The sequence below is a fragment of the Niallia sp. Sow4_A1 genome (assembly GCF_052116745.1).
GTDB lineage: Bacteria > Bacillota > Bacilli > Bacillales > Cytobacillaceae > Niallia > Niallia hominis.
In genome coordinates, this window is the sequence record NZ_JBQKKM010000003.1 from 115343 (window position 1) to 173013 (window position 57671).

At 33.9% G+C, this 57671-nt stretch carries 73 protein-coding genes (2 of these 73 running past the window's edge); 12 read left to right on the forward strand and 61 right to left on the reverse strand.

The features are described 5' to 3' along the window. The 28 genes from ACTQ5K_RS02735 to ACTQ5K_RS02870 all read right to left on the reverse strand — a co-directional run. Positions 1-203, reverse strand: the 5' portion of a protein-coding gene (locus ACTQ5K_RS02735) for a phenylalanine racemase (protein ID WP_441993577.1). Its footprint begins 172 nt before the window's first position; only the first 203 of its 375 coding nucleotides appear in the window; its start codon is at positions 201-203; the stop codon falls past the left edge of the window. Positions 204-262: 59 nt separating this feature from the next. Beyond that, positions 263-565, reverse strand: coding sequence for a segregation and condensation protein B (locus ACTQ5K_RS02740; RefSeq protein ID WP_144546188.1), 303 nt, complete (start codon positions 563-565; stop codon positions 263-265). A gap of 18 nt (positions 566-583) precedes the next feature. Beyond that, positions 584-1057: a phage major tail protein, TP901-1 family gene (locus ACTQ5K_RS02745; RefSeq protein WP_101731243.1), complete on the reverse strand. Its 474-nt coding sequence runs from the start codon at positions 1055-1057 to the stop codon at positions 584-586. Positions 1058-1069: 12 nt separating this feature from the next. Beyond that, entirely contained in the window at positions 1070-1477 is a 408-nt protein-coding gene (locus ACTQ5K_RS02750; protein WP_441993579.1) for a DUF5072 family protein, read from the reverse strand. A gap of 4 nt (positions 1478-1481) precedes the next feature. Next, on the reverse strand, positions 1482-1817 hold the full coding sequence (locus ACTQ5K_RS02755; RefSeq protein ID WP_441993581.1) for a hypothetical protein: 336 nt from the start codon (positions 1815-1817) through the stop codon (positions 1482-1484). Further along, entirely contained in the window at positions 1814-2134 is a 321-nt protein-coding gene (locus ACTQ5K_RS02760; protein ID WP_441993583.1) for a hypothetical protein, read from the reverse strand. Before ACTQ5K_RS02760 ends, ACTQ5K_RS02755 begins: the two co-directional genes overlap by 4 nt. After that, the gene (locus ACTQ5K_RS02765) at positions 2131-2445 is read right to left on the reverse strand and encodes a phage head-tail connector protein (RefSeq protein WP_441993585.1); all 315 of its coding nucleotides are present in this window, start codon (positions 2443-2445) and stop codon (positions 2131-2133) included. The genes ACTQ5K_RS02760 and ACTQ5K_RS02765 overlap by 4 nt, the downstream gene beginning before the upstream one ends. Before the next feature lie 19 nt (positions 2446-2464). Continuing rightward, entirely contained in the window at positions 2465-2740 is a 276-nt protein-coding gene (locus ACTQ5K_RS02770; protein ID WP_441993587.1) for a hypothetical protein, read from the reverse strand. A 14-nt stretch (positions 2741-2754) separates the two neighbouring features. Continuing rightward, positions 2755-3621 (reverse strand): hypothetical protein, encoded by an 867-nt coding sequence (locus ACTQ5K_RS02775; RefSeq protein WP_441993589.1) that lies wholly within the window; start codon positions 3619-3621, stop codon positions 2755-2757. A 16-nt stretch (positions 3622-3637) separates the two neighbouring features. Next, the gene (locus ACTQ5K_RS02780) at positions 3638-4246 is read right to left on the reverse strand and encodes a DUF4355 domain-containing protein (protein ID WP_441993591.1); all 609 of its coding nucleotides are present in this window, start codon (positions 4244-4246) and stop codon (positions 3638-3640) included. An 86-nt stretch (positions 4247-4332) separates the two neighbouring features. Next, complete coding sequence (locus tag ACTQ5K_RS02785; RefSeq protein WP_441993593.1) at positions 4333-5232, reverse strand: minor capsid protein; 900 nt, start codon at positions 5230-5232, stop codon at positions 4333-4335. Further along, positions 5232-5507, reverse strand: coding sequence for a hypothetical protein (locus ACTQ5K_RS02790; protein WP_441993595.1), 276 nt, complete (start codon positions 5505-5507; stop codon positions 5232-5234). Before ACTQ5K_RS02790 ends, ACTQ5K_RS02785 begins: the two co-directional genes overlap by 1 nt. Continuing rightward, the gene (locus ACTQ5K_RS02795; RefSeq protein WP_441993597.1) at positions 5507-6838 is read right to left on the reverse strand and encodes a phage portal protein; all 1332 of its coding nucleotides are present in this window, start codon (positions 6836-6838) and stop codon (positions 5507-5509) included. The genes ACTQ5K_RS02790 and ACTQ5K_RS02795 overlap by 1 nt, the downstream gene beginning before the upstream one ends. Next, the gene (terL, locus tag ACTQ5K_RS02800) at positions 6839-8308 is read right to left on the reverse strand and encodes a phage terminase large subunit (protein ID WP_441993599.1); all 1470 of its coding nucleotides are present in this window, start codon (positions 8306-8308) and stop codon (positions 6839-6841) included. It lies immediately after the preceding gene. Positions 8309-8349: 41 nt separating this feature from the next. Then, the gene (locus ACTQ5K_RS02805; RefSeq protein ID WP_441993601.1) at positions 8350-8955 is read right to left on the reverse strand and encodes a recombinase family protein; all 606 of its coding nucleotides are present in this window, start codon (positions 8953-8955) and stop codon (positions 8350-8352) included. Positions 8956-9110: 155 nt separating this feature from the next. Further along, positions 9111-9551, reverse strand: coding sequence for a terminase small subunit (locus ACTQ5K_RS02810; RefSeq protein ID WP_441993603.1), 441 nt, complete (start codon positions 9549-9551; stop codon positions 9111-9113). A gap of 222 nt (positions 9552-9773) precedes the next feature. Then, positions 9774-10118 carry a hypothetical protein gene (locus ACTQ5K_RS02815; RefSeq protein WP_101731255.1) on the reverse strand — a complete coding sequence of 115 codons (345 nt, stop codon included), beginning with the start codon at positions 10116-10118 and terminating at the stop codon, positions 9774-9776. Next, the gene (locus ACTQ5K_RS02820; RefSeq protein WP_101731256.1) at positions 10102-10365 is read right to left on the reverse strand and encodes a hypothetical protein; all 264 of its coding nucleotides are present in this window, start codon (positions 10363-10365) and stop codon (positions 10102-10104) included. The genes ACTQ5K_RS02815 and ACTQ5K_RS02820 overlap by 17 nt, the downstream gene beginning before the upstream one ends. A gap of 566 nt (positions 10366-10931) precedes the next feature. Next, positions 10932-11222: a hypothetical protein gene (locus ACTQ5K_RS02825; protein WP_441993606.1), complete on the reverse strand. Its 291-nt coding sequence runs from the start codon at positions 11220-11222 to the stop codon at positions 10932-10934. Between the two features lie 66 nt (positions 11223-11288). After that, positions 11289-12365, reverse strand: coding sequence for a hypothetical protein (locus tag ACTQ5K_RS02830; protein WP_441993608.1), 1077 nt, complete (start codon positions 12363-12365; stop codon positions 11289-11291). A gap of 587 nt (positions 12366-12952) precedes the next feature. After that, complete coding sequence (locus ACTQ5K_RS02835; RefSeq protein ID WP_441993610.1) at positions 12953-15679, reverse strand: RNA dependent RNA polymerase; 2727 nt, start codon at positions 15677-15679, stop codon at positions 12953-12955. Positions 15680-15941: 262 nt separating this feature from the next. Beyond that, positions 15942-17096: a hypothetical protein gene (locus ACTQ5K_RS02840; RefSeq protein WP_441993612.1), complete on the reverse strand. Its 1155-nt coding sequence runs from the start codon at positions 17094-17096 to the stop codon at positions 15942-15944. A gap of 61 nt (positions 17097-17157) precedes the next feature. Further along, positions 17158-17931, reverse strand: coding sequence for a YkyB family protein (locus tag ACTQ5K_RS02845; protein WP_441993614.1), 774 nt, complete (start codon positions 17929-17931; stop codon positions 17158-17160). Between the two features lie 71 nt (positions 17932-18002). Further along, entirely contained in the window at positions 18003-18302 is a 300-nt protein-coding gene (locus ACTQ5K_RS02850; protein WP_441993616.1) for a hypothetical protein, read from the reverse strand. A 37-nt stretch (positions 18303-18339) separates the two neighbouring features. Continuing rightward, on the reverse strand, positions 18340-19257 hold the full coding sequence (locus tag ACTQ5K_RS02855) for a hypothetical protein (protein WP_441993618.1): 918 nt from the start codon (positions 19255-19257) through the stop codon (positions 18340-18342). Between the two features lie 503 nt (positions 19258-19760). Then, complete coding sequence (locus ACTQ5K_RS02860) at positions 19761-20018, reverse strand: hypothetical protein (protein WP_441993620.1); 258 nt, start codon at positions 20016-20018, stop codon at positions 19761-19763. A 123-nt stretch (positions 20019-20141) separates the two neighbouring features. Further along, complete coding sequence (locus ACTQ5K_RS02865; RefSeq protein ID WP_441993622.1) at positions 20142-20363, reverse strand: hypothetical protein; 222 nt, start codon at positions 20361-20363, stop codon at positions 20142-20144. A 2-nt stretch (positions 20364-20365) separates the two neighbouring features. Next, positions 20366-20737, reverse strand: coding sequence for a hypothetical protein (locus ACTQ5K_RS02870; RefSeq protein WP_441993624.1), 372 nt, complete (start codon positions 20735-20737; stop codon positions 20366-20368). Between the two features lie 152 nt (positions 20738-20889). Between ACTQ5K_RS02870 and ACTQ5K_RS02875 the strand changes: the two genes are divergently transcribed. Next, on the forward strand, positions 20890-21147 hold the full coding sequence (locus ACTQ5K_RS02875; protein ID WP_441993626.1) for a helix-turn-helix domain-containing protein: 258 nt from the start codon (positions 20890-20892) through the stop codon (positions 21145-21147). Between the two features lie 396 nt (positions 21148-21543). On the opposite strand, the gene ACTQ5K_RS02880 is transcribed toward ACTQ5K_RS02875, so the two are convergent. From ACTQ5K_RS02880 to yneA, 9 genes are all read right to left on the reverse strand, one after another. Continuing rightward, entirely contained in the window at positions 21544-22302 is a 759-nt protein-coding gene (locus ACTQ5K_RS02880; protein ID WP_441993628.1) for a hypothetical protein, read from the reverse strand. Between the two features lie 191 nt (positions 22303-22493). Next, on the reverse strand, positions 22494-22607 hold the full coding sequence (locus ACTQ5K_RS02885) for an anti-repressor SinI family protein (RefSeq protein WP_441993630.1): 114 nt from the start codon (positions 22605-22607) through the stop codon (positions 22494-22496). Positions 22608-22617: 10 nt separating this feature from the next. Further along, positions 22618-23526: a tyrosine-type recombinase/integrase gene (locus ACTQ5K_RS02890; RefSeq protein WP_441993632.1), complete on the reverse strand. Its 909-nt coding sequence runs from the start codon at positions 23524-23526 to the stop codon at positions 22618-22620. A gap of 212 nt (positions 23527-23738) precedes the next feature. Continuing rightward, positions 23739-23957: a YneF family protein gene (locus ACTQ5K_RS02895; RefSeq protein WP_016205025.1), complete on the reverse strand. Its 219-nt coding sequence runs from the start codon at positions 23955-23957 to the stop codon at positions 23739-23741. Between the two features lie 86 nt (positions 23958-24043). Further along, on the reverse strand, positions 24044-24484 hold the full coding sequence (gene sirA, locus ACTQ5K_RS02900) for a sporulation inhibitor of replication protein SirA (RefSeq protein ID WP_349205371.1): 441 nt from the start codon (positions 24482-24484) through the stop codon (positions 24044-24046). A 153-nt stretch (positions 24485-24637) separates the two neighbouring features. Then, entirely contained in the window at positions 24638-26644 is a 2007-nt protein-coding gene (gene tkt, locus ACTQ5K_RS02905) for a transketolase (RefSeq protein ID WP_235249517.1), read from the reverse strand. A 245-nt stretch (positions 26645-26889) separates the two neighbouring features. Then, the gene (locus ACTQ5K_RS02910) at positions 26890-27123 is read right to left on the reverse strand and encodes a DUF896 domain-containing protein (protein WP_284561001.1); all 234 of its coding nucleotides are present in this window, start codon (positions 27121-27123) and stop codon (positions 26890-26892) included. 222 nt (positions 27124-27345) lie between these two features. Then, positions 27346-27999, reverse strand: a complete 654-nt coding sequence (locus tag ACTQ5K_RS02915) for a YneB family resolvase-like protein (protein WP_251630090.1) — start codon at positions 27997-27999, stop codon at positions 27346-27348. 22 nt (positions 28000-28021) lie between these two features. Next, positions 28022-28333, reverse strand: coding sequence for a cell division suppressor protein YneA (yneA, locus tag ACTQ5K_RS02920; protein WP_251630091.1), 312 nt, complete (start codon positions 28331-28333; stop codon positions 28022-28024). A 156-nt stretch (positions 28334-28489) separates the two neighbouring features. On the opposite strand from yneA, the gene lexA reads away from it, so the two are divergent. Then, on the forward strand, positions 28490-29110 hold the full coding sequence (lexA, locus tag ACTQ5K_RS02925; protein WP_031540276.1) for a transcriptional repressor LexA: 621 nt from the start codon (positions 28490-28492) through the stop codon (positions 29108-29110). Between the two features lie 100 nt (positions 29111-29210). Here lexA and ACTQ5K_RS02930 read toward each other — a convergent pair whose 3' ends face one another. The 3 genes from ACTQ5K_RS02930 to ACTQ5K_RS02940 all read right to left on the reverse strand — a co-directional run bounded on the left by ACTQ5K_RS02930 (position 29211) and on the right by ACTQ5K_RS02940 (position 30501). Continuing rightward, positions 29211-29681 (reverse strand): YbaK/EbsC family protein, encoded by a 471-nt coding sequence (locus ACTQ5K_RS02930; RefSeq protein WP_251630092.1) that lies wholly within the window; start codon positions 29679-29681, stop codon positions 29211-29213. 166 nt (positions 29682-29847) lie between these two features. Next, positions 29848-30276: a cell wall hydrolase gene (locus tag ACTQ5K_RS02935; RefSeq protein WP_031539793.1), complete on the reverse strand. Its 429-nt coding sequence runs from the start codon at positions 30274-30276 to the stop codon at positions 29848-29850. 96 nt (positions 30277-30372) lie between these two features. Then, positions 30373-30501, reverse strand: coding sequence for a hypothetical protein (locus ACTQ5K_RS02940; RefSeq protein WP_268817968.1), 129 nt, complete (start codon positions 30499-30501; stop codon positions 30373-30375). 144 nt (positions 30502-30645) lie between these two features. Here ACTQ5K_RS02940 and ACTQ5K_RS02945 point away from each other — a divergent pair, with 144 nt between their 5' ends. Both ACTQ5K_RS02945 and ACTQ5K_RS02950 read left to right on the forward strand, forming a co-directional pair. Next, positions 30646-31221, forward strand: a complete 576-nt coding sequence (locus ACTQ5K_RS02945; RefSeq protein ID WP_441993638.1) for a CBO0543 family protein — start codon at positions 30646-30648, stop codon at positions 31219-31221. A 74-nt stretch (positions 31222-31295) separates the two neighbouring features. Continuing rightward, a complete protein-coding gene (locus ACTQ5K_RS02950) occupies positions 31296-31442 on the forward strand; it encodes a DUF4021 domain-containing protein (protein WP_349205516.1) in 147 nt (48 codons plus the stop codon). Between the two features lie 47 nt (positions 31443-31489). On the opposite strand, the gene ACTQ5K_RS02955 is transcribed toward ACTQ5K_RS02950, so the two are convergent. The 6 genes from ACTQ5K_RS02955 to ACTQ5K_RS02980 form a co-directional block, all read right to left on the reverse strand. Further along, positions 31490-31966 (reverse strand): (2Fe-2S)-binding protein, encoded by a 477-nt coding sequence (locus tag ACTQ5K_RS02955; protein WP_349205517.1) that lies wholly within the window; start codon positions 31964-31966, stop codon positions 31490-31492. Beyond that, on the reverse strand, positions 31967-32791 hold the full coding sequence (locus ACTQ5K_RS02960) for an FAD binding domain-containing protein (RefSeq protein ID WP_251630095.1): 825 nt from the start codon (positions 32789-32791) through the stop codon (positions 31967-31969). After that, on the reverse strand, positions 32781-35108 hold the full coding sequence (locus tag ACTQ5K_RS02965) for a xanthine dehydrogenase family protein molybdopterin-binding subunit (protein ID WP_441993641.1): 2328 nt from the start codon (positions 35106-35108) through the stop codon (positions 32781-32783). The genes ACTQ5K_RS02960 and ACTQ5K_RS02965 overlap by 11 nt, the downstream gene beginning before the upstream one ends. Positions 35109-35371: 263 nt before the next feature. Beyond that, a complete protein-coding gene (locus ACTQ5K_RS02970) occupies positions 35372-35902 on the reverse strand; it encodes a YfiT family bacillithiol transferase (protein ID WP_251629889.1) in 531 nt (176 codons plus the stop codon). A gap of 47 nt (positions 35903-35949) precedes the next feature. Further along, entirely contained in the window at positions 35950-36798 is an 849-nt protein-coding gene (locus tag ACTQ5K_RS02975; protein WP_251629892.1) for a GNAT family N-acetyltransferase, read from the reverse strand. A gap of 47 nt (positions 36799-36845) precedes the next feature. Further along, positions 36846-37427, reverse strand: a complete 582-nt coding sequence (locus ACTQ5K_RS02980; protein WP_251629894.1) for a TIGR00730 family Rossman fold protein — start codon at positions 37425-37427, stop codon at positions 36846-36848. A 283-nt stretch (positions 37428-37710) separates the two neighbouring features. Here ACTQ5K_RS02980 and ACTQ5K_RS02985 point away from each other — a divergent pair, with 283 nt between their 5' ends. The 3 genes from ACTQ5K_RS02985 (at position 37711) to ACTQ5K_RS02995 (ending at position 38626) form a co-directional block, all read left to right on the forward strand. After that, complete coding sequence (locus ACTQ5K_RS02985; protein WP_441130868.1) at positions 37711-37866, forward strand: hypothetical protein; 156 nt, start codon at positions 37711-37713, stop codon at positions 37864-37866. Between the two features lie 238 nt (positions 37867-38104). Continuing rightward, a complete protein-coding gene (locus ACTQ5K_RS02990) occupies positions 38105-38206 on the forward strand; it encodes a YjcZ family sporulation protein (RefSeq protein ID WP_441993644.1) in 102 nt (33 codons plus the stop codon). A gap of 312 nt (positions 38207-38518) precedes the next feature. Next, the gene (locus tag ACTQ5K_RS02995) at positions 38519-38626 is read left to right on the forward strand and encodes a YjcZ family sporulation protein (protein WP_081836718.1); all 108 of its coding nucleotides are present in this window, start codon (positions 38519-38521) and stop codon (positions 38624-38626) included. A 120-nt stretch (positions 38627-38746) separates the two neighbouring features. On the opposite strand, the gene ACTQ5K_RS03000 is transcribed toward ACTQ5K_RS02995, so the two are convergent. Together ACTQ5K_RS03000 and ACTQ5K_RS03005 are read right to left on the reverse strand one after the other, a co-directional pair. After that, positions 38747-39064 (reverse strand): CotD family spore coat protein, encoded by a 318-nt coding sequence (locus ACTQ5K_RS03000; protein ID WP_031539778.1) that lies wholly within the window; start codon positions 39062-39064, stop codon positions 38747-38749. A gap of 358 nt (positions 39065-39422) precedes the next feature. Next, on the reverse strand, positions 39423-39644 hold the full coding sequence (locus ACTQ5K_RS03005) for a WYL domain-containing protein (protein WP_441993647.1): 222 nt from the start codon (positions 39642-39644) through the stop codon (positions 39423-39425). A gap of 440 nt (positions 39645-40084) precedes the next feature. Between ACTQ5K_RS03005 and ACTQ5K_RS03010 the strand changes: the two genes are divergently transcribed. Together ACTQ5K_RS03010 and ACTQ5K_RS03015 are read left to right on the forward strand one after the other, a co-directional pair. Then, complete coding sequence (locus tag ACTQ5K_RS03010; RefSeq protein ID WP_251629932.1) at positions 40085-40480, forward strand: ferritin-like domain-containing protein; 396 nt, start codon at positions 40085-40087, stop codon at positions 40478-40480. A gap of 280 nt (positions 40481-40760) precedes the next feature. After that, complete coding sequence (locus ACTQ5K_RS03015; RefSeq protein ID WP_441993649.1) at positions 40761-41351, forward strand: hypothetical protein; 591 nt, start codon at positions 40761-40763, stop codon at positions 41349-41351. 109 nt (positions 41352-41460) lie between these two features. Here the strand turns inward: ACTQ5K_RS03015 and ACTQ5K_RS03020 are convergent, their stop codons facing one another. Next, on the reverse strand, positions 41461-41583 hold the full coding sequence (locus ACTQ5K_RS03020) for a hypothetical protein (protein ID WP_268817986.1): 123 nt from the start codon (positions 41581-41583) through the stop codon (positions 41461-41463). 379 nt (positions 41584-41962) lie between these two features. On the opposite strand from ACTQ5K_RS03020, the gene ACTQ5K_RS03025 reads away from it, so the two are divergent. After that, positions 41963-42442 (forward strand): hypothetical protein, encoded by a 480-nt coding sequence (locus ACTQ5K_RS03025; protein ID WP_031538275.1) that lies wholly within the window; start codon positions 41963-41965, stop codon positions 42440-42442. Positions 42443-42780: 338 nt separating this feature from the next. Here the strand turns inward: ACTQ5K_RS03025 and glnA are convergent, their stop codons facing one another. The 5 genes from glnA to spoVK all read right to left on the reverse strand — a co-directional run bounded on the left by glnA (position 42781) and on the right by spoVK (position 48357). Further along, positions 42781-44118, reverse strand: a complete 1338-nt coding sequence (gene glnA, locus ACTQ5K_RS03030; RefSeq protein WP_031538274.1) for a type I glutamate--ammonia ligase — start codon at positions 44116-44118, stop codon at positions 42781-42783. Between the two features lie 33 nt (positions 44119-44151). Then, a complete protein-coding gene (locus tag ACTQ5K_RS03035) occupies positions 44152-44571 on the reverse strand; it encodes a MerR family transcriptional regulator (protein WP_031538273.1) in 420 nt (139 codons plus the stop codon). 111 nt (positions 44572-44682) lie between these two features. Further along, the gene (locus ACTQ5K_RS03040; protein WP_031538272.1) at positions 44683-45951 is read right to left on the reverse strand and encodes a methionine gamma-lyase family protein; all 1269 of its coding nucleotides are present in this window, start codon (positions 45949-45951) and stop codon (positions 44683-44685) included. After that, complete coding sequence (gene hflX / locus ACTQ5K_RS03045; RefSeq protein ID WP_349205069.1) at positions 45952-47226, reverse strand: GTPase HflX; 1275 nt, start codon at positions 47224-47226, stop codon at positions 45952-45954. Positions 47227-47403: 177 nt separating this feature from the next. Continuing rightward, on the reverse strand, positions 47404-48357 hold the full coding sequence (gene spoVK / locus ACTQ5K_RS03050; protein ID WP_349205068.1) for a stage V sporulation protein K: 954 nt from the start codon (positions 48355-48357) through the stop codon (positions 47404-47406). A gap of 339 nt (positions 48358-48696) precedes the next feature. Here spoVK and ACTQ5K_RS03055 point away from each other — a divergent pair, with 339 nt between their 5' ends. Continuing rightward, entirely contained in the window at positions 48697-49311 is a 615-nt protein-coding gene (locus ACTQ5K_RS03055; protein ID WP_031538269.1) for a Type 1 glutamine amidotransferase-like domain-containing protein, read from the forward strand. Positions 49312-49467: 156 nt separating this feature from the next. Here the strand turns inward: ACTQ5K_RS03055 and hfq are convergent, their stop codons facing one another. The 7 genes from hfq to nadB form a co-directional block, all read right to left on the reverse strand. Beyond that, entirely contained in the window at positions 49468-49707 is a 240-nt protein-coding gene (gene hfq, locus ACTQ5K_RS03060) for an RNA chaperone Hfq (protein ID WP_031538267.1), read from the reverse strand. Positions 49708-49734: 27 nt separating this feature from the next. Beyond that, positions 49735-50697, reverse strand: a complete 963-nt coding sequence (miaA, locus tag ACTQ5K_RS03065) for a tRNA (adenosine(37)-N6)-dimethylallyltransferase MiaA (protein WP_031538266.1) — start codon at positions 50695-50697, stop codon at positions 49735-49737. Between the two features lie 125 nt (positions 50698-50822). Next, positions 50823-52181, reverse strand: a complete 1359-nt coding sequence (locus tag ACTQ5K_RS03070; RefSeq protein ID WP_441130877.1) for a DUF4030 domain-containing protein — start codon at positions 52179-52181, stop codon at positions 50823-50825. Between the two features lie 27 nt (positions 52182-52208). Next, on the reverse strand, positions 52209-53687 hold the full coding sequence (locus tag ACTQ5K_RS03075; RefSeq protein ID WP_441993655.1) for a sigma factor-like helix-turn-helix DNA-binding protein: 1479 nt from the start codon (positions 53685-53687) through the stop codon (positions 52209-52211). A 210-nt stretch (positions 53688-53897) separates the two neighbouring features. Next, the gene (gene nadA, locus ACTQ5K_RS03080; RefSeq protein WP_235252305.1) at positions 53898-55001 is read right to left on the reverse strand and encodes a quinolinate synthase NadA; all 1104 of its coding nucleotides are present in this window, start codon (positions 54999-55001) and stop codon (positions 53898-53900) included. A gap of 21 nt (positions 55002-55022) precedes the next feature. Then, positions 55023-55859, reverse strand: a complete 837-nt coding sequence (nadC, locus tag ACTQ5K_RS03085; RefSeq protein ID WP_235252306.1) for a carboxylating nicotinate-nucleotide diphosphorylase — start codon at positions 55857-55859, stop codon at positions 55023-55025. Next, positions 55813-57408 (reverse strand): L-aspartate oxidase, encoded by a 1596-nt coding sequence (gene nadB, locus ACTQ5K_RS03090; RefSeq protein ID WP_235252307.1) that lies wholly within the window; start codon positions 57406-57408, stop codon positions 55813-55815. Before nadB ends, nadC begins: the two co-directional genes overlap by 47 nt. A 182-nt stretch (positions 57409-57590) precedes the next feature. Here nadB and ACTQ5K_RS03095 point away from each other — a divergent pair, with 182 nt between their 5' ends. Then, positions 57591-57671, forward strand: the beginning of a protein-coding gene (locus ACTQ5K_RS03095; protein ID WP_031538259.1) for an IscS subfamily cysteine desulfurase. Its footprint extends 1029 nt past the window's final position; 81 of the gene's 1110 nt are visible here — the first part of the coding sequence; it begins with the start codon at positions 57591-57593; the stop codon falls past the right edge of the window.

The following is a 57671-nucleotide window of genomic DNA, read 5'->3' on the forward strand; positions in this document are numbered from 1 at the left end:
TTCTTGCGATTGGCGTTTCCAATTGCATTAAGCGCTGCATTTCGTAACCAAGTGGTGTCATGGAGAAATTTATTTTCGTGTTCTTTACGGATAAACATTTTTTCTTTTTCGGTTAATAAATCAAATTCTTTTTTAGACATTCCTATCCGGACAATAAAAAAAGCTAAATCCATCTCATATCGATAGGACTTAGCTAATTCCATTTTCTTTATATCCGCTGGACTTGGGTTATAATCGTTAGGCAGATCACTTTCGACCAGCTCTAACGGAACATGAAACCCATATCATCTTGTAATTTTTGAACAATTGCTGCATTAACTGTAATCAAACCGTTCTCTTCAATAACCGTCTCAAACATTTTTTCGGCTTCTTTTTGCTTAACAGCAGTATTTGTAGCTTCCTCTACTAATGCCAAAGAAAAGAGAGATTCTAAAACAGGGTATGGTAAAACACCGTTATTTTTAGCCATTTCCCCTATAACACTTGTCTTTGTTACTAATTCAATTGTTTTTAATTTTTGCTTATTATACTTTAATGTGTATACTGTTTCATCTACTGTAAACATCTATTTTCTCCTCCTAAATTAAACTTCTGGTGTTTGTGCTTCATCTTCTAAATCAACCAATGCTCCAGTTCCTTGTAATGAAATCGTATAAGTAACCGCATCGTCATAAGGTGCTTCAATCGGATAACTAGTTAGCAAAGCAAGCCCACCGAACATGTCCGTTTTGGCTTTTTGATTTGTAACTTTAATTAAGAATGGTTCATCACCCTCATATAGAGTTTTTAATTGCTTATGAGCTTCATGATCTCGCACATAGACTCCATCGTTATCAATAGACCATTCTTTCAGCCCGACAATAAACTGTTTCCAACCTTCAGAGTCCTTCGATGTAACTTCAATTGTGTCTTTATCACGATTGATTGTAAGACCTTGTTGACCAGCAATTGCAATCAATTTAGAGCCTGTTGAATCCCAAATAGACAATACAATATCTTTACCTGCAATAGCTTTGTTTAATTGACCTGTTAATTCCGTTTTTAGAGCTTCACTCATATGTAGCCCCTCCTATATCTTCATTTTATAACCTGAAAAAACCACAAAGTCATAACCTACAACTGCATGTTTTGTACCATCAGCTTCATCAAATATTTGAGAAACACCAGTAGGCAGTTGTAGAGTTACTTCATAGTCACCAGGTAAATCTATATCTTCTGTTAACGCTTCTTCTAGTTTTTGAATAGCATTAAAAACTTTTGTAGAGCCATTTCCTTCTGTATGTACATGCATTACAACTTGATACCTGTCTTTCTGCATAGTTTTACTTTTTTCTGGAATAGAGCCAACTATTTCCGCATGATAATATGGTACTAAGTTATCCTTTGATACGACATCATAACATCGCAAGCCTGTATTAGCTTCTACTTTTTGTATGACTGCAGAAAGAACAGAAATAAACGATAATTTTTGTAACATTTATTTACTCCCTTAATTTTTCTAATAAATCCTGCTTATAGATAGGGCGTTGAGTATCAACATTTCGTTTTAAAAAATACTGACCTGGTACATATCCACCATTTATTAAACGATGACCATACTCAACGTGAGGGGCATAATGAACACCATAGCCTACTTCATCCCCTCTATACTGTGCAGATAACCTTAATTGGGCACTATCTACAGGAGTTCCACCTGATCTTTGAGACCTAGCATAAATATCTCGTGCATTCTTTTTTCCGACAGCATCAAAGTCTGCACGACTCTTTTGGATTAATTTTTCTTCCAGTCTTTCAATACCGTTAAAAGTTATCCTCACATTTTTGCACTTCCATATCGATTAACCACTACTATTCGCCATCGACTGTAGTCATTTCCAATGATTTCTGTAACAGAATGATAAAGTTCATCAATCTTTACTTTATCTACTTGGATTAAGGTTTCTTTTTTAGCTTGTGTGATAATTTTTCTATTGTTAACTGTTATATCTCGATTATCTAGAGCTACTTCTTTCGCTGTCCATGAAGAAAAGCGACCTGTCGACTCCCCTATTTGTACTAACTCATAAATAGGATTGTTTAACTGATCGCTTCCTGTTTGCTGCTTTCCATATAATAAGAGTGGCAAGAATCTCATAAGAATCTCAACACTCCTCTATCTACATTATCTTGTTTATTCTTAATTTCTAGATACCTATTCAAGTCAGTTTCATATTCTGCTAAAATATCATCCACAAAAGTAACGCTGAAGGTATCAACATTTTCTGACTTGATACCTTCATTATTTGCTTGTGATTTATTATACATAGCACAAACAACTTCAACTGCTACAGATTCCAATTCAATTGGCAAAACAGTTACACCTAATCGTAAATTGATACGATCTAAGGCGGTTCTGATTAATTCATCAATGAGATTCTCATTAATTCCAGGTTTTCGTATTAGCACCCTATCTTTAATCGCCATATCACTCACCATTTAAGGCTTTTTCGGCTTCGATAGCTGCTTCCTTACCTTTTACCTTTTCACCATTTGAAAGCTGGTAATAAGCTCCTCCTGAATGCTGAGGATATTCAACTTCCACCTTTTTAATAAGTATTTTCTTAGCTGCATTTTGGTTAGTGGAAAGAGCATTTAAACGGCTTTCAGATACTTCTACACCCTCTCGTGGAAAAGTATCTCCTGCCTCATAGACTCGTTTATTGTCTTCTAAATCACTAAAAATGGAAATTACTTTATACATTTAACCACCCTTTCTTACACCGCAGGAGCAATAGTGACTTTCACAACTCCATCTAGACGTTCAGCGAATAGTTTTACTCCTGAAAGTGCAATAGTTTCTGCAGTTAGATTAGACTTCTCAACGTCATGTGTTACACCAATTAGACCTAATTCTTCAGTTGTAAAGTCAAATGCTTTCCCAATCTCACCACCAGTTAATTGAACATATGCAAGTACAATGTTTTCTGGAGCAGTAGCATAAACAGTTCCTTTAGGCACAGAAGTATTAATGAATACTGTATCTACACCAGCGAAATTTTGAATGTATTGTAAACCGAATGCTGTTTGAACTAATACTTCAGCATTTGATAAATAATCTGCAATATCCATTGGATTAACAAACGCTACAGTTTGAGCAGCGTCATCTTCAAAGAGAGTTTGAACTTTCCCCCATGCTTGCGCAAATGCTCCTTGTAAGTTAGTTGCAGTTGCTGCACCTGTTCCTGTAGCTAAAAAACCAAAGAATTCAGTACGAACACCTTTTTGAATCTCTTTTAATAATTTTTCGTCTGTTTCTACAATAGCTTGATCGAATCCATGTCTTTGGATAGATTCCACTGAAGCTGCTTTACGATATTTTTTAAACGCTAATTCAATAGATGGACCCGGTTCAGTAGTTACTTTAGAAAGTGGGATAGTTTCTCCTTCACCTACAGAATCGTCTGCAGCCATTGTTACATTGGATGTATAGGTTTTAATCGTCATACCATTTGCCAAAGGCATTCTACGAGTAACCCCTAACGCTTCTGTAAGTTTATTTAAATTTGAGCCAAATCGCTCCGCAAAGTCAATTGATGATGCTTTTGCTAAGTCGCCAGTTACTGTTAAATTTTGTTCTGCCATGTTTTATTTCCTCCTATTATTTGAACAACTGCATGTGTTCTTTAATTAAATTTTGTCGTTTGATTGGATCTTTTTCTTCCATAATTTGTTGCTTAGTAATCGTTTTGTTGTTTGTTGTAACCTTTGGTGGTTTTCCAGCTAACGCCTTTTTAACACCTTCTTCAACCTTCGTATTGATTAAAGACACAAAAGAGTTTACTGCAACCTGTGTATCTTCTGCTGTATCTTTTACAACAAAGGAAAGTAAATCATCATCTACACTAATTGAATTCTCAGATAGCATTTTAGATGCTTCTTTTGACAATGAATAAAATGATTCTTTACGTTCATACTCAGCTAATTTCTTCTGAAGTTTTTCTAGCTCGTATTTTGCTTTTTCATCTTCATTCATTTTTGCTAATTTCTTAGCTTCATCAATTGCCTTCTCTGCTGCTTTCTTTTCTCGTGCAACACGATCCTTAACCATTTTCTGTACTTCTTCTTCACTATAAGTCTTGCCGGTTTGATTCTTATCTTCATTCTGCGTCTGATTATCCTGAGTTTGATTTGTGTCTTGATTATTCGTATCATCAGTTTCCTCAGAAAAGAATTGAAGATTTAATGGTAATAATTTATCTAATTTCATGATAATTCCCTCTCTTTAGACCCTTGGTGGGGTTTATTTATACTCATGCAGTTTTTATCGTCACCAGCACGGTTGTGGACGAGTTTTTAATTCTCTACAGGAATAACAGTCGTTCTACAACGTGCATGGAATGGTGGATAATTAACTCCTACTTTCGCATCTTCATAGTCAAACTGTTGTCCATCTAAACTTCTACATGTCTTACTAGTCTTTTTATCCATTACTGCAGATATTTCATATCGAGTTATGCCTGTATCAATGAATGCTTGTTTATTAGCTTGATTCATTACAAAGTTATACTCTGTTTGAAGTAACCGCCTAGCATCATTCTCTCCTACTCCTGTTCGATATTGGAGTACTTTAGCCATTTGCCTATATTCATCTCCACGAATAAAGCCATCTCGAATTTCATTGTTGAGTAATCGAATTAACTTTTCTTTATTACCCCATATTCGAGTAGAGAAGTTACCTTCATCAATCCATTTTTCGTTGAGTGTCTGACTCATAGCTATAGAATTAAGCATAAAAAAAGAAGGTGCGTTACTTAACCCCTTCATTGTTGATAGATATCCATTTTCATATGCTTGTTCTAGTAACTTCTGGAAGTTTTCTTCCTCATATGCACCTAATTCAAGCAAATGCATCCTAATATTTAGTTGTAAACCTTCTAGTCTATTAAGTTTATAAATGGACTCCCTAACAGGCATTAAGTGTGTATACTTTGGATACCTTTTAGTAAATGCTTCATAATCTTGATACAAAAGGTTTCTTTCCCTGTCAGATAGGGATAGGACTAGTTTACGATATTCAATAACATCATCTTTTCCATACTTTGTGTAGAATGAAGCTATTTCTTTGTTGATTTGTTCTTCTATACGTAGATACTCTTTGTGCATTTTACGTTCAAATTTAGCATTTCTTTTATCCTGTGAAGTGAATAGTTGAATCATCCTTTGTTCCCAGTAGGATTTTCTTTCAGCATCCATTATTTAGTCTCTTTCTCATAGGTGGATTCAAATAATTTCTGTCTCCAATGTTGAGGTTCACCTTGTTCATCTTTAACTATGTAGTCACCTTCATTAATCTTTATTAAACCATCAGGAGTTTTTAATTCTCCATAAATAACACTTCCAGCATATTGGCTGAATAAAGTTATAGGTTTATCAGGTGCATAAAGTATAAACTCTGGAACACCTTTAGCAAAATTCTTTTTGGTGAATTGCCATGCTTCAACTACAACAGGTTTCTTAAGATACCTCATTATTCTTCACCTTCCTTAATAATAAATTCACCATCTGGATTAGTACTAAAATCAGAAGCTTGACTCTCAATTTCAGCATTCATTCTTTCAATCTCTTGTTTTACATTATCTACAATAGAAAGTACACTCAATTGAGTTTCTTTGGAAACTACACCTTGTAATAGACTAGCCGTGTTTGCTTCATCTGCAATATTACGTGGAATGTTTCTTGTAAACTTATAGTTTAAATTACGCCATTCATCCTTCTTAGATACTTCCATATTAGTAGGTAGATTAAATACCATTTTGAAACGTCTGTTCATACCAGAAGTAAACTTTCTTTCCTTCATCGCAGCTAAATTCTTCATTGGTTGTAGCTTAAACTCTAATGCAACTCCTGAAGCATTACCGAACGATTCATCATTGATATCAGCAACCATGCTAATCTTATGAATCAAGCGTTCTAAACGATCCAATAAATGCTCTTGGCTGTCATCTCCATTTGGTTTTTCCATAAATTCGACTATTAATTTCGTTACATCATCAGATCCATATAAATTTATAATACGGTTATCCCTTATTTTTTGGAGTGTTGTATCATCTAATTCCATTCCAAGTAACTTGAGATAGGCATCCGCAAAATAATCAACATCATTCGCTTTTTCCGAAATAGCTTTATCATATGCATTGATTTGCGTTTCAACTGATTCAAAAATAGATTGTCTTTCTTCATTTTCAATATACTCGATAACAGGAACATCACCATAGTATTGTGGTTTTTCATCTGATAATATTAGCCCATCTTTACCTTCACTAATAGTGATTTCTTTATCACTTGTGAATAATTGACCTTTGATTCCATCATCGGTATTTTGATATCTAACAGCGAATAATGGCTTTTGAGCAATAGTATCATCATATACAATGAACATATCTAAGGGATTGTTGTATGTGCAACAGGTTTCTGATAATTCATTTTGATAAAGTATTTCGAATGCATGACCATAGATTGAAGTCATTTTACTTAGTTCTGCTACATTGTCATCCATATCGTTACGTGTTAGGAACATATCTAAACGTTCACTAATACCTGTATCATCATGTGAAATTTTGATAGGAATACCAATAAAATAACCGTTGAATGTGTCTGTAATATACTTGCTATAGTTAACAACTAGTCGATTATCGGGCTTGTAGGTATCCTTCGCTTCTCTATCTAAGATAGGAGCATTACTTTCGTACAGGTTTTTAAGTCTGTTATAACGTGGTAGTTCTGCTTGATGTAGCTTAATAAATTTATCAATTACTTCTGCATTAATTTCTTCTTCCGATGGATGTATAAATACTACCAATCATATCCCCCCTTTGAAAAATTTGATTTGTGCTCTTTGTGTTCCTACCATTTCAACTATACCTGTTAATGCATCTGCTGCATCATCATTCTTATTCTTCTTATCTTTTTGATAAGTAGTGATTGCTTTGTAGAAATCCTTCCATTTAACATTCCAATCATGAGGAAAATAAACGTGTTTCATAACGAAATGTGAGTTTGAAAGTATGCGAGCTTTTTTATTCTTAGATTGATGAAACCAATCAATAGCAGGTTTACGTGTTTTATGATTCTCCCACAATAAACGTTCTACATTTCTAGCAAATCCACGACCACCATTATTAGACTCGATTTTTGCATAGTCCACTTTATTTTCATGGAATAGTTTAGCTGTATTAGGTTCAGTTACTTCCATACCATCCTTAGAGTAATAAACATCGAGAATGTATGCTTCCCCTTTTCTAACACCGGCAACAATAGAGCATAGATAGTCATTACCTAAGTCTGCTGTATCCGTATATGAGATAATTTGCTCAAAGTCTGGATGACCATTACTATCTGTAGGAATATCATCGTATGTATGTAATTCCTTGTACAATGAACCTTTAACGTCAATTGGCTCTTGATGATAGTTACTCATAAATGCCAATGGATCAGTATTTCTCTTCAAATAAAAATAACGCTCCTTTGAAAGAACGTCTTCACATAACATCGTATCTGTATTTTCATCATAGGCTTCCATTTTCAATATGTACCACTCGTCTGCATCTTCAGTTTGCAATATCTTCCCACATGGATCATCATTAGCCCATCTAGTCATATTCATGATTTCAACTGCGTTAGACTCAGCACGAGAAATAAATGTACCAGTATACCATTTCCATATCTTGTCTAGCGCATCATCATTGGTGGCTACTTCTATATCTTTAACTAAGTCATCACAGATTAGGATATTTGCACCCTTACCAGTAACACCTCCACCAATACCAACACCTTTATATGAGAAGAATGAACCCTCTAATGCCCATGTTTGAACACTAGCGTTACCATCTTTAATTCGAGTGTTAGGGAATACATCACTGTAAATAATGTCAGTAGGAATATTCTTAGTCTCTTTAATACCATCTCGACAATATCTAGAAAAGTCTGTAGCCATATCATCATTATAGGATGCTGTGATGATTTTATTTTGATTATTGATACCTAGTAACCATTTAGTAAAGTTAACTAATGTACGTGATTTGCCATGTCTAGGGGGTATGTTCATCATTAGTTTTTTATACGGTTTATTTAACTTTGAATTGTATAATGTACCCTCATATAAGCCTTGTAGAGTGTCACAAATTCTCTTTAGGTATAATCGGTCATCCATATAGAAGTCAGGTTCTAATACCTTACAGAATTCCCAGAAAGATTTCCTAGCCATCCTTAGTTTCATCTCACGTTGTAATGCTAATTCTTGCTTAATTAGTTCGACATCTATTGTAACCACCTCCCTTTAACCAATAAAAAAAGACAGTCTATTTAGACTATCTACAATGTTTGTTCATATTCTTTTACTTTCTTATAAAAGGTTGCTTTCTTCATTTTTACTAAGTCCATAAATTCAACAGCCATTATTTCTCCATTTTTCCATTGCTTGTAAAGCTTATTCCATTCTTTTGGTAACTCCAAAGATGGTCTTCCTAAGTGTTTACCTTTAGCCTTAGCAGAAGCTATACCTTCAGATTGACGTTTTAAAATAGTCTCTCTTTCTTGTTGTGCAATGGATGTATAAACTTCAATAATAATGTTATTAATCATATCTAATACCCACTCTTGACCTTCTGGATAGTCCTGCATTGTTGTAGGTAGATCAATAATTTTTACTCTAACACCCTTATTTTTGAAGAACTCTAGATACTCTTTAATTAGTTGTTTATTACGACCAAGACGGTCAATTGACTTAATATACAGAGTATCACCATTATTGATAGCTCTACATAGATACTTAAATCCTTCACGTTCCATATCCTTACCACTAGCTTTATCTTGATAGATATTATCAGGATTATCTACATAAGGTTTTAAAGCATCGATCTGTCTATCTAAGTTTTGTGAAGTTGAAGAAACACGTATGTAACCAAAATTTCTACCCATAATAACAACCCCTAGTCGTTTTGATAATTAAAGTATACCAATAACGTACATAAAGGTCAATTAATAAATATACGTATATTAATGTTTATTATTTTAATAAATAGACGTTAAAAACAGTCTAAAAAAGACAGTATTAAAACGTGTACCTTTCTAGACTAAGCTTTCTTCTTAAATTTATTTTGTTCCTCATACATTTTTATAACTTCTTCGTCACTCATCTGTTCAAATGGATTGTTAGCTTCATTAGTTATAACTTGTTTATCTGTAAACATAGCTAAGTGTTGACCTAACATTTTTAAAGCATTTAATTTCTCGCTGTTAGTTGCGTCTTCATCATCAGCAATATTAAGTATTCTTTCGAGAACACTTTCCACTGTGATTAATGAAGCCATTTCAAATTCTTTCTCTTTTGACTCAATTGCTTTCTTTATCTTAGGAAGTTTTAGTAGTTGACTAGCTTGACTATCTGCACTCTTTTCACTATAACCTGCTGATATAGCTGCATTTCTGCCGTTTCCATGTCTCAAATACTCATTTACAAATTTCCTTTGTTGAAAGGTTAATTCATCACGCTTACTCTTTTCTGCTCTAGGCATCACTCCACCTCCTTTATGACTATTTTTAGGAGTTAGGACACTTTTTGCCCCACTATCACCTATTAAAATACCAAAAATGTTACAGTAAGTAATCCCATACTAATCACAGTAATTGCTCCGTAGATAGATTTAACATCTTTATCTTTAGATGGGTCACCTAATGTAAACAAACCAAACAGTAACATAAACACCATGAGTATAATCTGAAAAGTTACTAACATATTATCTATTTCCCTTCTCATCAAAATAGACATAATGTTTCCTATCCAATATTCCAGCATTACTTAACGATTCTACAGCTTTTTCTAACTCATCACGACTTATTCCAATATTATTTGCTTGTCGAGCAACTTTGATTAAACAGTCCATACCACTATCTTTTTCCTCGTATTTTACAACTTCAGGAATCGCCAAACTTAATCCTCTATGTATCAAATTACAAGCCAAATAAATATGCTCACTCATATCCAAATCTGATTCATTATGTAAGTTAGTTAATTTATCAAGATACTTAAATGCAAAATAAAAATCAAAATGTGCTTTTTTATTATCAATACTGTTTGTCATTATTTAATCCCTCACCATCGATATCCAATTTTTCTTTTATGTTATTAAAGAAATCCTGTTCTAAATCTTTGTCTACAATAAAACGTGCAATAATTTTAATTATGTTATCATGTAAATCTAAGGTTTCACTTAATCTCTTTACACTTTCTTTGTGTTTGAAAGCCAACTCTCTTTTTTCAGTTTCTAGACTGACGATATTATCCAATAAAAATTCATTAGTTGTTCTTTTTGCTTCTTCAAAACTCATTCATTATCTCTCCCTTAAACAATAAAAATAAAAAGACACCCTAAAAAGGATGCCTTCAGCGAATAAAATAAACTCGAATTTAATAGAACTCCCGTCACTCTCGGAGGTTTAAGTCTTATTATAATCACTAAGGGGAAAATTCCCCTTCTCAAATCTATATGTATAATTCCAACTTACTTTATATTATGTAATTTCTTAAACTTCAATTTTTGATTTTACCTTTTTATAACTTCGATTCAAACATAAATATTGTGCTGTCTGCCAAGAGTTCATTCCTAATTCCTTTGATTTTAATTTATAAAATTCAATTTTAGGTTTTCCACTTTTCACCCATTCTTTAAATGCTTCTCTGACTTCTTTATAGAAAAGATTCCCATAATATCACATCACATGAAAATTGTAACTATAGGGAAGGGGAGAGAACATAAAAAAGACCCCACCAGTCAAGGTGAAGGTCTTTTTTATGCATATTATGTAGTTGACAATTAAGTCGTATGCAAGTATAGAGTTGGTAATTAAACCGAAATTATTCTTTAAAATAATACTACTACATTATTTTATCAGTGTCAAACAGTTTCAACAGGTTTTTTCTTTTCTCTGACTTTTTGTTGTCCAATCGACATCGTTATTACATCTAATATTGTTTGCATTTGTTTAGGACTTAATGTCATTGGATAATACTTTTTTTCTTCTTTTACATAATAATCAGTCAATCGTTGCTTACTAACGGTCTTAATTTGATTAATCATAGCATAAACAGGTTTTTTATCTTTAGGCATATCATCAATGACTCCAATTGGAACAATTAGGTTAGATGCACTTTTCCAATCAGCATCATTTTCTTTTTCTGTAGACAATGGAACAATGATAGCAGTATTTCCTCAAAAAATATATAGTCACTTAGTTTAGTCATTTAATCCCCCTTAATTAGTAAATAAGAAATAAATCTTCCCATCTTTATAACTTTTCACATGGTTAATAGTCTTATTAACAAATTCAATCTCATTTATAATACTGTCATCTTGACCATAATATTTACAAATCATATCAATAGCTGACTTGTGAAAGTTCTGTACATCAAACTTCTTTTGATGATCATACGCTAAATATAGTTTAATTGGTCTATTCCAGTCGATATTTAACTCTGATTCGTCAGGCATTAAAAAGTATGGAAAATAATCACACCAATCTTTAAAAGCTTTAGTTTTAACCCACTTTTTACTAGTTATTGCATCATACATTCTATTTTCAGTAAAAGGATGATATGGTAAACAAAAATATTCATCTAAACTAGGAGGTGTCAATTCTTCAATCTTTTGTTGAAGTAACTTATTTTCCTTACCCAATTCTCTCTTTTCTGCTCCATTTCTCCAGTTTTTAATTTTATCTAAGTCTTTTGCCACTTGTCTTAATAACTCTTCTACTTTATGTACAAATGCTACATCATTTCCATATGTATCTTTCTTATCCATCAACGCACGTTCAACATGCTGTAATACTTTTATTTTGTCATCAGCAGTCCATTTAGCAATATATTCTTTAATGTTTTCGTATACACTAAATACACTGTCCTTACCATCTATTGTTGCATCCATTAAAGCTTTACGTCTCTTTTGTGGTGTTGCTAATTTCACCGCATTATCAATTTCTTGATCAGTAGCACTTGGATCAATGTATACTTTGTTTTTACGAATAGCCGGTAATACTTCAAACGCTATGAACTTTTGAAATGCTATAGCTAAGTCATTTTCTCCACGCATACCTAACATGTAAACAAATGACTCTGCAATGAAATCTCCTTTGCCCACCTCATGGGTAAAACCGAAATCTCGTAAATAACCATTCAATCTTTCCCATCTTACATACAACTTTCCATTTACAACACGAGTAAACCCTAAACTCTTAGCTACATCTTCTGCAGCAAATTCCACTGAGTTAGCAGTCTCCCTTACCTTTAATTCAAAAATTCCATTGCTAAAAACCTGTACATCTTTACTCATTTATCCAATCTCCTTCAAATGTGATTTTGGAGGGCGTTTCACCCCTCCGTCTCCTCACTGTCGTCAAAGCATCTCACCTTCGACTAAAGTCACTGTTTGAAGTTATTCCGACTGGAAAAGTAGCCTGCATCTATACAGACATGAGATTATAAACCTCATAGAACCTACCTATAGAAAGTGAAAAGGGAGAGTAATCACCTTAAAATAGATAAGCTCTATGAGATTCATAAGTAAAATAGTTGATAAATAAGGAAAAATACATTAGCATTATAATTACGGAATCGTTTGTACATTTTTAACAAAAAATAAAAAAAGTAAACTAATCCTTGCTTTCTATAACTCTATCTGGTAAACTATGTTTAGTTGTACAAATAGGGAATTTATACATAGAATTGTATTGAGGGAGATAAACTCCCCCCATTGATAAAGGAAATCACCTACTTTACTTTAAGTATTCGGTGCTGCGACATTTGACTAGCCTTCGCATTCTGACCTTTATTTATTCTATATACACACCATAAGCATTCTTTAGAAATGCCTACATATCAACGTTTCTAGTAGTCTACTAAATGAATTTTGTGGACTTTTTATTCATGTTTAAATACCTTTAAGAATGCATCGGGTTGAGATTGATACAGAACATTCATTAATCTAACTCTATATGTATAGTACTCCGATTCTTTATTCTTATCTTTCACTGGTTTATCTAACCTTTTTACTATGTCATACATTGTCTCAGGTTTAACTTTTAATTTCTTTAATTTCTCGACTGTCTCCTTGAATAAATCCTCATGTGATATGTTTCTTTCTTCCTTAGTGCTTTCATCATCACCTACGTATACACTAAACACTTGCTCTATTCCTTTCTGTAATTCTTCAACAGTATTAGTAATCTTATACTTTTGTTTCCTATCTGATTTATTACTGTCATACGTGTGATTCAGGATGCTATTAAATCTAATTGTATCAATTGTTGTCGCTCCTGGTAATCCTGTCATTATACTATGTAGATAATCCATTGATGTATCGTATTCCATGTTCTTTTTTGTTTTAGTTTTGTTAATATTAGTCCAAAACATCGGCTTAACCTTAATTCTCTTACCATTATCACTTATTGCAGTAATGAACTCTAAATCCCCTTGTAGCAACTCTAACTCTTCTTTAATTTTCATATCGTAATCCTTTTTTGCAAGGTCTATACAAACTCCAGACAACACAGTCAAGATATTAATATTTCGTAAAAGTTTGTCTGATCCTTCTATATGGTTGTTAACTTTATGCCAATATAAGGACATGTAATTTTGTGCCATGTTAACAGTTTTACCTATTAACTTTTGACTAGTTGCTAATTTATTATCAATTTTCGCCATATCATCGATAGTATTACTCCATTCAGTTGGATTAGCATCTATTTTATTGACGCATACCGCATAGTTACCGAAACACTTCCTAGCGACTTCCAATACTTTTTCATCGGAAACCAAGAGTAAAGAATCTGAGTCAAAATCACACCCCGACAAAATGTCAGCTATCGGGAATCGATTTCCGTTAACCATGACTATATTTTTAGTAAAGTTAAAGTACTTTTTAATATTTGCACTATCTTTATTCTTACTTATTAAAACATTAGATTGACTCGTATGAGGGTTTCTAAATCCTACATATTCCTTTTCATAATCAAATAATTCTGTATGTACTTCATTACCTTTCAACTCGTATTCATGATTATTGACATCAAACTTACCTATTGCATGGTACAGATACTCCATACCATTACCTAACATTATTGCATAATCTGCATTTAATCGAATCTTACCCTTTTTAACACGCTTCACATATCCACGTACTTTCTCTTTCTTGAAGTCTTTAAACAATTGTGTTTTAGCTACTTCTTTGTTTCTTTCATAAAGAGAAGCGAACATTTCATTTGCATTCACAGTAGCAGCATCTTTCTTTAAATAATCTATGTATGTGTTATTTTTATTATTTTTTAAATCGTCTATGTATTTCGTTTCAAAACTTGCTAATTGCTCTATGTCTGATTTAGAAAAAGGCATCGAATTTAACATTTGGTAAGATGTCTGGTTTAATACTTTATCACCATCATATCCTCGTTTAGAAGGTTTATCATATTTGCAAATACCAAACACACTACCTTCCTTTTCAATCAACTTTTTCCAATAGTCGTACATTAATGAATGTATTGATTGATCTATATTAAATTTACTGAATTTCAGTGCTTTAAGTGAGTTAGGAGTATAGATAAAATGTATGTCTTTCGCATAAATCGTATTATTGTATAAATCTGTTATTACCCATTCATCGTATGTAATTTCATTTGGACAATTATCCATTAAAAACTTCTGTATGTTAGTGTTAAATGCCGCACTCTTGAACATATGATTCCTAAGAAGCATCATCCCTTTTCCTTCAGGAAAGTAACTACTCTCTAACAAAGAAGATCCATCAAATAAGCTGTTTGATATGGTAGCTTTTTCTGTCGGAATACTAATTAACTTCCCATCTTCCTTCTTGATAATATTAGCCTTATGTTCAAACACACTATCTACATCAGAAACAATAAGCATATTTTTAGGTTCGATTTTGATTGTTGATTCAATTGAACTGGACACTAAACTTTCATAGGCTAAAAGGGAAGGTAGGTCAAAGTTATCAGTCGGAATATCAAATTTAAGGTACATTCTTGACCATGCTTTCATTTCTTCATACAAGTGTGTCTTAATAAATAACACTTGCCCTTGTCTACTCTTAGATGCTGAACGCTTATAGACTTGATATTTATCTTGTTTTATTACGTTTCCATCTTTATCATATTGATTGATATAGAAACCATGTTTATACAAATGTTCACGCAAATCTTCATTTTTAAGTTCATTCCATTTCGGATGGTGTAATTCACTTTCGATACGTTTAATTTTCTTCTCTAAATATAGTTTTCGTTTAAACTTAGGTTTATAAGATTCTATAAACTCTTTCTTCTTATTTACTGACCATGAATCTGTAAATTCCATTCTAAGTGAACTAATTTCATCTAATTCTTTCTTATAATTGGTAATTAGTTCATTACCACTTCTAACTTTTTGTTTAAACTTTACATTTATCACATCATTAGATATTTGCTTGTTAGGATACCTTTTACTATCGATTAAATTTAATCCTTCCTTTTGCAGCTTAAGTAATTCTAAACTGTAAGGTATCATTCCTTTATAATTCATTTTCAAATAACTTTCTCTATTCATGTGACAAAATAAACTATTTCCTTCTAAACTTGGTATGTATACATTTTGATTCAATAAACAACTCTCCCTTGTTAAATTTTAATTTGATAATGCTTAACGATTGATTATGTACAACTAACACTTACACAACTCAGAAAAAGAAATCCAATCTGAGCGTCAGCGAAACCTAAGCAACTTGTTTGCGCCAGGTAGAATATCCTAACGGATATTCTGAATGTTATTATTATGTTATTTTTAAAACTATTAAATTAACTATTAATTAAACTATTCTATTATGTATTATTATGTTTCTTATAATTAACTCTTATAGTAACTCTTATAGCGTGGAGCGAAATCCTGAATCCCTTGTACGCCTAGGGTTTAAAAAGTCGTTCCTTAAATCGATATCCATTTCTTCAAACATGGCTTCCATTTCTTCTTCAGTCATTTCCTTTTTTTGATTATCAGTTTCTTTTTCAGATAAAATAATTTCCTGATTATTAAGATTCGTTTCCTTATCTGAAATGTTTATTTCATTATTTTCTACATTTATTTCCCTTTGATTAGAACTCATTTCCACTTCTGGTAAACTTGTTTCACTTTTCTCTAAATCCATTTCCCTTAATTTTTGCGGATTAAAAATAGGAATATACCTTGATGATGGTTCTTCCCCTTTATCAATTTGACTATCGTAATTTTTAGGTCTGATTTCTTTCAGTAATGCAGTTTCACCTATATGTAGATCAAGTAATTTTTCTATATGACTATGTATAGTAGATGTTAACTTGTAATTTAAATGTTCAGCGATTGTGCTTAATTTCCAATACATTTGATGATTATCATCTACTGATGGCTTATAAGCTTTTAATAAAAATAAATAGGTAATAAATTCATTTCTAGTCAACTTACCATCAATCAGAAGATTAAAATCACTAAATGTAACTATAAAAAAGTTGATCGGTTTAGATGCTTTATCTTTAACTACCTTATGGTTAGGAATGTAATTAGTGTACCAGTGTAGAGTCTTTTGATTCTTTTTTGTCTTAGGATTGTATGCAGTATGTACTTTTTCAGATATTAACGGAACTTCATTTTCATCCTCAACAATCATTTTATCTTCATATTTGGAGTATCTTGAATTAGTAATACCTTTAAAGTGTTGTAACCTTTTTAAAACAACCTTTAATTGTTTAGAACTACATCCTATGTAATCAGCGAATTGAGTATATGTAAGGGTAAACTTATTCAACATCATGAATTGAAGAAAAATGAACACAATTAATTCTAACTCAGTGAATTTAGTATCAGATTCAACCCATTGTTTCTTTCCATCTTCCCCTTCTTGTTGTATTACACCTTTCACTTCTGATTTGCAGTATATATCATCAAATAAACCATTTGGAATAGTAACGTATTTCATTCCTGTTTCTTCTATTAGTTTATTTATCTCTTTTTTACCTTTCCCTATAAGGATTCTTTTCTTTCTTGCCATTCCATCACATCTCTCCCATGTGTGCCTACTCTCATTCGGCAATTTGTTTCTGTTAAACTTTTCAATTTTTACTTATCATTCGGAAAGCCTTATCATATTTTTTATTAATAGCTTTCGATGCCTTTTTAATTAACTTTTTACGTTCTTCGATTGTTAAATTTTTCATATTTATTGATGACTCCTTCCATGTTTTTTTCCTCCTAAAAAATTTTAATTCTAAATATTTTTCCAGTAGTTTTACCGCTTGATTGAATTTAATATCTACTTTTCTACTGATACTCGCTGAAATAATTCCGATTTCTCCTAAATAGGAATAGCTCTTACTTTCTTCTTCACTAATGGGAGTATGAAAAGTGAAATCAGCAATTTTTAACAATAGTAAATGATTATTCAATTGTTTATGATATCCGATAATCTCTATTCGTTTTTCATTCATCAATTTATTAATCACCATATTTTTTAACTCATATATTTCAATTGAACGTCCTTTTGCTCTTTGAACTACACTATGATTTCTCAGATAGTAATTAATCTCTTTAGTATCTCTACTCTTTTTAGCTGATTTATTAATTACATACATTGATCCTGCAATCGTTTCATCGTTTAATACAAAATTACTAATATCTGTGATTCTCTTTTTTATTGGCTTGCAATTATCAATATGATATAGATTATAAGTGCGCCATCTACCGTGTACGTACGATTTCATGAATGCATCAGGATTACTTTCATCATTAGGTTTTAAACTATACTCATCTTTTAATTTTGTCTTAGTGAATAATCTTTCAGGTACATCTTGCCATCTATAACATGGTTTATCCTCTATAGTTTGCATAATCAATCACCTTAATCTCCCACTTTAGGCGTTATCTCACTCACCACAATATTGTTGTCACTGTTAAAAATTTAACCCAAATCCCTATATTCTTTCTTTATCGCTTCCTTGATTTCCGATGTGGCGTGTCCGGTTTCTTTCATACTTTTCCGAATTAATTTTCTCATCTCTTCAAAAGAATTAACATTTTCCTCTCCAATCCGTTCATCCCAAATTTTATTTAGCGCGATTATATCACCTAATCCCCTATAAACTCCTTCAAGGCTAAATGTGAAGTTAGGATTATTAAAATGTTCGCTTTCTTGTATTAATCTTTGTAATTCTTCTTGTATCTGGTGTAGATTTCCTAATTCGGCATGTTTTAATTTCATTATTTGTTCACCTCCATTGATTTAATTTTATTATGGTTCAATGTAAAATCCGAGAATCCAAAATTGGACTTTCATTATTAGTAATTAATTTCAATTTAGGAGGATTCTGTTTAATGTCAGCAACATCTCCAAATTCATCAAACGAAACGCTATATGTAGGTAGTTGATTAAGTCCTAATTCATCAAATAGTTTATCTTCCATCTCTTTAAACTCTTCTTTATGAGCATTTCTCAATGCCCAGAACTGGTCATAAAATATGTCAAACATCCATTCGTCATTCTCATCTTCAATTTTATGTACAAAGATTGCATCTTCTAATGTTCTGTAATCGATTATGTCAGGAAGAGTATCAATGTATTCCTTTGTGTAAGCTGATTTGTCCACGGTAATCAGACTTAAAAATTCGTTTTTAGTAATAGTTCTGCTCTCAATAAATAAAGTTTGGAGAAAAAGAGTTACGTCAAAGCCTTTAAACTCCATATCCATTAGATCACCTGTATTTCTTCTTGCATCATCAATTAATTGAATAGTTTCCTTAGCTGTTCGTAGCTTCGATTTAGATAGCTGTTTTTTCATTACTTTCAGCTCGTCTATTAAAACTCTTAGTTTCTCCTTCTGCTGCCACAGAATTGATTCACTTTTATTTTTATTCCTAACAAACCTTCTAACCAATAGAATACTATTGAAATTAGATAATTTTTTATTGTGATATTTTGGTAATTTAGTAACATTAAATGTATCAGACGGGAAGTCATTACAATATCTTTCATATTGTTCGTAACTTTCTTGATTTTGACTAGCAAGGTGAAGCATATACTTACTACTCATATACTTCCATTCATCACTTAGCTTACTTTGTTCAGTTTTAAACACTTCGATAAAATCACTTACTGCGTTGGTATAATCTGATAATAAATTTCTTGTATACATTATTTGTTCTAAAATTGGTTCCATCTAATCAATCTCCCTTAAATTAGTTTCTTTCGATTTTTTCCCATCACTAGCTGAATTATACCTATTAAACTTGTATATTATCTTTCTATGTATCATGTCGAACAATTGTTTCTTGCGGGCGAATGCCTTGACCAGGATCATAGCAATTATGTACAAACTTATGGGTACTCTTCATTTCCATCACCTCCTTAAATGTAATTATTTTCCTAAAACCCAATAGAATAACCGGAATATCGGGTTTTTTTCTCTATAATTGTTGACAAACCTATATTCACTCCTGTAATATGGGGATATCAGAAAAGATACCAATTATTTATTTTATAACTATCGGTATCTTTAGTTGAGAAAACGGAAGTAAAAGATACATATGATTTTTGAAAAATACACCAACCAATATTTTATTCGAAGTATACCAATTAGGGTATGCTTATTAGTCGTTCTTTAAAAAGAATATTAGTTGGTGTATCCATCATAAAATATTTGTCAAACAATGTCAACAACTTTTAATGAAGAATGTTCGTGTTTTGCTGATCTAAATCGTCAAGTTCGTAGAATTTTTGGATTTCTTTGTTTAAATAATCAACCATTTCAACTACTTTATTATAAATTGTTAGCACATTTTGATACGCTTCTTCCGTTGCTGTCTCAGACATTTCGACTTCACCAAGATCACTAGCAGCATCTATTAAAACTAACTCTAAATCTCTTTCTAGGATCATTACTTCTTCTAGGCTAAATCCGTTAAATATACTTGTTAACATATGTATTCTCTCCCTTTTTGGTTTTTATTTTGGTTTATTTAGACTTTTTAGCAACAGATATTCTAGATAAAATATATTGCTTTGTTTCTGCAGATAAGCTACACCATTCCCCTACTTTAACTTTCATTTTACAACCCTCCATTTGATAACTTCCTTAACAGTTAACGTTTGTCTTTTACCATAATAGTACTTTTCTAGTTCGTAAATGGCATTATTCATCGCTTTACAGCTTGCATATGATGGGCAATCAGAGAGCTTCTTGTACTGCTCAGAAGCCCATTCCTGTATTAATTCATCTAGTTCAATTTCGTAATATGACATTATTGCATTAATTACGTGATCCATCCTTACTCGCTCCCTTTAAGTAATTCCGTGACGTTAAAATCAAAATCTAAACTATTGTCGTAGGCAGGAGATAAAAGATATTCAAATAAAGAAACCGATGTAAGTTTTTCGTATATTTTAATAATTATTTCTTTTTCATTTTTAATGTGATTTACTTCTCCGAGGGTGATAAATAATCCAGTCGAGTAATAAAGATCGATATCTTCAAAATATCTAAATCCAGATAGTGTAACTTTGTTAGCGTTTAGATATAAAGCTGTTTTATCATTAATTTTATAAGCTTTAATGATCTCTCCGCTTATCTCCTGGTAATTAGTATTTAGTTGATTTTTGTGACTGTAATCCAAAAGCATTTTAATTGGTTCAAGTAACATTTTAACAACTCCCTTTTTATTATCGACTACAACTTGTTGTCGTTTGTTATCTTTATAATACACCCGACTACAAAACGTGTCAACTACTTTTTGTAGTCATTTTTATAATTATTTGTTATAATTAAAGAAAAAGAGCACATAAAGGGGAAAATATGACAAAGAGAGTTAAATCAAACTTAAAAGCTATAATGGATTCTAGGAATATAAAAATCAGACAACTCGAAGCAATGACTAAGCGCCCTGAAGATAAAGAACCCAGAGTTAAATTTGAAACAATTAGACGATTATATCATGATACAACTAAGCAATATCAAAGAGATTCAATTGGTATTTTGTGTGAAGTGTTAAATGTTGAATTATCTGAGTTATTGATTTTAGTTGATAAAGAAGAATATCAGACAGAAGAATAAAGTATATGACTTGATTAATAGATATAATTTGCTTGTTTGAATTTCCAACAAGCAACAATTAATAGAGGAACTCCCACTACCACGGTGAGTCCTTTTTTATGTTAAATTTATCCACTTTGCATTAAAACTTCGTATAATCCGTCTTCAGTTAACACCCATCTCTCTCTTCTTTGACCTAAGGTAAGGATTGTTTGCACCAAATGTATAGCGAACGTTCACCCTTTAAATAAGAACGTAAAATTGTGTTATCAAATACTAAGGGAAAATCTAACGAACGCAAAATTACGTTGGTAGTAAGTGAAAAAGGTCGTTACCATTTTCGTGGTCGTCCTAAAAGACCTCGTGAAATACGACCCTCATCATTTGTAAACGACGAACCTTCAAATGAAGGAGCGTCTACATTTCCCAATAAGCATTAAACATATTATTAAGTTGATACTTTCTAAATATCTTCTTGACAATTCCGTTAAAATAGCCGTTTACAGACTCCACATTACGTTTTTTAATTTTAGCTACTAATACCCTTAACGCTTCCTTTGAAGCTGTTTGAAAGTCCTCTGAAGATAGTTTAAACAACTTGGAATGTATGTAGCTGATTCTATACAACTCCTCTATTTGTTCCACATTTGGAAAGAAGTATGCGGCATAATTTGCGAATGATTTATTAATGAAATTTGAAATAACTTTTGGTTGATTATTACGGACAGAGTCTTGTGTACGTATTTCTTTATTTTTAATATCGTTAGCTTGAGAATTGCTAGTTTTAGGATGGTTCAATTGCTTAGATGGTTCAACTTGTGAGCAAAAACGATTAAACACATATACATTGCTTGATTTAGAGCCATTCTTACGCTTTGTTTCGTGTATGGTTAATAAGCCTAATGACTGTGCTTTGGAAGTCATACGCTTAAATGTAGAGCGACTGATGGCAAATTGATCTAGCTCATGAGTAGCCTTTGTTACGGTTGCAATTTTAGCATTACTAACACCGGCTACTTTCGCACAAAAACGGATAAGACGTTTTAATCCAATCAGTTCCGATTTAGTGAATTTAGATTTAATATCAACCATCCACTGTTCTATATTATTGTTAAAGTCATTAATATCTTTAAATTGTGATAAGTGTTTAAATGATTCTATATTGTTTTGTTTCACGACAAATAAACCTCCATTTTACTCCCTTTTGAAAGGGATTTAATTTGAAGGTATACTCAAATAAACCTATGGTATCTCTTGATTTTTCATAGGTATTATTATACAATGGAATCACCTAGTAAGTGTTCCTTTAATGGAGCATACCGAAGATCTAACTATTGCAGTAGTTGGATCTTTTTTTATGTTGTTTTTTAAATATGTTTTTCTAGATGTTTTTTGAAAAATCGAGTTATTTCTTCTATACTAATCCCTAATTTTTTTGCTTCAACAATCAACCTAATCCATTCTTCATCTAGAATCATCATTAACTCCTTATCATTTCATATTCATCAATGGACTTGATGGCATAGCTTTTTCAATTAATTCAAAGTCTTCCAATGATTGTAAGTATCGCTGTGTAGTAGTTATTTCTGAATGTCCAAGAAGCTTGCTAAGTGTATAGATGTCTTTACTTCCAGAATTTAACATAAATTGCACAGAAAAGAAATGTCTAAATGTATGTGGCGAAACTCTTTTACCTGTTATCTTTGCCCTTCTCCCAGCTTCCTTGATAATATTATCAAGTGCTACATGAGTAATATCCTTACCTGTATAGGATAAGAAATAATGCTCTGTAGTTAACTTATCTTTAAAATATTGCCCCTTTAATCTTTCATATCGGATTAATATTCTCTTGAGAACAGGTGATATAAAAACTATTCTTTCCTTGTTTCCTTTACCATTTATTAATAGGCTTGTTTCTTTAACATTGATTGTTTTAAGCGATCTGATTTCCATTGCCCTAAGACCACAATCACTTAGCATGGCTATAACGGCTTTGTTTCTTGCTTCAAGATAATTTTTATAAGAAAAGGCATCAATCATAGCCTGAACTTCTCCTGTAGTGAACCCCTTCAGAACTTTCTTAGGAACTTTAGGTAACTCAACTTTTTTCGCTATGTTTTCTTTTAAATATTCTTCTTTGTAACACCATGAAAAAAATGCTCTAATCATTTTAAACATCGAAACGATAGATTGTGGTTGTAAGCCATCTTTCTGTTTCTTTCTTAAATAAGCCTTTAAATCAAAGGTTGTTACATTTTCTAATTCACTTATTCCTCTGTTGACTTTTAAATACTCGAACAGTTGCTTATACTCTTGATTTTTATTTTTAATCGTGGAATGACTAAATCCCTTCGCCTTACAGTAATACATGTATTCTTTCAACACATCTTCCAATAACAAAATAAAAAACCACCTCTCCGCTGAATTTTTCAACAGATTAGTGGTTTCAAATAGATAATAAGAAAAATAAACCAGACTCAAAAAAAATAATAGGAGAAAAATTCACTCTACTTTCATCTATCACTAATAATCACGTTATAAAAACGAATGATTGCTATCTAATCAACCAAGAGAATAGGATGTCACCCCTTGTTACCAAGGGAGCTCGTCTATTATTTTCCTTGTTGCTTGTTCATCGCTGTCATCATTTGATTGATTTTCTTTTGAGAAGGTTTCATTCCCATTTGCATCATCATCATTTTTAACATTTGCTCATTAATTGGTGGGTTTTTCTTTAAGTAGTTCATCATGTATTTACGCGCAATAAAAAATCCGATAACAATACCGGCGATTAAGGCTACGACAATACTTAACCAAGCGTACCAAGGCATATCTTTTTTCCTCCTTCATGTTGTCTATACTTTAGTGTACTAGACCAGATAATATTATACAATATCTGTTACAGAATTTCTCCATTTTACACAAAATTTCTTTCTTTTATCGGTTTTAACCAGCCGAATCTCCCATTTTCTACATCAATGGCTAAAAAAGAAGGCTCATGTTTGCGAATAATTTCAAAGAAAATAGATTCTGCATCATAGTAGCCATCTGCTTCTATCGATAAATAATTCTCTTCCACTGTTAACGATGCTTTGCTTAAATTTCCATTATCAATATAAAAAACTCCATCTTTTAATTGAAAGCTTTTATTTTGCTGCAGATCGGCATATAATTGATTTTCAATCATCCATTTGGAAATAGGAAGTGTGATAAAATCAACCTGTTTTTGAAGAATTCTCTTTAATTGTTCATCGTCTGTTTTAGTATGGTCCGAAAATAAATTGTAAAACAAGCGTTCTCTACCGTTATAATGAATGGCGACCTTTTCTTTTATTAAATACAATTGATATCTTCTCATACTTCACCTTCACCAACCTGTCCACTTCTTTTCCTTCTATTATAAAGAAGGTTTATTTCAAGATGTGTCTCAAGGTGTAAAAAAAACAGACTTATTTTGTCGAATCAGAGAAAGTAGGATGGACTGATAGTAAACACAGCCATCCTGCACCATTTAATTTTCTAACAGTGCTTTTAATCGCTTCACTACGTTAGACACGCTAAATCCGTATTCTTCTAAAATTTCATTTCCAGGCGCAGATGCTCCAAAGGTTTCTATGGAGAGTACATCTCCTTCGTCCCCTGCATATTTATGCCAACCAAGAGAGCTTCCCATTTCAATCGCTAATCTTTTTTTCACTGTTTTTGGCAATACTTTTTGTTTATACTCTTTGGATTGCTGCTCAAATCGATCCCATGCTGGTAGACTAACGACTGAAACATTTATTCCTTCTTTCTCTAATTCTTTTTGGGCTTCAACCGCTAGGCCAACTTCTGAACCTGCTGCAATTAATAGGGCATCAGGCGTTTCTGCTTTTGAAGGAGAGATGATATAGCCACCCTTTGATACCCCTTCATAAGCACTATCCTTTGTACCTTTAATCGTCGGTAAGTTTTGTCTTGTTAACACTAATGCTGTTGGCTTATCCTTAGACTCTAGAGCAATTTTCCAAGCGGCAGCTGTCTCATTCCCATCGGCTGGTCGAATGACAGATAGATTTGGCATCGCTCTTAATGAAGCTAATTGCTCAACAGGCTCGTGAGTTGGGCCGTCCTCACCTACTGCAATACTATCATGGGTGAATACATAGGTTACAGGCAATCCCATTAGTGCTGCAAGACGAATGGCAGGTCTTAAATAATCGGAAAAAACAAAGAATGTTCCGCCAAATATTTTTAAGCCACCATGCAACATAATTCCGTTTAAAGCAGCTCCCATCGCAAATTCTCTTACTCCAAACCAAATATTTCTACCTTCTGGAGTTTCAGGTGTAAAATCTTTCTCTCCCTTTATCATTGTATTATTACTTCCTGCTAAATCGGCGGAACCACCAATTAAGAATGGAAGATTTTTTGCAATACTATTGATTACTTCCCCTGAAGATGCACGACTTGCTAAACTGCTTCCCTCTTCATAAACTGGCATTTCTCGATTCCAACCCTCGGGCAAGGTATCTGCTAATGCAGCTTTTAATTGTTTTGCAAGTTCTGGATATTCTTTTTCATAGCTTGAAAAAAGCTCATTCCATTCTTTTTCCTTGTTCTCGCCATGTACAGCAACAGACTCTTTAAAGTGATTATATACTTCATCTGGAACATAAAAATCTTCATCGAATGTCCAGTTATATGCTTCTTTTGTTAACTTAAGTTCATCTGCACCAAGGGGAGCGCCATGAACAAGGGATTTACCGGCTTTATTAGGCGCACCAAATCCAATTATCGTTTTCACTTCAATTAACGTTGGTTTCGTTTGATCATTTTTCGCTTCTTCAAGTGCTTTTGCGATCCGATCTGTGTCATTTCCATCTTCTACACGGATATACTGCCAACCATATGCTTTAAATCGCTGTTCCACACTCTCGGAGAAGGATTTATCTAAATCGCCATCTAAAGAAATATCATTGGAATCATACATTACAACTAATTTGCCTAGCTTTAGATGTCCAGCAAGAGAAGCAGCTTCAGCAGATACCCCTTCCATTAAATCGCCATCCCCACAAATGCTATATGTATAATGATCAACGATTGCATAGTTATCTTTATTGTAAACTCCCGCTAATTGTTTTTCTGCAATCGACATCCCCACAGCCATCGCAATTCCCTGTCCAAGAGGACCTGTTGTAGCATCAACCCCAGCAGTATGTCCATATTCAGGATGCCCTGGAGTCTTACTTCCCCATTGTCTAAATTGTTTTAGGTCGTCAAGGGTTAAGTCATAGCCTGATAAATGCAATAAGCTATACAGTAATGCAGAGCCATGTCCGGCAGATAACACAAAGCGATCACGATTAAACCAGTCAGGATTTTTAGGATTATGATTCATATAAGATGTCCATAAGGTATACGCCATCGGAGCTGCTCCCATCGGCATTCCTGGATGACCTGATTTTGCTTTTTCAATTGTATCAATGGATAGAGTTCTAATCGAAGCAATCGATAAATGGTCAAGCTTTGTATTCACTATTCAACATCCTCTCATTTTCAAATAATAATTATGCCTAAATGATTCTTTTTCTCCAATAAACTAAGAAAATAAGCACCACTATATACTTTCGACATTTATTTCGTATTTTACCCATAAATTCCAATAGAAAACATAAAAAAAAACCTTAACAACGTATGTTAAGATTTTTTCATAAAGGTTGCTTTATATATTTTTCTTCGTTCATAAACAACAGCCCTTTATTTAGGACGCGAGCATGAAACTTAGTGCATCTTTTTTTTGTTTTGTATATCTTTCACTTTTTGTGGTGTTACATCATTACCTTTTGGATCAAAAATCTTTACATTTTCAATCGTATTTACCATTGTGGAACGGAAATTTTTCAAATACTCACCACGGAGCTTAGTTTGTTCTTTTGCTTCTTCATGTGTTAGGCCCGTCTCTTTTTTCTTTTTTGCAAGTTCATTTATGCGATCAAGTTTATTTTTAGGAAACATTTTAAACTCCTTTATAGAAATAGTATATGATTTCTGTTTAATAGTCTTCTTCATTTACTTTTGCTGTGTTTACATGTATGGACTAAAGGTGGTTATTTATAAAAGCAAAAATAAAAAGCTCAGTCTTTAAAAATGAACTGGCTAATTGAAAATCTATTATATCATAAATACATGTACATTCCTATTTTTAAGAATAGCATAGAAGTAATCTAGTCTTTCCTATTATAGCTTCTCCATATATTCTTGATATCTGCGATGAATAGTCGCCTTTGAAAAATGATATCCAAGTCCCTTTAAAGTGGAGGTTATTTCTGTAAATGTTAACCCATTTTGCTTTAGTTTTACGATTTCCTCTATGGGAACATCTAACTTCTGTCGACCTGAATGATCCCCTAAGTTTTTTAAATTCTTGTCTGGGCGATACCCATTTTCTACAGCTCTTCTCATGCCTCTTTTTATCTTTAAATTATGTATTTTCCGTTGATATTCTTCCACTATGCTAACAATCTGTAAAACCATCGTATCGGCTTCTGAAAGAGTAAGCTCTCCTGATGAAGAAATACTATAAAGCTTAATATTTTCCTTTAAAATGCAGTGAAGAATAGCAATTCTTGCATTTCCTCTCCCTAATCTTGTTTCATCCTGAATTAAAATCGACGATATTTCCTCTTCTTTTATCATGGATAAGAGATCAAGCAGTCCTTCTCTATCGAGATCGTATCCACTTGCTCTTTCAGAGATGGTTCTCTTTACATGAAAGTTCATTTTACTTGCTAATTCTAATAATTCCTCTTCTTGCCTTTTAAGAGACGTTGTCTGTTCTTCTTTATCTGTACTTACTCTACAATAAATGATTGCATTCTTATTATTTTTCATTACTTGCTAGATTCCCTTTCTATTATTCTGCAGCTAACATTAATTGATGGTCCTCTACTCTTACTGGGATGACCAATTCTTCCCCAACTTTAATATTATTAGCAGCTATATTGTTGTGCTCTTCTATCCATTTGATAAATTGTTTTTTTGTCATATTATACGTACCTGCATATTCATTAGATAATTGCCATACAGTTTCTCCATTTTTCACCGTAACTGACACATATTTGCTAGAATCTGTTTCTCCAGTATTCGCTACAATCATTATACACGCTATAAAACCACAAATTAAAAGAATAATAGTATAAGAATATTTTTCCCACAATTTAGACATTTATAATTCCACCTTTATTTAGAATGTATGTTCGTTTATGCAATTAGTTTAATACGAACAAACGTTTCCTGTCAACAACAAAATAGAACTTATGTTTGTATCCTTATATAGAACGTGCTATAATTAGTACAAGAATAATTTAACGAGGTGCGTATAATGCAGAAGCTTTCAAAGAGGCAATTAGACATACTAGAATACATAAAAGAAGAAGTAAAGCTAAAAGGATATCCACCTTCTGTTCGTGAAATTGCAGAGGCTGTTGGACTTGCATCCAGTTCAACTGTTCATGGCCATTTAGCAAGATTAGAGAGTAAAGGATTAATCCGTCGTGATCCAACAAAACCTAGAGCTATTGAAATATTGGATTTAGAAGAAAGTAATATACCAAAATATAATATTATTAATGTACCTGTAGTCGGAAAAGTTACAGCGGGGTTGCCTATCACTGCTATCGAGAATGTCGAGGAATATTTCCCGTTACCGGAAAGACTAGCACCAAGTGATGAACAAATATTCATGCTAGAAATTATGGGAGAAAGTATGATTGAAGCAGGAATATTAGATGGTGACTATGTTATCGTTAGACAACAGCATTCTGCTAACAACGGAGACATTGTTGTTGCAATGACAGAGGAAGATGAAGCTACGGTTAAACGATTCTTTAAAGAACGCGACTTTATTCGCCTTCAGCCTGAGAACAGTACAATGGAACCAATCATTCTTCGTAATGTAAGCATTCTTGGGAAAGTAATTGGCGTATATCGTCATATTCAATAATAATTCTCAATATAAGAATATAAGAGCACGCAAAAGGCTTGTCCCATTTTTGGACAAGCCTTTTCTATGTATCATTTATGCTCATAGATGGAGATTCCTTTTATTCCCATCCCTTACAGACATCTACCCAATCAACTGCATTGCTATATATATATAGCTCTTCATTGGTCAATTCGATCGCTGAATTACTGCTTCCACATGCTGGGAACACAGTGGTAAATCGTTTTAGCGATTCATCCATATAGACAGGCAAATTTTCTACTAACCCAAAAGGACAAACACCACCAACTGCATGGCCTGTTTTTTCCAATACTTCTTCTGGCGCTAGCATCCTTGCTTTTTCTGCAAAGATTTGCTTAAATTTTTTGTTATCAATTTTCGCATCCCCTGCTGTAACTATTAATATGGCATCATCATCTTTCCGGAAAGATAACGTTTTGGCGATTCTTTCTGGCTCTACCCCTAATGTTTCAGCTGCTTCTAAGACAGTAGCGCTAGACGTTTGAAATACTTGAATATCTTTTTCTCTATTCCATTTACTTAAATGAATTTGAACATTTTCTAATGACAACGCATGACACTCCCTGAATATTCCTTTTTTTTTAATAATTTAAAATATATCATTAATTGCTATAAAGCTCAAATTCTTTAAATGAATCGGAATTATAGCTTTTAATAAGCATACAAAAAAGGAGTCCTTTTCACTAAAGAGGACTCCTTTTAACTAATTATTCCATTTAGAATGTATTATAAACATTTTCACATTCTTCTGCTGTTGGTTCATAAAAGCAATGTAGTTTATATCTTCCTACATGTGGTTGATTATACCAGGTATTAGGACAATCACCTGGAGGACGAAAATACCATAAACTATATTTTGCTGGCCAAAAGGATTCTCCGTTTACTACTCTCCTTGCCAATCTTCGTTCACTTTCTCTTGGTCGTTGATAAAAATAGCCTTTTGTTGTTGCTTCAAATGCATGGGCTTGATAAACCATATCATTTACAGTGCGAAGACCTTTGAAATCGGAACAATCTGCTCTCATTCGATTGATCCCTACATTCCCAACTAATAACATGCCTAATTCTCCTTCTCCCTCTGCTTCTGCACGAAGAAGTCTTGCCAATAAGTCAATATCCGCATCAGTAACACGTACGACTGCCATTTAACCACCCCCTACCCTTTCATCATATTTTTCCATACCTTATCCTATTCCTATAGGAAACATTACGATGAAAAGTGACTTTGGTGATGATTTTTGTTAAAAATTGATTAGTTTTTTAAATTCTTTAAATCCAATTATATAGCTCGCTGCAATTAATCCATTAATAAACAAAATATAAAATAATCCAATGATATATACCTTGTATTTTTTCCACTTTTTCTTCATCCCATATCCCCACCTTTAATACTCTCTAACTTCCCCTCATTTGGTAAATTTATGTATACATAAAAAAACTAATAATTTTTTTTTTTTGATTCATACTAATTTAATAAAATCTTCCTTTTTATTACCCATTTAGGAGGAGTAAAAGTGGTGAGATCCATGTACTTTTTTTTATTAAACTTCCCTAGTAATGTAGAAATTGATAAAGAAAAAGAAAAATTATTTCATCTATCCTTTGATCATTGGTTACAGCATGATTTATTTTCTTTTAATTGGTGGATACTTTTCCTATCAACGATTATTCCTTATTTTATTTTTTGGAAAGTAGTAGACAAAAATCGCTTTTTTGAGGTGTTTTCATATGGAATGGTATGTGCCATTTTATGCATGCTCTTAGATATTATGGGCACAGAGATGTTCTTATGGAGCTATCCGGACAAATTACTCCCCATCATTACCCCGCTTATTCCTGCTAATTTGGTCGTAATCCCTATCACCGCTATGCTTGTATATCAATATTTTAGCACGTGGAAAAATTTTTTGTTCGCCACGTTATGCTGGTCCATCCTATTTTCCTATATTATTGAGCCATTATTTATGCTTAGGAAAATGTTCGTATTAGGGGAAAATTGGTCCCATACAAAGTCATTTATTGGCTTTATTGTTCTAGGTATTTTCTTAAAAGCAGTTTTTGAAACCATAAAAAAGCATCTTTCTAGATAAGAATGTTCTATTTATCACATAATATTATTCATTTTCCACAAACTAAGCAATGAATCTTGAAAGGAGAGAAAACGATGAAAGATCCCAATGCGAAAGACACAAAGCAGCAAAACAAATTAGGATTGGATGCAGATGAACAAGAAATGAATGGTTTATATGGAATGGCTGAAACGATGGAAGAAGATGCGTTAAATAGGCAAAATAAGCAGCAAAAAATGTAATTTTCAGCCTCCTGCATACTTCGTTCGCTATGCAGGAGGTATTTTCCTTATCCGTTTCGATTAGCGATGGCTTTTAAAATCGCTTTCTCGATTTCCTCATAACTCGTACAGCGACATATATTGGATTCCAGCCATTCTTTAATCTTTTCTTTATTAAGATTAGCTTCATTAAGGAGGAGTGCATGACCATTCATAATAAATCCTGGTGTACAATAGCCACATTGAAAAGCAAATTCTTCGATAAATATTTGTTGAAGGGGACTATTATTCAGTCCTTCTATCGTAATAATCTCGTTGCCTTGTGCTTCCACTGCGAGCATTAAGCAAGATTTCATCGGCATCCCTTCCATAATTATGGTGCAAGCACCACAATCTCCGTTGAAACAACCTGGCTTCGCACCTGTTAAATAGAGGTCTTCGCGCAATGTAGCAAGTAATGTTTTCGATGAAGGAATAACTACTGAATGGTTTTCCTCGTTTATCCGCAGTTTTACGATTACTAAATTTTGTCTACTTTCCGCCAATTACACTCCCTCCAATCGATCAATTATTTTTTCTAAAAGGTCAGAAAGTACAAATAATCGGTATTCATTTGAACCTTCGACATCGTTAAGGATAGGGGAAGGGAGATGGGCTAATGCTAAATCGATTCGTTCTTCTCTACTCATGCTTTGATTATTTATTATGCGCTCCACTTCAAATGCTCGAAACGGAAAAGGGCATAATCCGCTGATGGCTACTCTAATTTGACCATCCAGCTTTAAGGCAGCTACTGTAATTAATGGATACCCTGTCTCCCACTGCTGTCTCACTTTTATTGCTATATATTCTTGAGTCAAATATCGTTTTTCAATAAAAGCCTGCACCAATAATTCTCCCGTCTGAAGCAATAATTTTCCCTCAAATACATGATGGATAAATTCTGTTCTGATTCCAGACTCATTTGCAAGCACCAACACACTATCTGTTAAAAGGAATGGCAGTACTGCTTCTCGATAAAAGATTTCACCACAAATATTTCCACCAACCGTAATCTTATTTCTTGCTGTTCGATCCGCAATTTCTTTACAAACCATTGTTAATAAGGGAAAATAATTGCTTTCTTCTACTTCTGTCAATGTGATACAGGAACCGATTACAAGGTATTCTTCTTCCATCTGGTGAACATTGCATGCCGCTATTTTGTTTATATCAATTGTGACATCCACATTTAATTGGTTTATTCTTCTTAGCGTAATAATTTCTGTACCGCCCGCATAATAGGCTGGATGTCTATTTTGCGATTTTGTTTCTGTATATATTTGCATTGCCTGTTCCATGGTGGAAGCTTGTTTATATTCAAATGCCATTATGTGCCTCCTTCCATTGTCTCCAAATAGCTTCTGGTGTAAGTGGGAGACTTTTCAATTCAGTGTTTATGGCATGCGAAAGGGCATTTCCTAACGCCGCCGGAATGCCAACCAACCCATGTTCCCCTGCTCCCCTTGCTCCAAATGGTGCCTCTAAGTGAGGTGTTTTTATAATATCGACTTCATATTGCGGATGTTCACCAAATCTTAAAGGTCGATAGGTTCTCAATTGGGGGTTTAGAACTCTACCAATTTCATCAAAATAAAAAGCTTCCCTGCCTGCCCAGGCAATACCCATACTCATGGCTCCTTTTATTTGCCCAAGAGCTGCCTTGTAATTAAGGACTTCTCCTAAATCAACGACCGTAATTGCTTTTAGAATTTTGTACCGAAATGTTTTCCTATCCATTTCAATTTCGATTCCATGTGCTGCTACTGCCCATTCAGGACCAGGATTTCCTGCACCTGTTTCTGGATCTAAATTAGTTAAACCTGTCAGTGTGTAACTACCATTTGCAATGATTTGTCCGCCAATTGAATTTCCATTTGGATAGGTATATCCATACACAATGTCTTTAAATGGCACGAATTGTTTCGGGTTATCTCGTAAGAATACCGTTTCATTCGCTACATCTAAATCATCTTCTGAAACCCTTAAAACAATCGCTCCCATTTTTTTCAGTTTACGAATGGCATCATCTGCTGCAGCCATCACTGCTCTCCCTGCCATTAACGTTCCTCTACTTGCTACTGTCTTCCAATGCTCTGGTACTGTTTGTGTATCAACAGCCATACGCACATGTATTCGATCCACACTCATTTTCATTTGCTCTGCTAAAATTTGTGCTAATACCGTTTTCGTTCCTGTGCCTATTTCGACTAATCCAGACATTAGATTGATACTTCCATCTGAATTAAAGGTGAGCACTACCCCAGAACTAACTGCTGGACCGATTGTTGAGTTTTTCCAGCTACATGAGATTCCTTTTACACGGACCCTATTTTGAGAGATTGCTTCCAATTGACCGTTTTCCCACTCCATTAATTCCCTTAAGCGATCTATGCATTTTTCTACATCTCCTATTTTGCTGCTCGTTAACACTACTTGAGTCGGAGTCGTATCACCTGGATGAATGACATTGATTTTTCTGAAATATAGAGGATCCATATCTATTTTTTTCGCAAGTATATCCATCGCTCTTTCAAAAGCAAAATGGACTTCTCCATGGCTAAATCCTCTGAATGGGGCTGCATAGGGATGGTTTGTATACACACATAAAGCATCACACCAGACATGATCGATTTTATATGGTCCTGTACAATCTACTGCACCTGCCGTACTAAGATGAGGCGATTTATCTGCATATGCTCCGCCATCAAATACATATTTCAATTTTGCAGCAGTCAGCTTGCCTTCCGCTGTACATGCAAGCTGAACCGTCGCTTCTAAGCCAACATGTACTGGGGAAACCGTTAAATCTTCTTCACGCGTATTAAATACACGTACTTTTCTCCCACCAACTGCTTTTGATGCAAGGTATGCAAATATTTCTAAGTGAACAGAAGCTTTTCCACCATAACCTCCACCTACAAATGGCGTTTCTACGACTACTTTTCCTGTTTCCACCTTAAAATCTCTACTGATAATTTTTTTCACCATATAAGGTGCCTGTGAGCTTGTGACAATTCGGACGATTCCGCTTTCTCCAATTTCACACAGTGCTGCTCTTGTTTCCATAGAAGAATGATCAGATATCGGAATAGAAAAATGGGATTCAACTATCACTTCCCCTTCCTTCATTACTGCTTTTACATCTCCTTTTCTAATCTTTGTGTGATTGATAATATTTGTTCCTTCCACAGGATAAATCCCTTCGTCTTTCTTGTAATCGAGTAAATTGTCATGAAGGCGTGGTGCATCTTTCTCTAGTGCTTGTAATGGAGAATTAACAACTGTCAGGGGCTCATATTCGATGTGAATAAGTTGGGCTGCTTTCTTTGCAATGGGGATTGTATCTGCGACAACTAAGGCAATGACTTCTCCATAATATCGAACTTTATTGACAGCAAGTGGAGGTCGATCAATTACTTCTTCTCCTATCAAAGGTAAATTATCTCCAAGGATGATTGCTCTTACCCCTTCTGTCTTTTTGGCTTCAGCTATTTCAATTGAACGAATAGTCGCATGGGCATACGAGCTTTTTACCATCTCCACATGTAATGCATCACTTGCTAAGTAATCTGCTGTATACTTTGCTTTTCCTGTCACTTTTTCAAGGGATTCTTTCCGATAAACACTTTTTCCGATATATGTCACAGTTTCCCTCCTCATTTTCATCGATAAATATTGGAATGAAGTATGTATTCTGGCCAGTAATTTAATTTCATATCTTTCGGATATTAGAAAAACAATTTAAATCTTTTCTTGCAAATCTTTATATGTATATGAGATAAGGAAATAAATTAGAAAAAGTAATTTCAACCATTTTAGTTCTGATAACTTTTACTTAGCCCCTATTTTGAACAAATAAAAAAGGAGGTATAAAATTGTTTCTTATTCTCTCCTTTTTTTTACAGCAACTATTCCGTTTTCCATCCTTTATTTTCACACAGATTCGTAATATGAGCGAGGTGGTGACGACCATGCCATGCGTAATTTCCAATTAATAATCGAACAGATTGAGTACCACTTTCTGGATGTTGGAATTCCTTCTCTAATTCATTTGTCTGAAGCAGAGCTCGAAATAAATGAACCCATCTTGTATGAATATTGAAAAGCAATTGGATGGACACATTTACAGGCATGGAATAGTCGGGAAGCTGTGCCCATAGTCCTTCTTCATATGGTTTAATAATCGGCTTCTGTTCAGTTAAGGCAAGCTTTGTCCGTATATATGCGTTCATATGACTATCTGCTACATGGTGTACTACTTGACGAATTGTCCAGCCGTCTTGTCGATAGGGAGTATCTAACTGTTCCTCTGTCAATAGGGCTATTTTTTTCTCAAGTTTAGATGGATATTCCTCTATTTCTGAAATCCATCTATGTAAAACTTCCTCTGAAATCTGTCTTTCATATTCAAATAAACCAATTGGATACCTTTCATCCACTTCTCATTTCCCCTTTCATCATACAGAAATCGTAAATTAATAGTAAGTTAGTTTTTCTTCTCAAAAAATAGCAAAATAGAATCTTTCATTGGTTCATAGCCAATATCCATGTATATCTTATTGGATGTTGGATTTGTGATATCTGTATAGAGGCTAGTAGATGAATATCCACTCTTTAACAACCGTTCTGAAAGTTCTGCAACACAATTTGTGGCATAGCCTTTTCTTCTATAAGATTCTGGCGTATACACAAAATTAATCGTTATATTATTCTTCGTAGGTCTGCTTGCATTTGCCATACTAACTAACTGATTATCTACTTCCCAGCCAGCAAGTTTCCCACCTTGAATAATCTCCTCTGCACGTATTCCTGCCTGTTCCATTTCTAACGGCTGATTAATGGACTGAGCGAAATCATAAATCCATTGTTGAATTAGCGCCTGATCTCTACTTGTTATCCATCTGAAATGACCAACATTAGATGGTTTCTTTTTCACTTCATTTAGTTGATAGATACGTTGATCCATCCCCAGTACAACGTTTACTTGACGTAATGCAGCAATATGTTGAGCCAGCTCTTGCACAATTGCTTTCTCGCCAATGAAACCAGGAATTTCTTCTATATTTTCATGAATTAATTTACTTACTAACGGTAGCTCCAATGGAGTCATCCCTGGAAAAATAGAGACGATTATTTGTTTTGGATGTGTCTGAAACAGCATAAGAATTGGTTGTTCATCCTTATAAACCCCAGCCATAATGATAGGCTTAATCATCTTATTTATATTCATTAAGATTCCTAGTGGCAAGCCATTAACTGCTTCTTCTTTTTCTAAAAGTGGCAGCATCACCCGCTTGAAATCATTTACGTCATAAAACTTTTGAACAAGTAACACCACAATTCTCCTCCAAACCCCAAGTAATTTTTATGTATGAAAGAAGCTTAAGACTGACTCACCTGAATAAATGTTTTTATTCCAGGGGGAGTATAGGTCGAGAATTTATCAAGCAATTGTGCTGGATTAGAATCGATTATCGCAATGTTCCGATACTGTTCTTGTAAAAATTCCGCATTGGCCATATGATTAATTAATCCAACTAGGGGATCATAATAATGATTGATATTAAGAATCCCTAAAGGTTTTTTATGTAAACCAAGCTGTGCCCAAGTAAAGATTTCAAAAAACTCTTCCATTGTGCCCGCACCGCCTGGAAGTGTAATAAACCCATCAGCTAGCTCTGTCATTTTTGCCTTTCTTTCATGCATGGATTTTACGACAATTAATTCACTTAAATGTGGATGAGCTATTTCTTTTTCTTGAAGAAAATCAGGGAGTACGCCAAATACCTTGCCACCCTCTTCCACCATACTATCAGCAAGAGCTCCCATTAACCCAATGCATGAACCGCCATATACAAGCTCTAAATCACGTCTCGCCAATTCTTTTCCTAGTGCAATGGCTTCTTCGATATAAATTTTAGATGCTCCTGTACTTGAACCACAGAATACAGCAATTCTTTTCATATTGATTCCTCCATTTTATAAAATTCAGAGAATTTTTTTATTACTTTTTACTAGCAAATAAGTATAAAACACCGAGTTTAATGGAAAAATTTTCTCCCTCCTTCTATTTTAACTGGAATAGAATAAGAAAAGAAATAGTGTTTGCCTTATTTCAATCACAATTTATTGAATTTTTTTTGATAATTATTAATTAAATTTTTTAAAAAATAGGTTTAAGAGTTTTAATTAGCGGGTATCTGAAAGAAAAACAATATAAGTACACCTAATATCAAGGAGGATTAAAATGTCAGGAAACGTATTGTATAAAGGCAAAGTCTTTAAAATTTTATTTTGCTATGATACTGGTTATTGTGAAATTAGGGATATTTATAATGTATTTAAGGTAGAGCTTGTTCATAATTCTCAACTTACCATATTAGAAGATGTTTGCACTCATTAGTCATATCCTTTTAGCTTTTTGTCATTTTAAATGACAACTCATTTTCAAAAATTATGTAAGCGTTATTCTTCTTTTTATTTCTTATGGTATTCATGCACGCCTTCATACAATGACTATAACATTTTATATACTTATTTCTTTATTTAGACCTTTTTTGTACATATTATAATGAACTTGTCCACACCATCTAGTATCACTTCCATATTATATAGTAAATCTATAGTTGGAGGTGACTAGTATGTCTGAATATGGAGGCGGATTTGGAAGCAACTTTGCATTAATCGTAGTATTATTTATTTTATTAGTTATTATCGGTGCATCTTATATAGGAGGTTATTAATCTTCTGTATGAAAGTGTCTCAAAATGTTGGTACTCATTGACAGATTATCTATTACTATTTAATAGATAGTGTCCTTGAAATTCCTTAATTTGAGGCACTTTTTCTATTTACTTTCCATTAAGCTGTTTTCGAAAAAGATTGTCCCCCTGTCTCCAATTTAATATATATTATCATTACACCAACCGTAAGCCATTTATGTTCAAAAGTCTCTAATCAAATAGCCTTTTATTCTCCTCGTTAGTTACTTGTCCATTCCCTTTCAATCTTTCGTACATAAGATATGGTGTAACATGTAGAAGGAGGTGGCATATATGTCAGACTGTTATAGCGGTGGAGGTTACAACAATAACTTTGCTTTATTAGTTGTGTTATTCATTTTGTTAATCATCATTGGCGCTTCCTATTGGGGAGGATATTAATCTCGTTAAAAGAAGGCACTTTTGTGCTTTCTTTTTTTCATAAAATATCATCCTTTTAATTATACATATAGCATACGAAAAGGTACCCTGGTTTATTGGGGTACCTTTTCTTTCATAGTATTAGAAGAAGTTTCTTCTCGGTCTGCAATTATTTGGATTATTTACATCAGTACCACAATCGAAGTCTTCAACAACTGTTTCGTTCACTTGTCTTTCTGTTACTGGAAAATAATTTTCATTACGAATTACCGTTCTATTTACATTAATTACTTCTGTTGGGTGAATATTACGAATTCTTTTTTCATTTGTTGTTGTTCGAACAACTGTTTGAGTAGGATGAACGATATCTCTCACTGGAGAAACGCAATTTCGACATTTTTTCCCATGATTATTATTACTAGAACCTAACACATTATTATTATTATTATGGCGACCCATTTCTTTCGCTCCTTTCTATTATCAATTTCACTTACAATATATTGTATGAAAGGAAAAAGAGCTTGTCCGAGCTTTTACACTAATCTTTATTAAAATATGCTGAAGGACTAAGAGGAATGTCTAGCGGCACAGAAGTGGAATATTATTTTTCTAGATTTACACATAGAAAGATGTTTAATAAATAATTCTAACTAGCGCATAAGAAACCTTACTAAATTGCTGATTTTCTTACATTTTATTTAGGAATACTTCACCTTTTACATTAACATCTTTCTATTAATGCCTATATCTTTTTAAGAATAGAAGTTCTTATAAATCGGGATTAATAAACAGCTCTTCTCCAAAAAGAAAAGCTTTTTTATGCAAACAATTTAAATGACTTCGATTTAAAGGAGACAGCTAGGATGGAATCCACTTTAAAAATGCGTGGCTGCTTCTTCCTTAAACAAAACGCCTTAATGTATGTGTCTGTTACTCTATACACAAGAACCGTTCGCTGGGATATAGAGTCATCTTTTTTCACATAAACAATCTCTATAGGTCTTTTTTCTTTCCACGCTTTATCTAATTGTTTTATCATCCTAAGCTCCCTCCTTTAAAACACATTATATAAGAACATTCGTTCGAAAACAAGTTTTTTCGAACGAATGTTCTTATATTTATAAAAAAGGATTGCCTTTTGTCAATTTGGTAACTGTCTGTTTAATTTTATTAAAATTCATAGCTATATGCTAACTGCATTTTCACTAATTCGCCACCCAATTTAATCAAGACAACTATCTATTGTTTTTTTTTGGAATAGGATAAATCAAAAACAAAGGAGTATCGATTATGCACCCCTCCAATACAACTGGACTAGATGCGGCAATCTATCAAATCTATGCTGCGCCTTACCACGGTCCATGGAATCAACTTTTACATCATTATGTTCATAACAGTCACAGAATCTATCGGAGTAAACAATTGCCATATGATCCACATGCTAATTACCATTATCTTAATTCGAATGTACCATTACACATGAGGCAAACAGATTTACTTTCCAAAATCTCCAATGCAATTGATGGGGAATACTCTGCAATTGCTTGTTATCAAAAACTAAAGAATCTAGCTCCCACAAAAAAAGAAAAAACAGTGATTAATGAAATTAGAAAAGATGAAATCAGCCATTTCAATACCTTTTCCAATTTATATACTCAATTAACTGGTAAAAAACATACACCTCATATTTCTGAACACTGTCCAGATGACTACAGTAAAGGGATAGATTTTGCATTTAATGATGAACAACAAACGGTAGATATGTATTTAGATATTGCCTACCAAACCGATAACATTAAATTAAGAGATGAGTTTTTAAGAGCTGTCCATGATGAACAAAATCATGCAGTTTGGTTTTTATATTTTATGAAATAAAAGAACAAGACAACAGAATTTATTGAACGTAGATAGGAATATAGTCTGTTTTTATAAAAGTAAAAATAACTCATATTAATAAATAGTGATATTCTCTTTTTATTAATATGAGTTACCTAATTATGTAATTAGTGTTTTGTTAAAAATAGTACAATTTACCAAAGGCTAATTGTTTCACTGTTAACTCTTCCCCCCTATGCAAGTCCTTTTCTAAACTGAAAAAATTTTTTGTAATTAGACTACCTCTAGTTATAATAGCTTTAATTAGGAGGTGTATCCATTGATTAAATTATTTAGAAAACGATGGATGCTTTTTGAACAAGTGGTGAAACCGTATAAGCCCTTTGTGACAGTTGAGTATGGTGTTATTCCAGTTCCTGTTGATGATATTATCGGGCTATCCTTACCAGTTAGCAAAATTAGAAATAGCGAAAAAATGAAAGAGCTTCGAGTCTCTGTAAAACAAAAAGGTGGGATAGATGATGACTCTGAAAATTTACATTTATATCGACTACCTGACAGAAAATATACGGTAGCTTCTGGTGGTAATCACCGCATATTTTTATCGCATCAAATAGACATACAAAAGATTAACGCGATGGTTTCCCTTTTAATTCCAGAAAGCTACATACCCGAGAATATAAAAGCCAAAATAAAAGATTATGAGGATAAAGAGAAGACATACCAAATAGAAGTGGAAAAGATCCGCGAATCCTTGGAAGCCCTTGGAGAAATTCGCAAAAACGTAAAAGATGAATTTACTTATAAGAACTTTTGTAATCTAAGAGATGAAATGTATAATAAACGTCAATATCTCCTTCTTAAATTAGCCAAATTTTTAAACTTGGTACCCCATGAAGCAACAGAGTAATCGATATTACCTAATAGAAAATCTGTTCCTATTTATGTAGTAAAACAAAGAAGACTGCAAAATATCCAATCGAATATCTTTGCAGCCTCTTTTCCCTTTTCATTATACATTAAGCTTTTCCTGTTGAAGGAAGTGTTTTTCCTTCTTCACCAATAGTTAAATGAACATCTTTATTAAAATCTATATTTAAAATTGTAATAGTTAAATCGAGACCAAAAATTGTAATTAGCATAAAAGTCACCACCTTTATTAAAAAATGCATCTAAGCAATCATCTTATTAATAAAAAGTAAAAATAATTGCTTGTCCTTCCAATATAAGATATGAAAAATTTAAACTATTGATTGTGTAGATAAATAATTGTTATTCCCTTTACTACTCTCCCAATTTTTTCTCTTTCCCTTCAAACTAAAAGAATATTGTTACACATTCTTCTTTCAGACTTTCCCCTTTTCTCATAACATTACTTATGGCTCTCTGAACCGAAATCCATTTTTACAAATCCTATTTCTTAATGAAGATTCAAATTCCATTAATTTTTCACCTTTCTAGGTATAAAAGGTGGTCTTATAAAGAAGAATACCTATTAATTACTTCAGAAGGAGAAAAATTATGTTTGTATTACTAACGAGAATACTCATTGTTTTCATTTCATGGTGCGGATTTTTTGTAATTCCTAAAAAATCTATCTTTAAGTTTTTACCAGTTACTCTGTTTTCAACTATTTTTTTATTAGTGGAAACATTACTCTCCATGGAATTTAAATGGTGGAAAGTAAAAGGTGGGATAAAAGGGAAAATTAATAATGCCTTTACATTTATTTTCGGTCCTTATTTTGTCGGAAATATCATCATTTTTCATTTCACCTATAAAAAATTTTGGCTATATGCCCTCCTAAATGGCATTATGGATTATTTACTAGCATATCCACTCAATAGCTTTTTTGAAAAACATAATTTTTATAAGCTCAAAAAGGTAAATAGTCTTTTTCTTTTCCTATCTGCCTATCTATATGCAATGCTAAATTATGGATTTCAAAAAATAATCGATAAAAATGAGCCAAATAATGAGCTCAACAACAGACCAATATAAGAAAATTCAAATTATGGTGATACAGGAACTGTATTAGCATAATTTTTTTGTTAGGATTAGTATAAAACAATTGTCACATAAATTAATTCTTCTACTGGATCTTAGTTGCAAAAAAGGTTTCAAAAAATGTTAGTAATGGATTCAGGAGTTAGTATGAAGTTTAGACAGGATTGATTATGTCAAGGAAGCATAGCCGACTAAGAAAATGATGATTTTTTTCTATATTTTTTTAATATTTCCAGGTGTAAGGTGGGCATCATTTCATTTATTTTTTGACTTACCCTTACTCCCACAAAAGAAAAAAGCCCCGGCACCTACAGCGCCAAGGCTTCTACTTCTTAATACATTTCCATGTATTGATCTCTCTCCCAAGGATGGACTTGGGTGCGGAACATGTCCCATTCAATCTCTTTTGCCTCAACAAAGTGAACAAGGATGTGCTCGCCTAGTGCGTCGATCATTGTTTCATTTTGTTTTAATTCTTCTAATGCATGGGCTAGGGTTGATGGTAAGTCAACAATGCCTTCTGCAATTCTTTCTTCTTTGCTCATGATGTAGATATTTCTATCTACAGGAGCTGGAGGAGTCAATTGGTTGGCAATTCCGTCAAGTCCTGCTTTAAGTAAAGCTGCCATAGCTAAGTATGGATTTGCTGCTGGGTCCACGCTACGTACTTCTACACGAGTGCTTAGGCCACGTGATGCTGGAATACGCATTAATGGGGAACGATTTCGAGCAGACCATGCTACATAGCAAGGTGCCTCATAGCCAGGAACTAGGCGTTTATATGAGTTTACAGTCGGGTTAGTAATAGCTGTAAAGCTAGTAGCATGCTTACCGATGCCGGCAATAAATTGAAGTGCTGTATCGCTTAATTCTAACTCACCTTTTGGATCGTAGAAAACATTCTCGCCGTTTTTGAATAAGGAAAGGTTGCAGTGCATCCCTGATCCGTTCACGCCAAATAATGGTTTTGGCATAAATGTTGCATGTAGACCATGCTTACGAGCAATTGTTTTTACTACTAATTTGAATGTTTGAATTTGGTCACATGCTGTAATTGCATCTGCATATTTAAAATCAATTTCATGCTGACCAGGTGCTACTTCATGGTGAGAAGCTTCAATTTCAAAGCCCATTTCTTCTAATTCTAATACGATATCACGACGACAGTTTTCCCCTAAATCTGTAGGTGCTAAATCAAAGTAACCACCATTATCGTTAAGTTCTAGAGATGGTGCGCCTTTTTCATCCAATTTGAATAAGAAAAATTCTGGCTCAGGTCCAAGATTAAAGTCAGTGAATCCTAAGTCTTCCATCTCTTTTAATATTCTTCTTAGATTATTACGAGGATCGCCTTCAAATGGTGTTCCATCTGGGTTGTAGATATCACAAATCAAACGTGCAACTTTCCCTTTTTCAGCTGTCCAAGGGAAAACGACCCAAGTATTTAGATCAGGATATAGATACATATCTGATTCTTCAATACGAACAAATCCTTCGATTGAGGAACCATCAAACATCATTTTGTTATCCAATGCCTTATCTAGCTGGCTGATTGGAATCTCCACATTCTTGATTGTTCCTAAGATATCCGTAAATTGTAAGCGGATAAATTTTACGTTACTTTCACTTGCAAACTTTCTAATGTCATCTTTAGTGTAATTTTTAGCCACGACTATTCCTCCACTCCCTACTTTTCTTCTTATCTATTTTTGAAAATAACGAGACATGTCTCCTTGTCTCATAGAGGGACGATGAGTATTATTAAAGCGACCTGCATTTAATAATTCTTTGCGCAATAATTTGCGTAAATCCTCATCCGATAATTCTCTGCGTGCTTTTTCTGCTTCTTTCTTCACTTCATCTGTCAGCACTTGTTTTTCTTGAACAGAGAAAATTTGTTTAATTCCAGCAAGGTTTACTCCTTGATCAATTAGATCTTTAATCTCCAATAATTTATCAATATCCGATAATGAAAAAAGTCTTCTATTGCCATCTGATCTTGCTGGAGCCACTAATTCGTGTTCTTCATAGTAACGAATTTGTCGAGCAGACAGCTCTGTTAATTGCATGACAATACTTATTGGAAAAAGAGGCATCGATCGACGAATTTGACTACCAGACATAGCATTCGGCTCCTTTAAATTGATTTAATCCACCTTCATTATATGATTGGGAAAAAAAGATGTCAACTAATGTTACAAATTCTTCCCAATTCATGTGACTGATTACTATATTCAAATAGTAATCAGTTTTTGTTCTAGTAATCGGTTAATCGCGATACATATCGCAATTTTCACATGGGAATAGGTTAATCCCCCTTGTACGTAAGCTACATATGGTGGTCGGATTGGACCATCTGCTGTTAATTCGATGCTTGCCCCTTGAATAAACGTTCCTGCTGCCATAATAACATCATCTTCATAACCTGGCATGTAATTTGGATATGCCGTCACATGGGAGTTTATTGGCGATGCATATTGAATGGCTTGGCAAAAAGCAATCATTTTGTCTTTATCATCAAACTGAACAGACTGAATAAGGTCTGTTCTCTTTGTATTCCAGCTAGGAGAGGAATTCATTCCTAATCGCTCTAGCATTGCTGCTGTGAAAATAGCTCCTTTTAAGCTTTGTCCAACAACATGTGGAGCAAGGAAAAAACCTTGGTACATTTCTTGAAGGCTATAAAGAGAAGCACCCGCTTCAGCTCCGATTCCAGGGGAAGTCATTCGATAAGAACATGCTTTTACAAACTCCTCTTTCCCAACAATATATCCACCCGTTTTCGCTATTCCGCCACCTGGATTTTTAATTAACGATCCAGCCATTAAATCTGCACCAACATGGCATGGCTCGAGATCTTCTACGAACTCTCCATAGCAATTATCAACAAATACAACGACATCTTCTTTAATCTCTTTTACAAAGGCAATCATTTTCTCAATCTCCGCAATTGGAAAAGAAGGTCTTGTTGCATACCCTTTGGAGCGTTGTATGCCAATCATTTTTGTATTTGCATGAATGGATGTAGCAATTTTTTCATAATCAGGCTGCCCGTTTGGAAGCAATTCCACACTGTTATAGCCAATATTAAACTCACGTAGAGATCCTATGCCTTCGCCTCTAATTCCTACGATTTCTTCTAATGTATCATATGGTTTACCTGTAATATACAGAAGTTCATCGCCAGGCCGCAAGATCCCAAACAGCGCTGTGCTAATAGCATGTGTTCCAGAAATAATTTGTGGTCGCACCAAACCAGCTTCCCCACCAAATACTTCTGCATAAATGCTTTCTAACGTGTCACGGCCATTATCATCATATCCATAGCCAGTTGATGGGATAAAGTGGGATTCACTTACCCGGTGATTTTGAAAGCTTGATAAGACACGAAATTGATTGGTATCGATTCTTTTATCAATAGCTTGATGGACTTCTTTAATTTGTTCTTCCACTTCATTTACTAACGTTTCTAGCTGTGTTCCATATGTTAACTGCTTATACATCTATTTCTCCCATTCCTCTACTTCTATCGGCTTTTTATATTTTAAAATAGCATGTTCTTTTAAGGCATACCCTTTACATAAATAGGTTTGTGTTTCTTCATCAAAAATTAAGCTCCGAAGTACTGTCTCATTTTTAAGCTGTGACAATAATTTACCATTATTGCTTTCAACCGTTGTTTCATAATATTCCATGTTTTCAATCATGATTTGTTCAATCGTTTGCTTCAGCTTTTCCCTGTCTTCCTTATCAAAAGCGCTAATTAAAATGCTTTCTGTCTTTGATGTTGGCACAAATTTCGAATGCACCAAATCTTTTTTATTATAGACAGTTAAATGTGGAATCGCAGGTATTTCCAAATCTTCTAGTAATTTATGTACTGTTTCCTCATGCTGATAATATTCCTCATTTGAGCTATCCACAATATGAAGCAATAAGTCTGCTTCGCGTACCTCTTCTAAGGTAGACCGGAATGCGGCAACTAATGTTGTTGGCAAATCTTGAATAAATCCTACTGTATCCGTAATAAGTGCCGAAAAGCCACTTGGCAAAATCAATTTTCTAGTCATTGGATCTAATGTTGCAAACAAGATATCTTCTTCAAATGAATCTGCTTCTGAGAGACGATTAAACAAAGTAGATTTTCCTGCGTTCGTATAACCAACTAATGCGATTTGGAAGGCTCTATTTTTCTTCCGTCTTTCACGATAGCGATCTCTATGTTCGACAATAACGCTTAATTGGCTTTTAATATCATCAATTCTTCGTCTAATATGTCTTCGATCTGACTCAAGCTTCGTTTCACCAGGCCCTCTTGTCCCAATCCCTGCGCCAAGTCTGGATAATTGGAGACCTTGTCCACCTAATCGCGGCAAAAGGTATTGCAATTGGGCTAGCTCTACTTGAAGCTTCCCTTCTTTTGATCTTGCCCTCGATGCAAATATATCTAGAATAAGCTGGGTGCGGTCAATGATTCTTGCATCCAAATTCTTTGATACATTGCGAACCTGACTTGGTGATAATTCATCATTAAAAATGATTAAGTCTGCTTCTAATTCTTCTGCAAGAGTTTCTAATTCTTCTACTTTCCCTTTGCCAATATAGGTAGAAGGATGAATTCTTTCTCGCATTTGCGTTAATGTTGCAACTACTTGTCCATTCGCTGTTTTCGTTAAATTTGCAAGTTCTTCCATTGAATATTCAAATCTGGCAGCGTCATTTTGTGTTTCACAACCAACCAGGATTACTTTTTCTTTATCAACTTTGGTTTCTTTCAACTATGTAACCCTTCTTTCCATGCCGAACTTCATCTATTATAGCAAACAAAATCCAATTCATCTATTTGCTCTTTATAAGATTACCCAAATTATAACGAAGTAAAAATGAATTTGAAAAAGAATGTAAAAAAGCTATTCCAAAAAGTAAACAACTCTTTTAAGAATAGCCTATAAACCTTATTTTTCATTAGAGTCTAACAGTAAATCATTACTTCTTATTGTCATTAGTTCGTATTTATCATAATTACTTTGCATTAATAAGCGCATGGCTTGGGCTCTTATCGATTTCTCGATGATATTGCGGATGTATCGACCATTTGAAAAGCTTTTTGGATGCTGGATATTTCGTACATAGGAAAGATGTTCTTTTAGTTTTTTTTCCGCCTCATGGCTTAATGCATATTCTCTTTCTTTTAGCATACGATCTGCAATCTCCATTAGCTGATCGGTGGTATAATCAGGAAAGTCAATGACAAGGGGGAACCTAGAGTGGAGACCAGGGTTTAAGGATAGAAAAAAATCCATTTCCCTTGAATAGCCTGCCAATATTAAAATAAAGTCATGCTGTTTATCTTCCATATGCTTTACTAATGTATCGATTGCTTCTTTTCCAAAATCCTTCTCTCCGCCTCGCCCTAGCGAATAGGCCTCATCAATAAATAAAATTCCTCCCATTGCTTTTTTTACAAGATCCCTTGTTTTCTGGGCTGTATGTCCGATATATTCGCCAACTAAATCAGCACGCTCTGCTTCAATTAAATGACCTTTTGATAAGACATTCATTTTTTGAAAAAGCTTGCCAATTAGCCTTGCAACCGTTGTTTTCCCTGTACCTGGATTGCCTTTAAACATCATATGCAGTGCCTGTTTCCCCGTTTTCAGACCATTTTCTTCTCGCTTTTTATTGACATAAATCCATGCGTATATCTCTTTTATCATTTTTTTCATTTCATCCATGCCTACAAGGCTTCCTAATTCAGCCTCAATTTCCCTAAGTGCTTCGTGTTCACTTGGAACAGTTCTTTTGATTGACTCAGCTTCTGGCTTTTCCTTTGGAAGAACCTTCTTTTTCTGTGAATTGATTACTACGCTGATCTGTCCATTATTCTTCATCCGGATTGGATGCTCCAAAAGCCACACCTCCTCTTAAAACAAAACGCTAAAAATCTCGCCCATCAAAAGCTTCATTTATGAATTTTTTAAGTATTTTAATCTATTCATACTGTTTGCCACTATTCCCCATTGTTAATGTATATTCAGAACCTCTTCTATTCATTAAACTATTTTAGATTATTTTTTTATCCCCATACAAAGCCTAGTCTGTAACAAGAAATAATCCTATTTTAAACGAATATTTTAGTTGGGTGGATTGGTAAGATAAACCTTAATTTATTTGCTCTTCATGGTAAAATAGAGGGAATTATTTTTAATATTCAAAGATTTATTTTGTATCATAGGGGGGATATAGAAATGGCTAGTATTTTTTTAACTTCAAATGGCTTTTTTACAGAAACAATAAAAGGTGAGTTTTTAGCCACACTTAAAAAACAAAGGATAAATCCGAAAGCTGTCATTATTACTACGGCCTCCACACTTAAAGAAAAAAATAGACTTGCCCTTAAAACGAAAAATGATTTTTTCGAAATGGACATAAAGCATGTCGATTTTATTGATGTTGAAGTGGAAAAGGGAGAAAGACTAAAGGAGTATAATATCATTTATATTAATGGTGGAAACCCCTTTCGCTTACTATATTTTATGAAAAAAAGCGGCGCTGACTTGATATTAAGATCATTGTCAAAACAAAATACTATCTTAATAGGAGCAAGTGCTGGTGCGGTTATTTTAGGACCTTCAATCGATGTTGTCCAGCATTTTTCTCCAGAGTTGAATGAGATAGGCTTGAATGACTATACAGCATTATCGTTAACAGATATCGCTATTTTTCCACATTATGATCGAGAAGATGTTTTTAAAGAAGACACTGGGAAGAGCATAGAGGATCGCTTAAGTGAATTTGAAGAATGGAATAATATCTCAGTAACGAGATTAAAGGACGACCAATACATCCTAATAAATAGATAAATTCGAATAATGCGCACACAAAAAAAGCTTGAGGATAATTCCCCAAGCTTTTTTTGTGTGCTACCTTAAATTGCTATGTACCAGTATCCCCGGACAGCTAATCTCCCACTTATCTCGAGAGCGCCTTAAAGTGAGATTAAACACCGATTAGCCACGTTATTGAACTTGTGTACCTTCTAAATCAATTTGTACATTTTTTTGTGGAGCAAATGTAGAAATCGCATGCTTATAAACGAGCTGTTGCTTTCCTTCTGATTCAAATAATACGGTGAAATTATCGAAACCTTTTATAAATCCACGTATTTGGAATCCGTTTAATAAGAATACCGTTACGTTTGTGCCGTCTTTACGCAGTTGATTTAAAAATTGATCTTGAATGTTAACTGATTGCTTCATGAAAATCCTCCTCTTTTCTCTCTACTATTATGTATTCGATTTTATTTTTAACATTCCTTCTAAATAAGACGAAATTTCCTGTAAATTTTTTGTTATGTCATGTGTTTTGACACTTTCTGTCATATCAAACCATTGTACATTCATTTTGTTGCGAAACCAAGTTAATTGCCTCTTTGCATATCTCCTCGAGTTCTGCTTTAACTCCTCAATTGATTCATCCAAGCTTTGCAGACCATCGAAATACTTATAGATTTCTTTATAACCAATAGCCTGAATGGATTGGCAGTCTCTAATGCCCTTTTCATAGAAGTGCTGAACTTCCTCTATTAAGCCGATATCAAGCATTTGCTCCACTCTTTTATTAATACGCTCATACAAAACACTTCTTTCCATCGTTAAGCCAATTAACGCAGCATCATAAAGTGAGTCCTGCTTCTGTTCTTTTTGAATATCAGACATTTTTCTGCCAGTGACATGAAAGACCTCCAATGCTCGAATCACACGCCTGACATTATGATGGTGAATGGCAGCAGCAGCTTCTGGATCTACTTCTTTCAACATATCATGAATAGTTAGGCTTCCTTCCGTTTGCGCCAATTCTTCTAATTTCGTCCGGAATTCCGTGTCTGTTGCCGTTTCTTGAAACTGATAATCGTATAAAACGGCTTGAATATACAAACCAGTTCCGCCAACAATAAATGGCAATTTACCTCTTGAAGTTATTTCCGTGATTTTTTTTCGAACAAGCTCTTGAAATTGTGCCACAGAAAAACCTTCATCTGGTTCTACAATATCAATTAAATGATGGGGAACCCCTTGCATTTCATCCTTGGATATTTTTGCTGTCGCAATATCCATTCCTCTGTAAATTTGCATGGAATCTCCGCTAATGATTTCCCCGTCGAATTTTTTTGCCAGTTCAATGCTTAGATTGGTCTTCCCTACAGCAGTAGGTCCGATTAATACAACGACTTTTTCCTTTATGGTCAAATGATTCAACTGCCTTTTTCAAACATTTAGCTAAATTTTATGCTATTATAATTATTTTATCACATTCCTGCGTGCAGTTTAACCTGTAAGCATTATTACCCAAACTTTATAAAATATACAATATTTTAATAATCGAGGTTTATTTTTTTCTTACCTGCTGAATAAATATTTATCGTATAAGTATCATTTTGAACAAGCATGTTTATTTCGTCGCTTTGTAAAAATTGGTCTAACGATCGTTTAATAGCACGTGCTATCTCTTCCTTGCTTTTGTCTTTTGTTAGAAAATACGTATAAATATCGATGATTACGTTTTTCTCCGTTGCATTGGTCCTTATTCTTTCTATATTATATTCCTTGCCTAACAAAAATCCTTCATTGAAATAGGGTGATAGTTTTAACCATCTTTCTCTTCGATCAACTATTTGCTTATCATAATAGGAAACTGTCACTGGTGCTTTATGATGATATCCATTTAAAATTTCCTGGACACGCAAAAGTTCTTTTTCCTCTTTTACTAGTTCAATATCGTTAGGAAGCGATACGATCCATCCTATTACTTTTCCTTGATCGGAATAGTCTCCTGGCCAAAGTTTTATCCTTTTCTCGTCTGCCTCTGTTACTATTTTATAGGCTGTTTGGTCCTTGCCTAAAGCTTTTAAATCATAATCCAATTCAACAGTATAAGTAATCTCTTTATCCTTCAATATTTGATAAACAAAAGGAATGATTTCCGACTTCTTTTGATAGAGTTCTTCCTTCTCCACGCTAATATAAACTTCAGCTTCCTCAAAATTGACCAAAACAGAAAACCCATCCTCCTGAAATGCTTCTGTTAATTGCGCTTTTATCATTTCGTCCAATTTATTTCCTTTATAAATCATTAATAAATCAGGTCCTTGTTTCGCTTGTGTCTTTTCTACAATGCCGATATTCATTGCCCCGCCGACGAGAAGAAGATGGAAAATGATGAAAGAGTACAATGCAGTCTTTTTAACATTAATCAAACTCCTCTTATATACATCATCAATTGAGAAGGGATATGCTAGGGTCTTCCCTTTCTCCAGTAGCCTGTCCACAAATGAAGCAAGTGAAATTCCGTTTGTTGCCAGTTGCTGCAGAAATGAAAATTGTATTCTCCTAATCTCTCTTATCGATTTTCGAACGATTCTAGCAATCTGCCTTTTATCTAACTGAAAATAGTAATGTAGCAAAAGAATACTCTGATCGATTTTACCAACCGAACTAAAAGAAAATTCAGAAAATAAAGATTCAAACACCGTTCTACTCTTTTTCACCTTCAACTGTTTTAAAATGTAGCGGTATCCTCTTTCTATTACATGAGGGGTATACCACTTTGTCGAAGGCTTTATTAAAAAAGCCTTCACGATTTTAAGTGCCTTTTCTCTATCGCCTGTAAAGAATTCTGTAAATAAAAGCCAATCTTTCACTTGATTGCTTTCGACAAGCTGCAACCCCTTCATAGTACCCCCTCCCTTTAAGAAATGATATCAAGTATCGAACTCTATCTCTTTTCTATTTATATCATAAATTTTTATTTCATAGGGAACATAGTTAAATTGACTTTGAATGTCTTCATGTTGCAGAAAGAAGTGTAGGGATCTGTTTAACTCTTTGACTGTATCTACGTTTTTTGCCCTATCTTCCTCTGTTGCGTAGGCTAATTCTGTATATATTTCGATTTTCAATTGATCGTCTTCATAGGTTGGATACACATCATAAACTTGATATTTTTGCTCGCCAAACATATAGGCTTCTAATAGAGCTGGAATGATAACCCACATGGCTCTTTCCATTTCTACAACGCCTGCATCAACCTTTCCAAACGAAAAATCCCATTCTAAATCATACTTTTTTATAATATTTTTAATTTCTTCCTTCAAATTCGTTTCTTCTTCTTCTGTTATCGATTCAGAAAAAATCAACTGCCTTGATTCACCATTTTGATCACTTATATAGCTTTGCGTATAATAATAAGGAGTAGAAGTAACTAATTCGAATATTTCTTGTTCCATATCCATCCGTTTATTCTCAGCTTTTTGTTCCTCTGTTAGTTCTACATCAACCACTTGATTAATTTCTTCATATCTTAACTGATAATCCATGTCTCTTTCCTTTAAATAAGATTCGATAATCGAAGTTACCTCTTCCTTATTTTCTATACTCTCTGGTGTGGCCAATTGGACGTAAAGCGTATTATTTTCGACATCTGGATAGGTATAAATATCCGTATACCCTTTTTCTTGAATCTCCTTTCCAAGCTGTAACACGCCTCCTTCCTTATAAACTTTATACACATCAGGGCCTAAACTAACTCTCGTTTTCCCTATGATTTCCTGATTAATAGATCCTCCAACAAATAAAATCAACAAAATGAAGATAATCACGAGTTTCTTTCCCCTACTAGTCCTTGTCTCGATGTATAGATGTTTCTTTTCTAATACTTGATTAACTGGCATCATACTTTTTAGGAGACTTACATCTTTTTTTATTACGTCCTCTATATCATGAATAGATACTAATTTGCCATTATTTGTCCATAAAATAAGAGAAGCGTATATAATTTGTTTTGTCTTTCTAACTGAAATCGGTAAATATTGCGCTATTTTTTTATAAGAAAAACCGTAGTAATATTTTAGTAAAAAAGCAACTCTAGCTTTTTCGTCAAGCAAACCTAGTCGAGTTAATAGAACACTAGAATCGATTGGTTTATAGTTAATGTCATTATTGCGATGATATTTTCTATATTCCTTGATTATTGGTTTTAGAGAAAAACGTTCACGTGAAGGGAAGGACCACGTATCCCTCACTTGATCTAATGTCCGATCTAACAATCGTTCTGCTAGCCCACTATCACCAGTTAATAAGATTGCTAGTAAATACCATTCATCTATATTGTCTTGTATAATTATTTGCTGCTTCCATTGTCTAGGGCGCATGTTCAGAATATGTTCCGCCTTTCTAGTCATTCTCCATATATTACCTATATTTTAAAGGAAATTAGAACCATTGTCATCACCTTCTGTTTGAGGATTCACTTTTGAATAACTATTCAATTTAAATAATTAAGAATAAACACGCTGTATTTTAGCGAGTTATAACAATAAAGATTTTTCTAAACAATAATCAAACATTAAAAAACTGCCTTGATTCTACAAAGCAGTTTTTTAACTTAGAAATTAGGATAATTCCAACATTCTATCCAATGCTAGTTTTGCATTGGATGCAATTGGCTCTTCGACAATTATTCGATTACTTTCAAAATCCTCTTCAATGGATTCTAAGCACCATACAAAATGAGGCAAATCAATCCGATTCATTGTTAAACAAGCACACATATATGGATTGAGGGAAATAATTTCTTTATCTGGGTGTTCTTTGATTATCCGATTGACTAAGTTCATTTCCGTACCAATGGCAAAGGCACTTCCTGGCTCTGCCTTTTCGATTACATCAATAATATAGTTCGTGGAACCAGCTAAATCAGATGCTGCTACCACTTCTCTGCTGCACTCCGGATGGACAATGATTTTCATATGTGGATATTGCTTTCTAACTTGCTCAACATTACTAACGGTAAAGTTCTCATGAACAGAGCAATGCCCTTTCCAGAGTATCACTTTTATGTCTTCTATCGCTCCATCATAAACAAGGTCATTTTTAATTGGATCCCAAATGGCCATCTTTTCTAGAGGGACACCTAAATTAAAGGCTGTATTTCTGCCTAGATGCTGATCGGGCAAAAATAGTAATCTTTCCTTTTGTGTAAAAGCCCAAGACACCATTTTTTCCGCATTGGAGGACGTTACGGTTGCTCCACCATTTTCTCCAACAAATGCTTTAATTGCTGCTGTTGAATTGACATAGGTTAGTGGGATAATTGTATCACCAAACAATTCCTGAAGCTTTGTCCAGGCACGATTTGTTTGATAAATATCGGCCATATCGGCCATCGAACAGCCAGCTCTCATATCTGGCAAGTAGACCTTCTGATTGTCTGTTGTTAAAATATCCGCTGTTTCTGCCATGAAATGAACACCGCAAAAGACAATATACTCTGCTTCTGTGTTCTCCGCCGCAACTTGTGCTAACTTTAAGCTATCCCCTGCGGCATCTGAAAATTGAATGACTTCATCCTTTTGATAATGATGTCCTGGAATAAATAGTTTTTTGCCTAAGCGCTGCTTGATACTTTCTACTCGTTCTTCCAATTCTGCGCTTGTCATTGCTAAGTATTTTTCAGGTATCGTATTTGATGCTTGTAACCCCTCTAAAATATTCATTTCCCTCTCCCCTTTTTTCCTTTAATGAATACTTACTTTTACACTAATATCTAAAGCTTTCACAGAATGCGTTAAGAAACCCAATGAAATATAGTCCACTCCACAATTATGATAAGAAGCAAGATTATCTAGAGTAATTCCTCCTGACGCTTCTGTCGTCACAGTTTCTGGAACATGAGGAATCCATTCGACGATTTCTTCTGGCTTTCGATTGTCAAACATAATAACATCAGCGCCAGCTGCAAGTGCTTCTAGCATTTGTTCCTTTGTTTCTGTTTCCACTTCTACTTTTACCATGTGACCAATCGACTTTTTAACTGCCTGCACTGCATTGGCGATGGAACCAGCAAATGCAATATGATTATCTTTGATCATCACAGCATCATACAGTCCAAAGCGGTGATTATGTCCTCCACCAACCGTTACTGCATATTTTTCCAGCATCCGTAATCCTGGTGTCGTTTTTCTCGTATCACAGATTTTCGTATAGCCGCTATTTAATGTATCAACTGCTTCACGTGTTTTTGTGGCAATCCCACTCATTCTTTGCACAAGGTTTAAAATAACACGCTCCCCTTTTAATAGATCTCTAATATTCCCTTTTGCTGTCGCCAGCTTTTGACCTGCTTCGATTCGATCTCCATCATGGACAAGCAAAGTTACTTCTATTGCTTGGTTTAAAACGTTGTATCCAGCCTGAATTATCTCTTCCCCGCAAAAAATCCCATTATCTTTCGATAGAAAAACAATTTCCCCTTGCTGCTCTTTCGGAAATATGGCATCTGTCGTCACATCACGTTCGCCGATATCTTCAATAAAAAAATCTTCCAGTTGTTTCTGCAATTTTAATTGGTTCATTCTGATTCTCCTTTGTACGTGCTCTTTTCAGGCTGACTTTTTCCTTTATCCATTCATCCCTTTCCATAGGATAGTCTGAACGGAAATGCCCTCCTCTGCTTTCTTTTCTTTCCAATGCAGATTTTGTAATAAGATACGCAGTCAAAAGCATAAAGTATTTCTCTATCTCTTCGATTGATTTATTATCAAAAGAGATTTTCTCATAATCCCCTATTCCGAAATCTTCTAGCCACTGCAATTGCATACGCAAGTTTACTTCATTACGGACAATTCCTACATTTTCCATCATTCGTTTTTGGATTTCTTCTTTTTCTGGGAAAATTGGATAGATACCTGAATTCCTTTCTTTGTTATCTATTTGGGTATCCAGCTGTTTTATTTTTGGCGATTGATGAAGGAGCGTTGCTAGATTTTTCCCCATATATAATCCTTCTAAGAGAGAATTGCTGGCAAGGCGGTTGGCTCCATGAAATCCCGTGCAAGCTGCTTCTCCAATTGCATAAAGATTTTGTACAGATGTTCTTCCATAAAGGTCTGTGTCAATGCCGCCCATTAAAAAATGGCTACCTGGCGCAACTGGAAGTAATCCTTTTTGTAAATCAATGCCTTGCTCTACACACATTTTAGTTATCGAAGGAAATCTTTCTTGAAAATTAGCTATCATGGAGATATCTAAATAAACTGTTTCCCCTTTCGATAAATATTGATAGATGGTTTGGGAAACAATATGGCGTGGTGCTAAGTCTTTATATGGATGAATTTGTTCCATCACATACTCTCCCGAAGCTGTAACTAATCTTGCTCCATCTCCTCTGACCGCTTCTGAAATCAGCCCAATCGTTTTTCCATTTACATAGAGTAGTGTAGGGTGAAACTGTACAAACTCCATATCGCTGATGCTGGCCCCAGCTAAATAAGCAAGCGCAATTCCATCTCCTGTAATAGTGGAAGCACTACTCGTATAGGTGTAAAGCTTCCCACATCCACCTGTTGCAATAACCGTATGAGCGCTATAGAATTCTCGTCGAGTGCCATCTGGCAGTATCCCTTTTGCGCCAATACATTGATTAGTATTAGTATTTACCATTAATTCATAGACAAAAACATTTTCGATGATTTCTATATTATTAGTCTTCGTTTCCGTTAGATATTTCATCACCTGTTTTCCTGTTGAATCGCCACCGCTATGGACAATTCTTTTTTCAGAATGAGCCCCTTCCATTCCTAACGCAAGATTTCCAGTTCTATCCTCATCAAAAGTGCATCCAGCGTGCCATAATTCACTTATTAACCTAGGTGCTGCTCTTGTTATTTCTGCAACTACTTCTGGATTATTATGGAATCGCCCTGCTTCTAACGTATCAAGTGCATGCTTTCTATAATTATCTGATTCTCCCATACTTGCAGCAATTCCACCCTGTGCTAAATAAGAATTGCTCATTTCCGCCTTTGATTTTGTGAGAATAATCACATTCAATTCAGTTGAAAGTTTTTTAGCTAGCTGTAAACTTGCGATTCCACTGCCAATAATCAATACATCTGCGTCCATTTTATACCTCCTGTTTTACAGGTGTCTTGACACCTATATTTACATAGATTTAAAATTATGACAAGTGTTTTTTTATTAAAAGATTTTTAAATAATTAAGTTCCTATTTTTCATAGCAAATGAAAAAGCAATAACATTGCATTCCTTTGTCTCCCACAACTTAACCTATTGGAGGAATTTCTAATGAAATATTTTGATTATGCAGCTACTACTTCTTTGGATCCTGATGCTGCTTCTACCTATGTGGAAGTTGCTTGCAAATAT

Bases quoted from the DNA above. Each gene is read 5' to 3' on its own strand.
- ACTQ5K_RS02935 (WP_031539793.1), bottom strand. From the start codon at position 30,276: ATGGCAGTCGTACGTGTTACTGATGCGGATATTGACTTATTGGCAAGA.
- ACTQ5K_RS02815 (WP_101731255.1), bottom strand. From the start codon at position 10,118: ATGACAAACAGTATTGATAATAAAAAAGCACATTTTGATTTTTATTTT.
- ACTQ5K_RS02980 (WP_251629894.1), bottom strand. From the start codon at position 37,427: ATGAAAAGAATTGCTGTATTCTGTGGTTCAAGTACAGGAGCATCTAAA.
- ACTQ5K_RS02875 (WP_441993626.1), top strand. From the start codon at position 20,890: ATGACAAAGAGAGTTAAATCAAACTTAAAAGCTATAATGGATTCTAGG.
- ACTQ5K_RS03020 (WP_268817986.1), bottom strand. From the start codon at position 41,583: ATGCTAATTACAATTTTTGGTCTCGATTTAACTATTACAATTTTAAAT.
- ACTQ5K_RS02845 (WP_441993614.1), bottom strand. From the start codon at position 17,931: ATGCAAACTATAGAGGATAAACCATGTTATAGATGGCAAGATGTACCT.
- ACTQ5K_RS02915 (WP_251630090.1), bottom strand. From the start codon at position 27,999: ATGAAAAATAATAAGAATGCAATCATTTATTGTAGAGTAAGTACAGAT.
- ACTQ5K_RS02960 (WP_251630095.1), bottom strand. From the start codon at position 32,791: ATGGCATTTGAATATAAACAAGCTTCCACCATGGAACAGGCAATGCAA.
- ACTQ5K_RS02895 (WP_016205025.1), bottom strand. From the start codon at position 23,957: ATGCCTTGGTACGCTTGGTTAAGTATTGTCGTAGCCTTAATCGCCGGT.
- ACTQ5K_RS02775 (WP_441993589.1), bottom strand. From the start codon at position 3,621: ATGGCAGAACAAAATTTAACAGTAACTGGCGACTTAGCAAAAGCATCA.
- ACTQ5K_RS03005 (WP_441993647.1), bottom strand. From the start codon at position 39,644: ATGATAAAACAATTAGATAAAGCGTGGAAAGAAAAAAGACCTATAGAG.
- ACTQ5K_RS02940 (WP_268817968.1), bottom strand. From the start codon at position 30,501: ATGAAGAAAAAGTGGAAAAAATACAAGGTATATATCATTGGATTATTT.
- nadA (WP_235252305.1), bottom strand. From the start codon at position 55,001: ATGAATATTTTAGAGGGGTTACAAGCATCAAATACGATACCTGAAAAA.
- ACTQ5K_RS03040 (WP_031538272.1), bottom strand. From the start codon at position 45,951: ATGTATAAGCAGTTAACATATGGAACACAGCTAGAAACGTTAGTAAAT.
- ACTQ5K_RS02790 (WP_441993595.1), bottom strand. From the start codon at position 5,507: ATGAGGTATCTTAAGAAACCTGTTGTAGTTGAAGCATGGCAATTCACC.
- nadB (WP_235252307.1), bottom strand. From the start codon at position 57,408: ATGGACGCAGATGTATTGATTATTGGCAGTGGAATCGCAAGTTTACAG.
- ACTQ5K_RS03075 (WP_441993655.1), bottom strand. From the start codon at position 53,687: ATGACTAGAAAGGCGGAACATATTCTGAACATGCGCCCTAGACAATGG.
- ACTQ5K_RS02870 (WP_441993624.1), bottom strand. From the start codon at position 20,737: ATGTTACTTGAACCAATTAAAATGCTTTTGGATTACAGTCACAAAAAT.
- ACTQ5K_RS02995 (WP_081836718.1), top strand. From the start codon at position 38,519: ATGTCAGACTGTTATAGCGGTGGAGGTTACAACAATAACTTTGCTTTA.
- ACTQ5K_RS02805 (WP_441993601.1), bottom strand. From the start codon at position 8,955: ATGGGTAGAAATTTTGGTTACATACGTGTTTCTTCAACTTCACAAAAC.
- ACTQ5K_RS02910 (WP_284561001.1), bottom strand. From the start codon at position 27,123: ATGTTTCCTAAAAATAAACTTGATCGCATAAATGAACTTGCAAAAAAG.
- ACTQ5K_RS02760 (WP_441993583.1), bottom strand. From the start codon at position 2,134: ATGAGATTCTTGCCACTCTTATTATATGGAAAGCAGCAAACAGGAAGC.
- nadC (WP_235252306.1), bottom strand. From the start codon at position 55,859: ATGAACCAATTAAAATTGCAGAAACAACTGGAAGATTTTTTTATTGAA.
- ACTQ5K_RS02785 (WP_441993593.1), bottom strand. From the start codon at position 5,232: ATGGATGCTGAAAGAAAATCCTACTGGGAACAAAGGATGATTCAACTA.
- sirA (WP_349205371.1), bottom strand. From the start codon at position 24,484: ATGAGAAGATATCAATTGTATTTAATAAAAGAAAAGGTCGCCATTCAT.
- ACTQ5K_RS02745 (WP_101731243.1), bottom strand. From the start codon at position 1,057: ATGAGTGAAGCTCTAAAAACGGAATTAACAGGTCAATTAAACAAAGCT.
- ACTQ5K_RS02740 (WP_144546188.1), bottom strand. From the start codon at position 565: ATGTTTACAGTAGATGAAACAGTATACACATTAAAGTATAATAAGCAA.
- lexA (WP_031540276.1), top strand. From the start codon at position 28,490: ATGCAGAAGCTTTCAAAGAGGCAATTAGACATACTAGAATACATAAAA.
- ACTQ5K_RS02750 (WP_441993579.1), bottom strand. From the start codon at position 1,477: ATGTTACAAAAATTATCGTTTATTTCTGTTCTTTCTGCAGTCATACAA.
- ACTQ5K_RS02855 (WP_441993618.1), bottom strand. From the start codon at position 19,257: ATGGAACCAATTTTAGAACAAATAATGTATACAAGAAATTTATTATCA.
- ACTQ5K_RS03000 (WP_031539778.1), bottom strand. From the start codon at position 39,064: ATGGGTCGCCATAATAATAATAATAATGTGTTAGGTTCTAGTAATAAT.
- hfq (WP_031538267.1), bottom strand. From the start codon at position 49,707: ATGAAGCAATCAGTTAACATTCAAGATCAATTTTTAAATCAACTGCGT.
- ACTQ5K_RS03070 (WP_441130877.1), bottom strand. From the start codon at position 52,181: ATGAAGGGGTTGCAGCTTGTCGAAAGCAATCAAGTGAAAGATTGGCTT.
- ACTQ5K_RS02990 (WP_441993644.1), top strand. From the start codon at position 38,105: ATGTCTGAATATGGAGGCGGATTTGGAAGCAACTTTGCATTAATCGTA.
- ACTQ5K_RS03035 (WP_031538273.1), bottom strand. From the start codon at position 44,571: ATGTCTGGTAGTCAAATTCGTCGATCGATGCCTCTTTTTCCAATAAGT.
- ACTQ5K_RS03010 (WP_251629932.1), top strand. From the start codon at position 40,085: ATGAGGCAAACAGATTTACTTTCCAAAATCTCCAATGCAATTGATGGG.
- ACTQ5K_RS02985 (WP_441130868.1), top strand. From the start codon at position 37,711: ATGTCAGGAAACGTATTGTATAAAGGCAAAGTCTTTAAAATTTTATTT.
- ACTQ5K_RS02810 (WP_441993603.1), bottom strand. From the start codon at position 9,551: ATGCCTAGAGCAGAAAAGAGTAAGCGTGATGAATTAACCTTTCAACAA.
- ACTQ5K_RS02770 (WP_441993587.1), bottom strand. From the start codon at position 2,740: ATGTATAAAGTAATTTCCATTTTTAGTGATTTAGAAGACAATAAACGA.
- ACTQ5K_RS03055 (WP_031538269.1), top strand. From the start codon at position 48,697: ATGGCTAGTATTTTTTTAACTTCAAATGGCTTTTTTACAGAAACAATA.
- ACTQ5K_RS02865 (WP_441993622.1), bottom strand. From the start codon at position 20,363: ATGGATCACGTAATTAATGCAATAATGTCATATTACGAAATTGAACTA.
- yneA (WP_251630091.1), bottom strand. From the start codon at position 28,333: ATGTCTAAATTGTGGGAAAAATATTCTTATACTATTATTCTTTTAATT.
- ACTQ5K_RS02885 (WP_441993630.1), bottom strand. From the start codon at position 22,607: ATGATGATTCTAGATGAAGAATGGATTAGGTTGATTGTTGAAGCAAAA.
- ACTQ5K_RS02840 (WP_441993612.1), bottom strand. From the start codon at position 17,096: ATGGCAAGAAAGAAAAGAATCCTTATAGGGAAAGGTAAAAAAGAGATA.
- ACTQ5K_RS02860 (WP_441993620.1), bottom strand. From the start codon at position 20,018: ATGTTAACAAGTATATTTAACGGATTTAGCCTAGAAGAAGTAATGATC.
- ACTQ5K_RS02780 (WP_441993591.1), bottom strand. From the start codon at position 4,246: ATGAAATTAGATAAATTATTACCATTAAATCTTCAATTCTTTTCTGAG.
- ACTQ5K_RS03025 (WP_031538275.1), top strand. From the start codon at position 41,963: ATGTTTGTATTACTAACGAGAATACTCATTGTTTTCATTTCATGGTGC.
- ACTQ5K_RS02820 (WP_101731256.1), bottom strand. From the start codon at position 10,365: ATGAGTTTTGAAGAAGCAAAAAGAACAACTAATGAATTTTTATTGGAT.
- ACTQ5K_RS02950 (WP_349205516.1), top strand. From the start codon at position 31,296: ATGAAAGATCCCAATGCGAAAGACACAAAGCAGCAAAACAAATTAGGA.
- ACTQ5K_RS02850 (WP_441993616.1), bottom strand. From the start codon at position 18,302: ATGAAATTAAAACATGCCGAATTAGGAAATCTACACCAGATACAAGAA.
- ACTQ5K_RS02830 (WP_441993608.1), bottom strand. From the start codon at position 12,365: ATGAGTAAAGATGTACAGGTTTTTAGCAATGGAATTTTTGAATTAAAG.